Source organism: Ralstonia sp. UBA689, assembly GCF_002298975.1.
Lineage (GTDB): Bacteria > Pseudomonadota > Gammaproteobacteria > Burkholderiales > Burkholderiaceae > Ralstonia.
The window spans coordinates 109,887-155,959 of sequence record NZ_DBMV01000040.1; the positions used below are offsets into that span (position 1 = coordinate 109,887).

Here is a 46,073-nt window from a genome sequence, read left to right on the forward strand (position 1 = left end):
GCATCCGTACCTGGACGTCGACGTTGCAAACTGGCCGACACTGACGGTGCTTGTGGCTGCGCATAACGAAGAGGCGGTCATCGCAGGGTCGCTGGCGTGCCTGCTGCGTGCGGACTATCCGGCAGACCGGCTCACGATCATGCCCGTGAACGATCGCTCCAGCGACCTGACGCGGGAGATCATCGACGAGTTCGTTCAACGCCATCCTGGACGCATCGTTCCTTTTCACAGAACCGGTGGGAAACCCGGCAAGGCTGCGGCGCTCAAGGATGCTTGCAGGTGGGTGACAGCCGAGGTCATCGTAGTCTTCGATGCCGACTACTTGCCGCCGGCAGGCTTGCTCAAGCAGCTCGTGGCGCCGTTCTTTGATCCAGAAGTGGGTGCCACGATGGGCCGTGTCGTGCCGCTGAACCTCGGCCGCAATCTGCTGACCAGACTACTTGATCTCGAGCGTTCCGGCGGGTATCAGGTCGACCAGCAAGCGCGCATGAATCTCGGACTCGTGCCGCAGTATGGCGGCACGGTCGGCGGCATCAGGCTTCGGGCGTTGCAAAGTGTTGGCGGCTGGCACGACGACGTCCTTGCCGAAGATACCGATCTTACGTATCGCTTGCTGCTTGGCAACTGGAGGACGATCTATCAGAACTGGTCGGAGTGCTACGAGGAAGTGCCCGAGGCATGGCCCGTGCGGGTCAGGCAGATCATGCGATGGACCAAGGGGCACAACCAGGCACTTTATCGCCATGTCTGGAAGATCGTGAAGTTCCAGGGGTGCGGGCTGTTTGAAAAATTGGATGGTGTCGCGTTGCTCGGCATCTATCTGATGGCGCCCATCCTGCTGGCCGGCTGGGCGCTGGCCATCCTGCTGTTCTATATGACGGGCTTTCCGCTCCAGGGGGCCATCATCTTTGCCCTGGCGCTGATGGCGTACGGGACGCTGGGTAACTTCGCGGCATTCTTCGAAATTGCGGCCGCGGTGTATCTCGACGGCAATCGAAAGCGGATTCGGCTGCTGCCCTTCAACTACTTCGGCTTCCTTGTCAGCGCGCTGACGGTTTCGCGGGCCATCTTCAACCAGGTGGTGGTGGACGCCATGCTGCGGCGCGAGCTGCATTGGGACAAGACCACCCGGTACCGCCAGGGGAGCTGACCGCATGTGGTTCGTGCTGCTGCTAGGACTCAACGTGGTGGTTTTCAGCCTGCCGCTGGTGCCGGCCGCGCTGGAGTGGAAACGCCGCTCAGATGTTGACCCACTGCAAATCGATGCAGAACATACGCTCGATGTGAAAGCGGTGGCTTCGGAATTTCGGGCGATGCTCGAGAGGCGGCGCGCCTCGGGCCGGATGGACGGTGCCCTGGATGCTCTCGGGAGAGTGGTCACGGTAGTCGGCTTGTGGGCGCCGACGCCCCTGGAGTGCGCGTTGCAGACATGCTCGCACGTGATCGCCGCGAGAGGACGCCTGATCCTGCGCGACAACTTTGTCTTCACGCACGCCATGTACGCGACGCGCGGCGTCACCAGTGGCAGGGAGAACCACCTTCAGGCCGTGTTGGCGGAGGGGGACCTGTTGGTTTGCAGCGGCAGCGTGCTGCATCGCTGGGCTTATGCGCGCAGTGCGCACATTCAGTCGCACTGTCGCCTGCAGGGGCCATTGTCTGCGCAGCAGCAGATCCTGATCGAGGAGGAATGCCGGTTCTCTTCGCTGATGGCTGGCTCGATCTACTTTGGCGCGCAGGCTGAGAGGGCTCGCCGGGGTGGTGCGAATATCGGCACCGGGCACCCACACGGGATCAATGGGAGTGAACCGGCGCGTGCCACCACCGACTCACCTGATGCCGGGCGCAGGATCGTGGAGGGTGACTGCACTCTCCCTGCAGACAGCTATTACGTCGGCGACCTTGTGGTACACGGCAATCTGTGCATCGGTTCCGGAGCGTGGGTGACTGGCAGCGTCAAGGCCGCGGGATCCATGTGGCTTGGCCACCGTGTTCATATCGGAGGTGCGCTGGTATGCGAGCGCGAACTTTCCATTGCCACGGAATGCGATATTGTGGGGCCCGTGATCGCGGAGCTGTCGATCCATTTGGGCTCCTACTGCGTGATCGGTGCCCCTTCGCGGCAGACCTCGCTGGTGGCACCTGAGGTGTGCATTTCGGCGGGGGCAACGGTGCACGGCGCCGTCAGCGCGCTGGACGATGGAAGGGTCGTGAAGTCCAGTGGAGAGCCGGCCTGACATGCGCATCAAGTGGATGCTCTCCGTTCTGCTGATGGCCACGGCAATGGCGCTTCAGATCGCCCACGCAGTCGGCACTCGCGCGGTGGAACTGAGTCTGCAGGGCTACCAGCGACCGGACGGTGCAATCACCACCTACCTCAGCGGCGATTCGGTTGACCCGTACTTCGCCACGAAGGCGCTGCTGGTCGCCCAAGACGCCGGACTGGATACCACGGCGGCGGCGCACAGGTGGATTCACTGGCTGTTGCCGCAGCAGTTGGCAGATGGACGGTTCGAGCGCTATTGCTTGAAGGGGGAGCGTTTCCTGCCCTGTCGCCCGGCAGACGCAGACGATGCGTTGTTGGCCACGTGGATGGAGCTTCTCGCGCGATCTTCTCCGCCGGAAGGCATGCCGGCCGATTGGAAACGCAGTTTCGGTCAGGCCCGCCGGCATCTCGATACGCTGCGTGACAAGCGCCTGGGCGTGTACCGCATCAGTGCTGATCTGCCGGTCGCCCTGCTGATGGACAACGTCGAGATCTCCAGCGCTTACAAGGCGGTGAGCGAGTACCTGCGGCGCAGGCATGATGAAGAAGGCGCGGTGGCCTGGAAGCGCAGGGCCGAGCAGCTTGATCGGGACATCCTGAAGGTGTTCTGGCAACCGGCGCGCGGCTTCGTGGCCAGTACGCAGGCACGCAACGAGAACGAGTTCTATCCAGACACGGTGGCGCAGATATTTCCGATCCTGGCCGGAATCCAACCCCCAAACCGGACATTGGAAACCGGTTATCAGGCCTGGATGCAGCAACACCGGTTTGTTTGGCTGCAGATGTCTGAGACAGATTTTCCATGGGGCCTGGTGGCGTTGGTGGCGGACAGGATGGGGGATCAGGACGCGATTACCTGCTGGCGGGCGCGCTCCGTTCAGTTCCGGCATGGTGCGCACTGGAACGTCTTGGAGGAGACGCTGTACCTGGCATTTGAGGCTAGACTCAGCCCAGAACAGGCGCTGTCTCCTGTCCCGGCCGGCGTTCGGTGCCGCTAGGCGAAAAAAGGGAGGTAACGCGCAGACAGCCGTTCTAGACTTGTCCCAGGCTGAAAGCCAATCTTGCAGCAATTCACACAAAACGGAGGGTGCCAATGGCCCCTCTCAGAACGAACAGCAAGCGAGGGAGGGAACAAATGGGAGAACACTTTCACTTTCGCAGCCGGTGCGCGAGGACCATGTTTGGCGCGCTGCTGCTAGTTGCCGCCCCGCATGCGTTTGCAGAGGCGGAAGCGACGGCGCCGGTGGCACCGACGACCGTTGTGCCTCCCCCGATTGCTGGTTTTATTGAAGGTGGTATCGGGCATGCCAGCCTGACCGGCAGCAACGCGGATTGGAACGACCAGTACCTCCGGGGCGGAGTGCATCTGACGCCGAAAGACTACGTGACGAGTGAAGTCAGCCACCAGAGCCATTTTGGTGATCAAGGTACCTTCGTGGGCCTGGGCTACACACGCACCTTCAATGACGACTGGTATGGATTCCTGAGTGCGGGGTCAAGCACCGGTGGCTTCTTTCTGCCGCGGTACCGGATCGACGGAAATCTGTATCGCAAGCTGCTGGAAAAGAAGAACCTGGTGGTGAACATCGGATTTACCTATTACCGCGCCAAGGAAATCTATACCGACAAGACGCTCCTGGTGGGTGCTACCTACTATTTCGAAGCGCCTTGGATTGTCCAGATTGGGGCTCGGCTGAATCGCAGCGATCCCGGACATGTCCGATCGAACCGCGGGGTGGTTGCAGTCACGTATGGCCGGGACAAAGACCAGTACATCACGCTGGTGCATGACAGTGGACGCGAGGCCTATCAGCTGACCGGTGGAGCGACGATTCTGAACGATTTCACCAGTCATGAAACCTCCCTGACTTGGCGCAAGTGGATCACCAAGCAGTGGGGTTTCAATCTGCGCGCGATCTATTATGAAAACCCGTTCTACAAGCGCAAACAGGTAGAGGCGGGGATTTTTCACGAGTTCTAGCCGTGCGACGATCCCGACCACCCGCCGCCATGCCCGACAAAGGCGAGGCCCTTGGCTTGACCGTGATCAGCCAGGCGAGGCATCGCTCGATCGAGCGTTTGGCGCTTTCAGCGCCAACGCTCGCCGGCCTTGTGACGGTGCCGGTCTTGTTCAACCTCGCCGTGTGGCAGTTGCGAGACGAATTGAGCACCGGCTGGGCAGCCATATTCACTTTTTGGCTGACAAGGCTGGGAATTCCTGGGACGGTGGTTGAGCAAGCGACGCATCCGGCATTGTTCGAGATACCGCTGCCGCACGTTGACGTGACTGCGCCGCTACCGGATTCAATTACGTGGCTGGTGGCGACGGCGGTCACGCTACTGGTCTGGCTGGCCGCACTGCGCTTGCGCGAAGAATACCTGCCGCTGCGCTATTTCCTGCTGTTTGTGCTCTTCATACAGGTCACGTCGCTGCTCTTTTTTGCGGTGTTTCCGGAGCGCTTTCCCCACTCGGCAACCGGGTATATCGACGGTGAGCTGAAGACCGAGTTTGGCTTCTTGCTGCTCCTGCCATGGGGGCATGCCCTGATGTATTACGTCTTCGACTTCTCTTGGCCGCGCAAGATCGGTTTAACGCTGATGACGCTCGTCTTTGTCGTCATTGCTGTGCCGCTTCAGTTGACGCTGCATGCCTATGTGCTGGCGCGGTGTTCGCTATTGCTGATGCCTTTGTTGTCGTTCGTGCTGGGGCCGACGCTGATCGTATTCGGGTCCATTGCGCTTTATGGCTGGGCGATGAGTTGGCCGCGAGAGCATGAGCTGCCAATCGGGAAACGTGGGTCCAATGGATAGGAACAGGATGACTGGGGCCTGCTGACACATGAATCGTGCGCACGTTTCATGTGTCAGCAGGCCCTCTCTGGTTCTTGCCTTCTGCGGCATCTGGCATGGACGTGCTCCCGGCCGGAGCTTTGGGGCGTCCGGCCGGGCGTGGTTGCCGCTTAGGGGCACATCAGGCGCGCATCAGGGGAACGCCTTCATCCCGAGCAGTGCCGCGACCGCAAAACCGGAGACGTTGGTTTCCTGGTCCGGCGAGCCGGGGTAGTCGTGGATGCCGAACGTTACCGGATCGAGCACGTTGTTCATGATCCAGGGCAGCGTCGTCGCCGGCGGCTGCATGCCCAGCGTACCGGCGCCCAGCAGCAGAATCACGTCGGAGAGCGCGTAGGCCGGATCGGTGGACGGCGAACGGATGCTGCCGTCGGCGGCGGTCTGGTTGATCAGCCATTGGACCGAGCCTGTGCTCTGCGCGTTCGAGCCGAACACCCAAGGCACGTAGCCCTGCGGGAAGATCGTATCGATGCCGAGGTCCGGATCCAGCGGCGAGCCGGTGTCGCGGCCGACCGAATAACGCAGCTGACTGGTCATGTAAAACTGCGATGGCACGTTGGCCTTCAGGAAGTCTGCCTTGGCGGCGTACTTCGGGTTGTCCGGGAACAGCAGTGCGCCCGCATGCATACCAAGGTACACGTCGCCTTGGTCCGCAGCGTATTCATACGGCCAGAACTGCCATGTGGTGCTGCCGGTGGGCAATTGCCACGAGCTGCCTGAGAAACCGCTCGGGTTGATGTTCTTGTTCAGAACGAAATCCAGTGCTGCGCGCGCGTTGGCACTGTACTGCGTCACCAGTGCCGTGCTGCCGGTCAGCATGCTGTGCTGGTACAGCAGGTAGACGAATAGCGCAGACGTTGCATCCACACCGCGCACGTCGTCGATGCCGGCGCCCGGCGACGTCGGGATGGGGTTGTACGGTGGGGTCATTGAATAGGCGTAACGCCAGCTTCCTTTCCACGTCGGATCGCTCATCTCTTCGCGGGCGGCCAGCCAGGAGATGCCCTTTTCGAGACCAGTCAGGTATTTGGGGTCATGCGTTGCACCGTAGGCGGCCGCCAGACCGATCAGCGCGTACTCCATGTTGGAATCCGTGTTCGCGGTGTTGGTGTCGGCCTCGTCGGGGATCGCGCCGTTGATGTCCTGTTGCGCGAGTATGAAGTTCGCGATCTGCAGTGCGTTGGCACTCTGGGTGCTGGTAGGGCTGGTGGTCGTGCCGGTAGTGGTACCCGTGGTGGTGCCAGTGCTGGTGGTTGTGGTGCTAGTGCCGCTCTGTTTGTTGCCGTGACCCTGGCTCTGAATCTGGGCGCTGGTGCTGGCTTGGCTGTCGCCTGAGTCGCCACCGCCGCAGCCCGCGATCGCCAGCGAGGCGGCTGCGGTCAGGCTCACGATCGCGCGCTGGCTCATGCGCGCCATGCTCTGTGCTCTGTTCTCGTGCATGTATGTACTATTCCCTCGGGCGCAAGGTGACGCACCCAATGTTCTCAATGGACAAGCGCCGACCTACCTGTGCGGTATATCAATGTGGTGTGACTCGATTGGCACACTGAGCACCGAACCGGTGCGAGCGTCATTGACGCCCCGGTCGGCGAGGTGATTGCGCGATTGGAAGCTCATGCCGGAGACCGGCTGGCCGTGCGCTTATTCGAAGACTGGTGCAGCTGGAACGCACTCACTGTTAGCGAGGCGCAGCTTCACGAAAATGAAAAGCCCTGCACATCAACCGGCCGTTGACTGCTTTTCCCCCCGCCAACGGCCGGCTCCGATGATACCCCATTCAGGTGACACGTCCGGCATGAAACTGGTCGAATGTGACTGAACGTTCAAGCTGGCTTGCTTGCTTCAGGCGATGCCCGTTCAGTCTGCGGGCACGCTCATGCGCTGCGGGTTTGGCGAGGGTTTGTGCTCGCCAGATATTCGGGCCCGGCCGACTCCACATCGCGGTGCACGAGCTGGATGGTGCGCGTGGGCAACGCGAAGGCCGTACCAAGATTCTCCAACCCCTCCAGGATCGACAGGTTGATGCGCTGCTGGATGTCCATGTAGAGGTTGAAGTCGGGGCTCGTCACGAAATACACCACCTCGAAGTTCAGCGCGTTCTCACCAAACTCCTTGAAATGCGCACGATCGAAGCGCGTATTGCCAGCCGCCTCTACGGCGTTGCGCACGATGTCCGGAATCTTCTGCAACTGCGCGGCGCGCGCGTCGTACGTCACCCCGAAGGTAAAGACGATGCGTCGTTCCGACATGCGTTTGTAATTGTGGATGGTGCTCTTGAGCAGCGCCGTGTTGGAGGTGACGATTTCCTCGCCCGACAGGCTGCGGATGCGCGTGGTCTTCAAGCCCACGTGCTGCACCGTTCCGGCAATCGATTCGAAGACGATGAAGTCGCCAATCTCGAACGGCTTGTCCAGCCCGATGGCCAGCGAGGCGAACAGGTCGCTCAGGATGTTCTGCACCGCCAGCGCGACAGCCACGCCGCCTACGCCCAGACTGGCCACGAAGGCTGTGACGTTCACGCCCACGTTGGCCAGGATGGCCAGCAGCAATGTCGACCACAGTGCAAAGCGCAGCACCCACGCCATCATCGAAGTGATGACCGGGTTGCGCGTGGTCTGGCTTTGCGCAGACAACTTCTCGCGCGCCCACAGCTTCACGCCCCGGTTCAGCCACAGCGCGATCTGGAAACCGATGATGACGAACCAGATGTGGTCCAGCTTGTTGGCGAGGCGCGTGGGCAGCGCGATGAAATATGAGCCGGCAAGCAGCGCCGCCAGCCCGATGAACAGCGGATGCGTGTCGCGCAGCGCTGCCGAGACCAGGATGTCGAAGCGATATCCGGTGCGGCGCGCGCGCGCCTCCAGGCGGTTGCCGATCAGGCGCAGCAGGCTGGCCAGCAACACATACGTCACAGCGACGGTAAGTGCGGCGGCGGCCCAGTCGCGAGCCGGTATGCGCAGGAATGTGTGGGTGTCGAGCCACTCCACGGGCTTCTCCGTGCAGGAACACGGAACGTTGCACCGCACAGAACGTGCCCGCGCTACTGCGGAAGGCCCGCCCCCCCTTGCAGATCAGTCGGCACGCACACGCGGTTGCGTCCTTGCCGCTTGGCTTCCATCAGACCGATGTCGGCATCGGCCAGCAGCCTGGCCAGATCCTGCCCCGGGCGCAGCGGAGCCGCGCCCACGCTGATCGTCAGCGGGCCGACCGGCGTCTGCGCCGTTGCCACGCTGTGCTTGAGCCTGTCGACCACCGCCAGCGCATCGGTCAGGCCGCAGCCGGGCAGCAGCGCGGCAAATTCGTCACCGCCCAGACGACCGAACAGGTCGTTCGGGCGCAGCACGCGCGCCAGCGCGTCCGACAGCGCGATGAGCGCTTCGTCGCCGGCGGCATGTCCCCAGGCATCGTTGATGGATTTGAAATGGTCGACGTCCAGATACAGTGCGCACAGCGGCTCGGCATGATGCTGCGCGCGCTCCACGGCAAAGCTGCCGAGTTCAAAGAAGCGCTGCCGCGCCAGCATGCCCGTCAGGTGGTCGATATTGGCGCGTTCGGCCAGGCTGAGTTCGGCCGCAAAGTGCCGGGCCATTGCGCGTAGCAGGTAGCGATGGATGACCGTGGCGGCGGCAACACAGATCGGCAGATAAAGCGCCAGGCCCAGCCACGCCTGGCGTAGCGCCGCGGCCGGCGCATCGGCAACGAGCAGGGCAACGATCGGTGCGGCGGTGCACAGCGTCATGGCAATGCCGAAGTCGCGCCGCGTCAGCCACGCGGGGCTGGTGGCCAGCGGCATCAGGTAAAACGCCGGCAGCACCCATTCGAGACCGGCCTGCTGGCCGAAGGCGATCACGGCGATCTCCTCGGCCACCAGGTGGGCAAGCGCCAGCGGCCCCCACAGACCAGTATGGCGATGGCGCTGCGCGATCAGCACGACGGCGCACAGCACCCCAAGCAGCGCCAGGAGTGGTGCCAACTGATGGACCAGCCCGGCCGCCCAGCCAAGGGCGATGGCAAAGCCATAGGCCAGCACGCCGCATTTGGAGAGCGCGAGGATCATCGGCACGAAATGGCGTGCCTGATAGTCGCGTGAGGGCGTGCGAGCGTCGGACGAGGTGGAGGCGGTGGGCAGGTTCGCGCTCAAGGCAGGGCGGGCCGGAGGATGCGGGCGCGGGCAGGCATGGGCCGGGTTGCGCTACAAAGCGCGCATTCTAATGTTGGCGTGCCCGGTCGTGCGCGGTTTTTTTGGGCAATCCCTCACCCGGCGACAACCTGCCACACCAGCCACAAGCTGGCGGAAGTTTTTGCCCTTCAAGCCCAAAACGATCAGCGTATCCAGCGCGGTGAGCGCCACGCCTGCCAGGATGGGCGCACCCAGCGGCAGGTGGCAGGCCAATTCGCAGCCCAGCCGGGATGACGAAGGTGCCGCGCGCCTTTTGACGTGCAGAGCGGTGCGGCGGGGGAGGGGGGCGCAGGTGGAATATGCGTGCCAGGTTGGCGGAAGAAGAACCAATCGAATTAGTTTATCGATAGTTTGGTTCTGGATTTGACGCCGGTGCCTACCGCCAACAGGCGTTTCAAGCGGATTTTCTAGTCACGTTGTGCCACACATTTAAGGTAAGTCTCAGTCCGTTGCGGTAAATTTCGCCCTTTGCCGGCACCCGTGGCCCAGGTGCCGGCGGTCCGTTTACCGCCGATCTGCCGAGACTCCCGCGCATGAACGCCATCCTCCTCATCGAAGACGACCTGCCGCTGGGCACCGCCCTTGCCCGTGCGCTGCGTCAGGCCGGCTACAACGCGACCTGGGTGCGCCGCCTGGTCGACGCGCAGAAATGGATGACCACCAACACCTTTGAGGCCATCGTGCTCGACCTCGGCCTGCCCGATGGCGAAGGCCACGTCTTCCTTGAAGAGTTGCGCGCCGCGCACAGCGACGTGCCCGTCATCATCGCCAGCGCGCGCGATGCGCTGTCCGAGCGCCTCAAGGGCCTGGACGCCGGCGCCGACGACTTCCTCGTCAAGCCGTTCCCCGTCGATGAGCTGGTTGCGCGCCTGCGCGCCGTGCTGCGCCGCCATGCCGGACAGAGCACCAATCAGTGGAGCGTCGGCAACCTGGTCGTGGAGCCCTCGCAGAAGCGCGTGACCCAGGAAGGGCAGGTGATCGAACTCACGCCGCGCGAATACCAACTGCTGCTCGAACTCGTGCGCCGCGCCCACCGCTGGGTCCCGCGCGAGACGCTGATGGACGCGCTCTACCGCGAAGGCGACAGCGTCAGCGCCAACGCGCTCGAAGTCGTCATCCACCACCTGCGCCGCAAGCTTGGCAACGAGACCATCCAGACCATCCGTGGCGTCGGCTACATGATCGGGGGCAACCGGTGAAGTTGGCGGTCCCGGCGATCCTGCGGGTACGGTCGCTGTCGTTCCGCCTGTATGTGCTGATCCTGCTGGCACTGGTGCTGATGCTGCTGGTGCAATTGGTGATCGCCTACCTGGAGATTTCCCGCACCAACAGCCGGCAGGTGGTGAGCGAGCTGCGCATGTCTGCGCAGGCCTACGCAGACCTCACCACCTTCACCATGGATGATGTGCCGCGTAGGGAAGAATTCCTGCGCCGCCTCACCGACATCAAGCTGGGGCTGTCCCAGCCCAACATCCTCCCCGGCGAATTCCGCTACGTGCTGTGCGACCGTGCTGGACAGGTCATCACCACCTTTCCCGGCGCGCCCACCATGCCTTGCGGCAAGGCGCATGATTCGGTGGTCGAGATCATGCTGGAAGGCAAGCCGTGGCGCAGTTATACGGTCGACAGTGCCGACGGCAAGCTGTCGGCCACCGTGGCGCAACCGCTCTCCGCATACGAACGCGCGATTCGCGATCTCTTTCAGGAGGTGGCGGTTGCCTTGGCCATCCTGGCCACCGCGCTGATGGTGATGGTGGGCTGGGCCGCGCACCAGGGGCTCAAGCCGCTGCGCACGCTCACGCGCCAGGTCGAGTCACGCGACTCGGCCGATCTGGACCCCGTGCAGAGCGTCGAGCATGCCGAGCTGAAACCGCTGGTCGATGCGTTGAACGGCCTGTTCGCGCGCGTGCGCCGAAGCATCGATGCCGATCGTCGCTTCTTTGCCGATGCCGCGCACGAGCTGCGCACACCGTTGGCGGCCATTCAGGCGCAGGCGTACGTCGTGTCGCATTCGGACAGCGAGGACGACCGCTCTACCGCGCTGCGCGAGTTTGATCGCGGCATCTCGCGGGCAACGCAATCGCTTGCCAAGCTGTTGGCCATCGCGCGGCTCGACGCACGCCGCGTGGAGGCGCAGCTCGCACAGGGCGCGCTGTCCGATCTGGCCGGCTGCGCCCGCAGCGGCGTGATCCAGCAGGCCTCGCGCGCCGAGCGCCGCAACATCACGCTGTCGTACGAAGGGGCCAATCAGGCGTGGGTGTCGGTGTCGCACGAAGACGCCGCCACGCTGGTGGAGAACGTGCTGGACAATGCTGTGCGCGAGACGCCCAAGGGCGGTGAGGTGCGTGTGGTGGTCAAGCGTGTCGAATCGGGCGCTACACCCATGGTCGAGCTGCGCATTGAAGACAGCGGCACGGGTATCCCGCCCGAAGAACGTGAGCGCGTGTTCGAGCGTTTCTATCGACCGCGCGGCAGCCAGTCGCAGGGCAGCGGTCTGGGCTTGGCGATCGTGCGCCGGATCGTCGAGTTGGGGAACGGCACGGTTGCCATTGAAGATGGCCTAAGCCATGCGGACGGCAAGGGCTGTGCGGTGGTGATCCGCCTGCTCGCACTGGATGCCGCACCCGAGCCGATCGAGCCCGATGATGTGCCTCCCGGCATGGCTGATACGCCCCGCCATTGATTGGCGCGGCTCACGGTTGGCCATCCTGGCGCTGGTGGTGCTGGGGCATCTGGCGTTGCTGGCGTGGTGGCGGGAGCGTCCAGCACCGGCCGCGCGTGGCGATTCCCCTCTGCTGCAAGGGCGGCTGCTCAGCATCGACATCCAGCCGACGCCTGCCTTGGCACCGTCATCCGAGACAGCGCCGCGCCGTTCGCGAGCCGGATCGTCAATATCGTCGGCTTCGACTCAACGTCCCATCCCCAGCCCGGCCGAGAGAGCCGAGCCCATGCCGGCAAAGCCGGCCGTCGCCGACGCAGTTGAAGCGCGCGCCCTCGATCTTGGCGCTCCGGCGGCGGCACCGTCGCGTGCGCGGTCCCGGGCGGAAAGCAATACGCCGACAGTGCAGCGCGGGGTGCCGGACACGCATTTGGGCCGGATGCCGCGTCGGCGCCGCGTGTCGCTGGTCCGATCCAGGAATCACGCAGCGGCGCCGGCCGCTGGCAGGCGCGCGTGGAGGTGGGCGGCAATGCCTACTGCCTGAACGCGCAAGACCCAAGCCTGCGCCGCGCCCCCTTCGAGAAGGCGTTGGCCGTGCCGTCCACCTGCCGCTGATCAATAGCCGACCGTGAAGCGCTGGTGCGGGTGCGCCGGGTGCTCGGTCTCGTCAAGGAAGGCGATGGCGAAGTCTTCCATCGACACCCAGGGCTTGCCGTTGGCGTCGACCAGCAGCGTGTCTTTGCCCAGACGGAAGGTGCCCGTGCGCTCGCCCGGCTCGAAGATGGCCGATGGCGACACGAAGGTCCAGTTCAGCTCCGTCTCCTTGCGCAGCGCATTGAGGAAGTCGCGCCCGGCCGAGGCTTCGGCAAAGTATTCCTTGGGGAACTGCGGCGTGTCGATCAATGCCACGCCCGGCGCCACCTCCAGGCTGCCTGCACCGCCCACCACCAGCAGACGCGGCACGCCCGCCTTCTTTACTGCGCCAACGATCTGGTCAGCACTGGCTTGCAGGAAGCGCACCGTGCTGTAGACCACGTCGTTGCCCGCCAGCGCGGCCGTCAGGGCAGCCTGATCGGCCACGTCGACGTCTTTGGTGCTCAGGCCCGCGCGGGCCGGCAGCTTGGATGCGGTGCGCGCGATGGCGGCCACCTGATGGCCGCGGCGCAGCGCCTCGTCGATCAGGCGGGTGCCCACGCGCCCCGTGGCGCCGATGATTGCGATCTTCATAGTCAACTCCTTGTTGAGCGGTTGGTCGGTGATATGTAATTAATTTAGTTACATATGCGGTTAAAAAAACACGCCGATGCCAGGCCTCAAACTTCAAGTCCGGCGACGACGACGTTGTGCATGTTCCACCTCGTCGAGCATGCCGGCGATGGTCTGCGTGGCCAGCTCGGCCTCCATGGCGGCCTGCGCACGTTGCGTTGCGCGTTCCAGCACGCCGGTGATCTCGCTGCCGACTTCGCACGCGGGGTTGGGCGCATTGGGCGGCAGCGCGATCAGCACGGAAGACTCCACCACCCGAAACACATCGAGCAACGTGATGCGATCAGCCGGCCGTGCCAGCGTTGCGCCGCCGGTCGCGCCCATCTGCGAGGTGACGAAACCGGCCTCGGCCAGTTGTGCCACCAGACGCCGGATCAGCGCCGGATTCGTGCCCACGCTGCCTGCAATGAGCGACGACGGTACCGGCCCCTCCGCACTGGCGAGCAGAGTAAGGGTATGCACGGCGACGGCGAAGCGGCTGCTGGTAGACATGGTGCTCGGTCTGAAATGCAACCAATTTAGATACAGATTGAGGGAATCGTCAAGCGCCTCTCCGGCGTGAGCCGTGCGTGCACGGCATTAAAGACATTGAGGCCGACGGTGTTGCCGCATGTGGATATCGCCTGAGCCCGCTGGGCGAATCGCTCAATCGCGCACGGATCGGCGCCGGATACGCGGCTCGGGGAACGCTGGCCGGAAGTGGAACGGATGCGCGCGATGCCTGTCGATTCCGACTGAGAGTTGTGTGCAGATGCAGCAATCTTCCTGCTAATATTCGGGGCCCATGTTTGTGATCAATCGTGTCTTCGTCTTGCCGATGCAACCTCGCGCCAACGCGCGCGGCGTGTTGTCGCGCACGCGCGGCATACGGTGGATCGTCACGATCTGGTGTCTGTTGTTCACCGTCTCGGTGTTCTCGGCTACGCATTTTCCGGATGGCCAGGCCGCTGACGATGCGCTCGAAGCCATTGAAGCCGTGGTCGACGATGTGTTGGCTGATGTGGAACCGGTGGCCCAACCCAGTGCGGGTTTCGAGCGCGCCTTGAACACGGCGCTCGGCAAGCGGGTCAAGCAGCCCGGCCAGTGCTTCAACGTTGAGCACTGGATTGCCCAGGCGCAAGACGCGCCCGATGCGCCGGTCAGCAATGCCGCTGCCCCCGATCACTCCAGCGACGCTCCGGAACTCTGGATGCCGCCGTCTCCCATGACGCTGACGCCCGGCCTGCGTGTCGCGCGCGTCCGTATCGCCCTCCCGCCTTTCCTGGCCGGCCCCGCGCCGGCGCGCATGCTGCGCCCGCCTGCGTACGTCTGATTTCCGGCGCTCGCCGGAAGCCTTCCCTTTGAATTCGTAGTGCGGCACCGGTCCCGACACCGGGGCTAGCACTTGCCCGTTCTTCTCTTTCAGGATGGATCAGATGTCGTCCAATCAGGACGCGGCCCGACCGTGCCCCGCTGCGGGTGCGCGCGCGTCGCAACGCCTTCTTCTTGTCGCCGTGCTGTCGTTGTTGTCCGCCCCGGCGGTCTGCGCTGACGCGGTGCCACCTGCGCTCTCGCAGGCCAGCGCTCGCGCGGCCGCCCCCAATGTCCCGCGCGACGAAGCGCTTCCGCAGCCGCGTTACACCCTGCCGCAACTGCTGGAACTGGCGCGCGCCAATCATCCGGCGCTCGCCGCCGCGCAAGCGCAGGTGCAGGCCGCCCAGGCGGGTATCGCCACCGCGCGCGCCTGGCCCAACCCCGAGGTGGAAGCCATGACCGGACGCCAGCGCGCCCGCATGCCGGGTGCGGCGGAAGGCCGCACCAACAGCGTGTCGATTACGCAGAAGCTCGATCTGCCGTGGCAGCGCGCCTCCCGTACGCAGGCCGCCGATGCCGCCTTCCAAGGCTCTCAGGCCGGCGCACGATCGCGCTCTCGCGGTGTGGAGGCCGATCTCAAGCTGCGCTTCTACGACGTGGTGCGCCGCGAGGCCGAGCAACGCAACGCGCGCGAAGACGTGACGCTGGTCGAGCAGATCCGCCGCCGCGTGGCGGTGCGTGTCGAGACCGGCGAGGCCCCGCGCTACGAACTCATTCGTGGCGATGCCGAACTGCTCAACGCGCAGCGTACCGAGCAGGCTGCCGCGCTGCGCGTGCAGCAGGCGCTCGCGGAGTTGCGTCGTGCGGTCGGTGCTGAACTGCCGCAGACGTTCGACGTGGATGCCGGTGCCGATACACCATCGGTGGCGCACCTGCCGCCGCTGGCCGACTTGGTCAGCATGGTGGCGGCCACGCACCCCGATCTCGAAGCCGACCGTGCCGCCGTGCGTGAAGCCGAGGCGCGCCTGGCCCATGAACGCAGCCAGCGTTGGCCGTCGCTTGCGCTACGCGGTTCCGTTGACCGCGCGCCCGATCTGCAGGACAACCGCGTCGGTCTGGTGATGTCGATCCCGCTGTTTGACCGGCGCGAAGGTCCGGTGGGTGAGGCACTCGCTGCGCTCGAACGCGCCCGCGCCATGCTGCGCGACCGTGAGTTGCAGACGCGGCAGGCGGTGGAATCCGCCTATCGCCAATACGAGATTGCCGAGTCGCAAGTGAGCGCGCTCGAATCGGGCGTGCTCAAGCAAGCCGAATCCGCGCTGCGTGTGGCCGAGGCGGCTTACCGCCATGGCGAGCGCGGCATTCTCGACGTGCTCGATGCCCAGCGTGTCTTCCGTCAGGCACGCAATGACCTGATTGCCGCACGCGCAGACCTGCGCGCCGCCGCCGTCGAACTCGACCGCCTGCGTCCGGAGGCCCCATGAGCCGCCGCGCGTCTTTCCCTATTCCTGAATCCGGTCTGACCATGAATCCACGCTCTTCCTTTTCTTCTTCGATCCGGCTGGCCAGCGCGGCGATGGCGGCGATGCTGCTGCTGAGCGCCTGCGGCAAGGATGCCGCTGAGGACGCCAAGACTGCCCAGCAGGCCGCCGATCCGAACCTGGTCGTCGCGCAACCTGCGCTGGTGCATCGCCTGAAGGTGGCGCAGGTAGGTCAGCAACCGGTTTCCGAGCGACTGCGTGTGCCGGGGCAGATTGCGTTTGATGAGCAACGCGTTGCGCGCATCGGCGCCACCGTCACGGGCCGTGTGACAGAGCTGGTTGCCACGCCGGGGCAGAGCGTCAAGGCGGGCGACGTCCTCGCGCAACTGCACAGCACGGAACTGGGCGCCGCGCAGCTCGCCTATCAGAAGGCCGCTGCGCAGCGCGATTTGCAGGCGCGTGCGCTGGAACGCGCCAAGCTCCTTTTGGCTGCCGACGTGATCGGCTCGGCCGAGCTGCAGAAGCGCCAGAGCGAACTGACGATGGCCGATGCCGAAGTGCGCGCGGCAGTCGACCAACTGCGCGTGATGGGCGTGTCGCCTGGCACGCTGGCGAAAATGCGCACGGGCGGCATGTCGTCGATCTCGCCCGTAGTGGCGAGCATCAGCGGCACGGTGGTGGAGCGCAAGGTGACGCGGGGCCAGGTGGTACAGCCGGCCGACGAGCTATTTACCGTGGCCGATCTGTCGCGCGTGTGGGTGGTGGGCGAAGTGCCCGAGAACGCCGCTGCCGGCGTGCGCGCGGGCCAAGCCGTGGAGATCGATACCGGCGCGGGCGACCGCATTGTCGGCAAGCTGATCTGGGTGTCGGACATTGTCGACCCGCAAACGCGTACGGTCACGGTGCGCACCGAGGTGGACAACGCAGAGCGCACGCTCAAGCCGTCGATGCTCGCCACGCTGCTCATCCAGTCGCGGCCGGAAGAACGTGTGGTGGTGCCAACTTCCGCCGTGGTGCGTGAGGACAACCGCGACTACGTGTTCGTGCGCGCCAGCGAAACGAACTACCAGCTCACGCCGGTCAAGCTGGGCGATGAATCGAACGATGTGCGCCCGGTCATCTCCGGCGTGCAGGCCGGGCAGCCGATCGTCGTTGAAGGCGGCTTCCATCTGAACAATGAGCGCAAGCGCGCCGAGATGGAGGGCGCATGATCGACGCATTGATTCGCGGCGCGCTCAAGCAACGGCTCGTGGTGGCGGTGATCGCCGCCGTGCTGCTGTTCTTCGGGTTTGACGCCGCACGCAAGCTCTCGCTTGACGCGTTTCCGGACGTGACCAACGTGCAGGTGCAGATCGCCACGGAAGCACCGGGCCGCTCACCCGAAGAGGTCGAACGCTTTGTGACCGTGCCGGTGGAAATGGCCATGACAGGCCTGCCGGCGCTTACCGAGATGCGCTCGCTCAACAAGCCGGGCCTGTCGCTCATCACGCTCGTCTTTACGGATGAGACCGATGTGTACTTCGCGCGCCAGCTTGTGATGGAGCGGTTGATCGAGGTGCAGTCGCGAATGCCGGCAGGTGTGACGCCGGTGCTGGGCCCGGTTTCCACGGGGCTGGGCGAGGTGTATCAGTACACGCTCGACAAACCGGATGACGGCGACAAGGAGCTTTCGGTGGAAGAGCTCACCCAGCGCCGGATTGCGCAGGACTGGGTAGTCCGTCCGCTGCTGCGCTCCATTCCGGGTGTGGCCGAGATCAACTCGCAGGGCGGTTACGAGAAGCAGTATCAGGTGCTCGTCAACCCGGAGCGCCTGCGCCACCACAACGTGACGGTCAAGCAGGTGTTCGAGGCGCTGGCCGCCAACAACGCCAACTCGGGTGGCGGTGTGCTGCCGCACTTTGCGGAGCAATACCTGATTCGCGGCGTGGGCCTGGTGCGCGACACCAATGACATTGGCGCCATCGTGCTCAAGGAGGTCAACGGTACGCCGCTCACGATTCGCGATGTGGCCGACGTGAAGATCGGCACGGCGGTGCGCGCGGGGGCGGTGGTCAAGAACGGCGTGACGGAATCCGTCGGCGGTGTGGTGATGATGATGCGCGGCGGCAACGCCAAGGAAGTCGTCGCCCGCATCCAGGATCGCGTCAAGGCGATCAACAACGACGGCATGCTGCCCGATGGCCTGAAGATCGTGCCGTATTACGAGCGTTCGGAGCTGGTGGATTCGGCGCTGCGAACCGTCATCAAGGTGCTGGCCGAAGGTGTAGTGCTGGTGGTGATCGTGCTGCTGCTGTTCCTGGGCGATATACGCTCGTCGCTCATCGTGGTCGGCACGCTGATCCTCACGCCGTTGCTGACGTTCATGGCGATGAACAAGCTCGGCATCTCGGCCAACTTGATGTCATTGGGCGGGTTGGCCATCGCCATCGGCTTGATGGTCGATGGCTCCGTGGTGGTGGTGGAAAACGCGTTTGCGCACCTCGCCAAGCCGCACGACCCGAACGAGAGCCGCGCGCGCGTGATCCTGCATGCCGTGACGGAAGTGGCCACGCCCGTGATCTTTGGTGTGGGCATCATCATCCTGGTGTTCCTGCCGCTGATGACGCTGGAGGGCATGGAAGGCAAGATGTTTGCGCCGCTGGCTTTCACGATTGCGATTGCGCTGTTCTTCTCGCTGGTGCTGTCGCTCACGCTCACGCCGGTGCTGTCGTCGTATCTGCTCAAGCCCAAAGCGCATAAGCACGTGGAAGGCGAACACAATGACGACCCACATGCCGAGCACGACGCACACGATACGTGGCTGATCCGCAAGATGAAGAAGCCGTATCTGCGCTTGCTGGAGCTGAGCCTGAACAACGGCCGCAAGACCGTCATCGTGGCCGTGGCGGTGTTTCTTGCCACCGGCGCGCTGATGCCGTTCCTGGGCACGGCGTTCATTCCGGAGATGAAGGAAGGCTCGGTGGTGCCAGGCATCAACCGCGCGCCGAACATCTCGCTGGAAGAGTCGATCCGCATGGAGATGGAAGCCATGCGCCTGGTGATGCAGGTGCCGGGCGTGAAGTCGGCCGTCTCTGGCGTGGGCCGAGGCGAGTCTCCGGCCGATCCGCAAGGCCAGAACGAATCGACGCCGATCGTGTCGCTGAAACCGCGCGACGAATGGCCGAACGGCTGGAACCAGGACGACATTGCCGAGGCGATGCGCAAGGCGCTGCAGGTGCTGCCCGGCGTGCAGATCGTCATGGCGCAGCCGATTTCCGACCGCGTGGACGAGATGGTGACCGGCGTGCGTTCCGACGTGGCCATCAAGGTATTCGGCGACGACCTGAACACGCTGCGCGAAAAGGCCGAGGCGATTGCCAAGGTGGCGCAGGGCATCCAGGGCGCGCAGGACATGCGCGTGGAGCGGATCACCGGTCAGCAGTATCTGCAGATTGCGATCGACCGCCAGGCCATCGCGCGCCATGGCTTGAATGCGGCCGACGTGCACAACGTGATCGAAACCGCCATCGGCGGCAAGGAGGCCACGGAAATCTTCGAAGGCGAGCGCCGCTTCAGCGCGGTGGTGCGCCTGCCGGACGCATATCGCGGCAGTGTGGAGGCCATCCGCAACCTGATCGTGGCCGCTCCCAATGGCGCGCAAGTTCCGATGGAAAGCATCGCCCGCATCGATGTGACTGATGGCCCTGCGCAGATCAGCCGTGAGCTGGGCAAGCGCCGCGTGGTGGTGGGCGTGAATGTGCGCGACCGCGACTTGGGCGGCTTCGTGGCGGAGTTGCAGGCGGCGGTTGCGCAGAAGGTCAAGCTGCCCGAGGGCTACTACCTGGAATGGGGCGGCCAGTTCCAGAACATGGAACGCGCCATGGGCCACCTGAAGGTGATCGTACCGATTACGGTGGCCGCCATCTTCTTCCTGCTGTTCCTGCTGTTCAATTCCGTGCGCTACGCCACGCTGATCATTCTGGTGCTGCCGTTCGCCTCGGTGGGCGGCATCATCGGCCTGTTCGTCACGGGTGAATACCTGTCCGTGCCGGCATCGGTCGGCTTCGTGGCGCTATGGGGCATCGCGGTGCTCAACGGCGTGGTGCTGGTCAGCACGATCCGCAGTTTGCGGGAGCAGGGCATGTCGGTAGAGGAATCCGTGCGGCTGGGCTCGCGCATGCGCTTCCGCCCCGTGATGATGACGGCCACGGTGGCTATGCTGGGCCTGATCCCGTTCCTGTTTGCCACGGGGCCGGGTTCAGAGGTGCAACGGCCGCTGGCCATCGTGGTGATCGGCGGTCTGCTGACCTGCACGCTGCTCACGCTGGTGATGCTGCCCACGCTGTACAAATGGTTTGATGAGGAGTCGCAGGCATGAAGGAAATCCGCATCGTAGTGCGCCCGCAATTGCTGGAACGCATGCATGAAGCGCTGCGCAGTTGCCCGGGCTTTCCCGGTATGACGGTGGCCGAGGTGAATGCCTATCCGCCAACGGCCTCAACAGGTGGTGCGCATTCCATCAAGGAAGACCTGACGGAGTTTGTGCCGCGCGTACGCATCGAGATCATCGCTTCCGATGCACTGGCCGGTGTGCTGTTCGAGAGTGCGGTCAAGGTACTGGAGCACGGCCAGACCGGCGACAGCGCCATCTGGATGACCGATGTGATTCAGGCCACCTTCCTGCATCGCACGGGTTGAAGATCGTGTGATGCGTGCATGAAAAACGGCGGACCCTGTCCGCCGGAAATCAGGAGCCAACGTTGCAGCGGGCTGCTTCCCAAGACACAGGGGAAGCGGCCCGCTTGCTTTGGCGCTTACCGCTTGATGTCGGTCAGATGCTTCATGAGACCTTCGTAGCGGAACTTGTGGATCGGGCGATCCATGTTCTGCATCTGCTGCAGCTGCACCGCTTGCGGACGCAGCGAGCCGGTCGGCGTCACAGCCTGGGCACGCAGCGCTGCGACGGCCGGCTGCATGTTCTGGATGCCGACGATCTGGTCATACAGCGCCTTGTCGATGATCTGGGCGTTGTACAGCTGCGTTGCATCGCCGGCGATGTTGGTCGTCGTCGCCTTGTTGGTGATGGCGCCGGCCTGCGCCAGCAGCGCGCTCCAGAGCGTCGGGCTGTAGTTGGTCACGTAGTAGTCCAGGCCCGTCGGGTTCGCCAGCACGGCCGAGCACGTCGGCAGCGTGACTTGTGCGGTCTGCTGATCCAGCACTACCGTCTGCGTCTGTGCTAGCCCATCGCCGTAGGCGATCGTGAGCGGGATATTCCACTGATAGCCGGAATAGACGTTCTTGTTCGGGAACGCCTTCTGCGTGATCGTCAGCACGTTCTGGTTGGTGGCCGGGTTGCACTGCGCGTCGATGCTGACAAGCGGCACGCCGGTCTGGCGCACAAAGCTGTCGCCTACCTTGCCGACAGGCTTGCCGCTGGCGGCTTCAAGCTCCGCCCACAGGCGCGGCGGCGTACCGTTGCCGAACTTGTACTTGTTCAGGTAGCTCTGCAGGCCCTTGCGCATCGCGTCCTTGCCGACGTAGTTCTCCAACATCTGCAAGACGTGGCCGCCCTTGTTGTAGGCAAAGCGGTCCAGGAAATCCATCGAGCCGGCGTCGCTCAGGTTGTGCTGCACCGGCACCGAGGTCGGCTGCAGGTCGAGCGTGTAGACGCGCTGCTTGACGGCTGCATAGTCGGCCCACGTGTTGCCCAGGAACTCGGGGTGCAGCGCGATCTTGGTCACGTTCTCGAACCAGTTGGCGAAGGATTCGTTCAACCAGATGTCGTCCCACCAGTCGAGCGTGACGAGGTCGCCGAACCATTGGTGCGCCAGTTCATGCGACACCACAACGAACGAGCGCGCCTTGCCCATCGAGTGGACGGTGGTCGGAGCGCCATCGGGCGGCACCAGCACCTGGTCGGCAAATTCGAAGATGGCGCCCCAGTTCTCCATGCCGCCAAAGCCGGCATTCTTGTTGTCGTAGCTGTCGTTGGCGACGATGGTGTCCATCTTGTCGAACGGCAGCGGGATCTGGAAGTAGTTGTAGTAGTGGTTCAGCGCTTCCTTCGTGAATTGCATGCCGGCCACTGCCGAGTGTGCCTCGCCAGGCGGTACCCACCAGCGCAGGCGCATGCTGCTGCCATCGAGCGGGTTGGTGAACTGGTCTTCCAGAATGTCGAACTTGCCGCCGCCGAAGAACAGCAGGTACGCCGGCATCGACGGCGTCTTGGCAAACGACACCTGCTGATAGCCGTCCGGCAGCTTGGTGGCGCCCGTCTGCCTGCCGTTGGCCACGGCCTTCCAGTCGCCCGGAATTTCTGCCGTCACCTCGAAGGTGTTGCGGAAGGCCGGCTCATCCCAGCTCGGGAACCACTCGCGCGCGAAGTTCGATTCGCCCTGCGTGACGATCGCGTCGGAGCTTTCGCCGGTCGCGGCCTGCAGGCCCAGCTTGAAGATGCCCTCGGCCTTGGTGAAGTTGATCGTGCCCGTCCATTCCATGTGGAGCACGTAGTTGCCTGGCTTGATGTCTCCGGTCGGGTCGCGCAGGTCGTAGAAGGCCCCTTGCGATTGCGGAATCGGCACCAGCACGCGCGATGCACCGCCGCCCGAGGTTGGCGTGAGCGTCAGGCGCGAGGCGTCGAGCTTCAGGTCGCGCACGGCCAGCGTCACCGCGCCGGTCTGCTTGGTGACCTTGATCTCCACGTCGGCGCGGCCCGAGAAGCTGTTCAGGTCTGCGCTCGGGCGGAACCACAGCTTGTAATTGACGGGCTTGATGTAGTCGGGCAGTTCGACTGGCGGCACCGAGGCGTCGACTGCGGGTGCCTGTGCATTGCCGTTATTGGTGTTGCCCTGCTGTTGCGAGCCGTTGGCATCGAGTTTGCCGCTGGCCGGGGTGAGCGTGTCGTCGCCACCGCCACCACCGCACGCTGCCAGAATCATCGCCGCTGCGGCCTGGGCCACGAGCGCCAGCTTGAATGAGCGGCGTGCGCACACGGCAGCCGTACGACGGGGAGTAGTCGAATCCCGCATTGCATCTCTCCTGAGTTGGAAGCGAATCGGAGGCCCAGGGCTCGAAGATTTTTGGGGGGCTGAACCGCCGAATCGGGACAAGGAATTTCCCGCCAATTGCGCGGAGCCAATCATTGCCCCGTGCACGGGATGCACGGATTCTGGATGAAAAGTGATCTGAATCGAGACGAAGTTTTTTAATTCACTCGCACCGGCTTTCGTCCATGCATGTGCAATTTCTGACGAGAAACCGGCCCGTATAAGCCGGGCGCTGCCGGAAGTGCGGCGGTTTTTGCAAGGTGTATTGAAAAAAGGAGATGCGTGCCTGGTTTCATGAAATTCTCTTAAAAATACGCGCAGTGATTTTTACAAAGCCAGATAAAGAAAAATTGAATGCGGCGCGCACTCGAAAAATCTTGTCGGGAACTTTTTAGGGATTTTCTCGGATATTGCATTGCAAAAATCGCCGTCCATCGATCCCCCGTGGGGGTAATCCTTCTGAATGAGACAAGCATCGTGTGCGGCGGTGCACAAAGCCGGTACGCTCAAGGCTTTGTAACGTGTTCTCCTGTCGAGCCATCCATGCAATCCGCGTCCGATAGTGTCAGCAGCCCGGCTGCTGTGGGAGTCGACCTGATCGACTTTTTCGACGTCACGCCCACCTCGCTCTGGTTGGAGGACTACAGCGACCTCCACCGGCTTTTCGCCCAATGGCGTGCAGCCGGCGTGACCGACCTTCAGCGCTTTCTGGAGGAAGACGTCTCGCGTGTGGCCGCGTGCTCGGCCTGCATCAAGGTGCTGCGCGTGAACCGGCGCACGCTGGCGATGTACGCCGCCCGCGACACCGAAGCGCTCACCGCTCGCCTGGCCGACGTGCTGCGTGACGACATGCTTGAAGCCCATGTGGGTGAACTCGTGCAGCTCTGGTCGGGCAAGCCGTCATTCGAGAGCCGCAGCGTCAACTACACGCTCGACGGCCGCCGGCTCGACATCTTGCTCAAGGGCGTGCTGCTGCCGGACCATGACCAGCCGTGGGACCGCGTGCTGGTGGCCGTGGACGACATCACCGAGCTGGAAGACGCGCGCCGCCGCGTTGCGGCCAGCCAGCTCTATGCGCGCGGCGTGTTCGAGCATGCACCGGTATCGCTCTGGGTGGAGAACTTCAGCACCATCAGGACGTTGCTGGACGAGGTGCGCATGCAGGACATCACGGATTTCCGCACCTTTACCGACGTGCATCCGGAGTTTGTCGAGCGCTGCATGCAGGAGATCCAGGTGCTGGACGTCAACGGCTTCACGCTGGAGATGTTCAAGGCGCGCAACCGCAATGACCTGCTCAGCCGCTTGCCGGAGGTCTTTCGCGACGACATGCGCTCGCACTTTCGCGAGCAGTTGATCGATTTGTGGGAGGGCAAGCTCTTCCAGCAGCGCGAGGTGGTCAACTACGCGCTGGACGGTAATCCGCTGAACATCCACCTGCAGTTTTCCGTCTTTCCAGGTTGCGAGAAGGATTGGGGCAAGGTGCTGCTGGCCCTGACCGACATCACCGCGCGCAAGAAGGCCGAGTCGTATCTGGAATACCTCGGCAAGCACGACGTGCTCACCAAGCTCAAGAACCGTTCGTTCTATGTGGACGAGGTCAACCGGCTGGAGCGCAAGGGACCCTTCCCGATGACGGTCATCATGATCGACCTGAACGACCTGAAAGCGGTGAACGACCAGCTCGGCCACGCGGCAGGCGATGCGCTGTTGCGCCGCGCCGGCGAGGTGCTCGGCAAGGCCGTCGACAAGCCCGCGCATGCCGCGCGCATCGGCGGCGACGAGTTTGCCGTATTGATGCCCGGCGCCGACGCGCAAGCCGGTGAGGCGTTGATGGAAAGCCTGCGTAAGCTGGTCGATCTCAATAACCAGTTCTACTCAGGCCCGGTGCTTGGCTTCTCGATGGGGTGCGCGACCTGCCACGAGGGCGAGCGCCTGGAAGACGCCTTGCGCGAGGCGGATGTCGCCATGTATGAGGACAAGCGTGTTCAGCACGAGGGCGGGCGCCAGGCATAGCGTGCGCCGTTCTGGATTCAGGCATTGCAGCCGATGCCAGCAGTTGGTTGGACATCGATTGCACTGGCCGCGCGGACTTTGCTGGCGGCCGTACCCATACGCCTGCCGCAGGCCCAGCCCGACCAGCCAACTGAGCGAACAGGTGGGGCCACTGCGCGGCAGACAGCGGTTGCCTCGGGAGCAAGTACGCCTAGTGGCTTGACGTGTCGCAACGCGATTGTGCAGTGCGTTGGCCTATCAGCCGGATACCGGATGCCGAAACCGGCCGCGGCTGGATAGGTCGGTCGCGGCCGGTTTCAACGTCCCCGATTATTCGAAAGCTGTTTTTGAGTGCCCATGACACGGGGAGCGACTTGAGTACCGTGCCCGTCAAATCGACGCATCCTCAGTCATGAACTGGTCGATCAATCGATAGTACCCAGGCAGGACGCGGTTGAGCGCGCCGTTGCCCGCCTTGGTCAGATGAACAAGTTTGGCCCGACTGTCGCTATCACTTGTCGAGAGCTGGATCATGCCGTCGTCGGACAGCGTCTGGAGCGTTCGGGTCATCACGGGACGCGACACGTCCAGGCGGTCGGCCAACTCGCTGACCATCAGGCCGTCATCGCTGTCCTCACGATCCAGGACGACAAGTATCAGGTAGCGCAGGGTCGAAAGCCCGTGCTCTGTGAAGTAGCCATCGAGCTCTCGCATCAGGAGGCTGGCACGCCTGAGCATGTGCAACGCCGCATGGACGTTGTCCACGTTCATTGCGGGGAATCGCTGACGATAACGCGCCAGCATCTCCTTGCTGGGCAGCTCCTTCAAGAAGAACATGTGGCTTCTTCCTGTGAGTTGGCCGCATGCATGCGTTGGACGAGCGCCTCCGACTCGATACCCGCGCCGAAGTGATGGACGACGTGATTCAGGACATGGTTGTGTTGTCCTTCAGTGAACGCGGCGCAGCCATCGGTGACGACCCAGCAATTGATGCCCATGTCGTGCGCTTCCCGCAACGTGGATTCCACGCAGACATGCGTGGCGAAGCCCATCAGCACGAGCGAATCGATGCGATTGTTGCGAAGGAACGGATCAAGTGTCGAGTTCCTTAGAACGCTGGCGCCAGAACGCCCCTGGGATACGAACTCATCGCCCTGAGGGACAAACGGGGGCACGAATGCCGCGCCCGCGCCGGTCCAGGTGCCTGCACGCGGTATGGCCGCACGCAGTCCGAGTACATTCTCCCCGCCGGAGAAGAGGCGATAGGCCGCATCTGATCGAAGATCCAGTCCGGCGTGAACGATGGTCCATCCTTGTTGCCTTGCCTCGGTCAACACGCGTTCGGCGTTGCCAACCGCGCTCAGGAAGGCCTCCTTGTCTTGTACGAGGCCGTTGAACAGAACGCCGTCCGTTGCCAGCCATTCGCGTTGGAATTCGATGAAAACCAAAGCGGTGCGCGACTTCTCGAGGAGAGGTTGATTCGTCATTCGTGATCTCTGCAATATGATTACCACGATAACCATATTGTGAAAAATGGACGCTGGCAAGCATGTTCAGGTAACGAGCTGGCGCGATCCGTGCCGCTTGCGGCGTCACGGCCGTTCGGCGTCAATTCCCCACGCTTTTACGCTTGCAGGGGCGCGCGCTTCCCTCGCGGTAGAAAGCCCGGTGTGCGGGCCCTGCCGAAGTGGACTGCATATGTGAGGTCGCGCCTCGGTTTGCTGCGGCGGGTTGTGCGAAAGGGTATCGCCATCGACGCTGAAAACGCGTCGCCTGCACGATAGGCGCTGGCTCCGCCCGGAGCTGTTGTCCGCTACCGATCAAGCCGGCGCAAAAAACCGCTCGTGCAGCTCTTCAAGCCCAAGCGTGCCGATCACTTCAGCAAGCCGCTCAGTCGCGCGCCGGCGCGGCAGATCCTTGTACTGCGCAATGATCAGCTCGTTCTTCATTGAATGCTCCCAGCCGACGAGTTCCGTCACGCTCACCTGATAGCCGTGGGCTTCGAGCTGCAGGCAGCGCAGTACGTTCGTGACCTGGCTGCCGAACTCACGTGTATGCAGCGGATGGCGCCAGATTTCCGTCAAGGCATTGCCAAGCGATTTGCTCTTGTTCTTGCGCAGCACCCCCGCCACCTCTGCCTGACAGCAGGGCACGAGCACGATGTATTGCGCATGCTTTTCAAGCGCGAAGCGGATCGCATCGTCGGTGGCCGTGTTGCAGGCATGCAGCGCGGTCACGATGTCGACGGCGGGCGGCAGTCGCTCCGACGTAATCGATTCGGCCACCGACAGGTTCAGGAACGACATCCCCTTGAAGCCGAGCCGCGCCGCGAGCTCGGTCGATTTGGCGACAAGCTCCTCGCGCGTTTCGATGCCATAGACGTGCGAAGCGCCGTCGCCGGGATGTTCTTTGAAGAACAGGTCGTAGAGGATGAAGCCCAGGTATGACTTGCCCGCGCCATGATCGACGAGCGAGACATGCCCTTTCGCCTTTTGCACGTCGGCGAGCAGCGGCTCGATGAACTGGAACAGGTGATAGACCTGCTTCAGCTTGCGGCGGCTGTCTTGATTCATCTTGCCGTCGCGCGTCAGGATGTGCAGCTCCTTCAGCAACTCGATCGACTGGTTGGGGCGGATCTCGTGGGTTTTATTGGACATCGTCAGAACTGCCGAGCGGCATGCCACACTCATGCGCGCGGCAGCCTGTAGAAAAACGGAAGCGAATGCGCCAGTTTACCGAAAAGCGGCTCGGGCGACGGCGGGTTCCTCAGCGTGAGAGCGATGGGCCGCATTGTTTGCCCCAGCCAAGCCGGGATGTGACAATAGCGCCCCCCCCCGCTAGTCTGCCCCGCGCGTCCTCTGTCCACCTCCGTATGTCCGAACCGCTCAACGTTCCCTTGGTTGCCGTGATCGGCGCCGGCCCCGCCGGGCTGATGGCCGCCGAAGTCCTGTCACGCGCAGGCGTGCGCGTCGAGGTGTTCGACGCGATGCCGTCGGTTGGGCGCAAGTTTCTGCTGGCGGGCATCGGCGGGATGAACATCACGCACTCGGAACCGCTTGAGGCATTTCTCGGGCGCTATGGCGCGCGCCGCGAGCAACTTGCGCCGCTCATCAATCGTTTCAGCCCGGACACCCTGCGCGAGTGGGTGCATGGCCTCGGGATCGAAACATTCGTCGGCAGCTCGGGCCGCGTGTTCCCGACCGACATGAAGGCGGCGCCCTTGCTACGGGCGTGGCTGCATCGGCTGCGCGAAGCCGGTGTGAAGTTGCACATGCGGCACCGCTGGGTCGGTTGGAGCGCAGCGCCGTCCGATCAGGCGGATCAACCGCAGGCCTTGCGCTTCGAAACGCCCGACGGTGAGCGGCTTGTCCATGCCAACGCCGTCGTGCTGGCCACAGGCGGCGGCAGTTGGCCGCGCCTTGGCTCCGACGGCGCATGGGTGTCGCGTCTGGCAGCATGCGGCGTGCAAGTGCGGCCGCTCCAGCCCGCCAACTGCGGGTTTGATGCGGACTGGAGCCCGTACTTTCAGGAGCGCTTCGCGGGGCAGCCGGTGAAGTCCGTCGCGATCGGCATCGCGTCCGGCGACGATGGTGCGGTCCAATTCCGTCAAGGTGAGTTTGTCGTCACGCAGACGGGCATCGAAGGCAGCCTTGTCTACGCGTTGTCGGCGCCGATCCGCGATGCGCTTGCGGCAGGCGGCGACACCACAATCTGGCTCGACCTCGCGCCCGGATGGAGCGCGCAACGCGTAGCCACCGAGCTGATGCGGCCGCGCGGTGCACGCTCGATGTCCAGTCATCTGCAGAGCAAGCTGAACATCACCGGCGTCAAACTTGGGCTGTTGCGCGAATGCCTGTCGAAAGACGCATTTGCCGATCTCGCGCAGCTTGCGCAGGCTATCAAGGCGCTGCCGCTGCGGCTCACGCGTGTTCGGCCGCTTGACGAGGCGATCAGCAGCGCGGGCGGCGTCGCGTTCGAAGCGTTGGATGTGAACCTGATGGTAGAGCGCTTGCCCGGCGTGTTCTGCGCGGGCGAGATGCTCGATTGGGAAGCCCCGACGGGCGGTTACCTGCTGACGGCGTGCTTTGCGAGTGGAGCCGCCGCCGGGCACGGTGTGCTGACGTATCTGGCGGCGCAGGTCCGTTAGCGCGCCTTCAAGCGCCACAAGGACGTGACCTCGGCCGCGCGCGCCTGATAGAGCGGGTCATTCTCATCCGACGCCTTCGGGTGCTTCGGCTTGATGTCGTCGCGTCCGATGACTTGCAGGCCGGCCGCATCGATCATTGCCAGCAGGGTGTCCCGCGTGCGCAAGCCGAGATGCTCGGCAAAATCCGACAGGATCAACCAACCCTCGCCGTTTGGTTCGAGGTGCGCGGCGAGGCCATCGAGAAAGCCGCGCAGCATGCGATTGTCGGGGTCATAGACCGCGCGTTCGATCGGTGAGCTCGGCCGGGCCGGAAGCCACGGCGGATTACACACGATGAGCGGCGCGCGGCCCTCGGGAAAGAGATCGGCGCAGACCACTTCGACTTGCGATTGGAACCCAAGACGCGTCAGGTTCTCGCGGGCGCAGGCCAGCGCGCGTGCATCCTGGTCGGTGGCGATGATGCGTTTCACGCCCCGTTTTGCGAGCACGGCAGCGAGCACGCCCGTGCCCGTGCCGATGTCGAAGGCCAGCGCTTGCGATGGCAGGGGCGCTTTTGCAACCAGATCGATGTATTCGCCGCGCACCGGCGAAAAGACACCGTAGTACGGGTGAATGCGCTCACCGCCCAGCGCGGGAATTTCGACCCCCTTCTTGCGCCATTCATGCGCGCCGATCAGCCCGAGCAGTTCCCTGAGCGATACGACCGAAGCGTGTTCGCCCGCGCCGTATGCTTCATTGCAGGCCTCGCGCACGTCGGGCGCGCGGCGCAATGGGATCGTGTAGTCCGCATCCAGGGGAATCAGCAGCATGCCGAGCGTGCGGGCGCGCTGCGATTGGGCCTGACGATGAAGGTTGAACGCGTCGATGGGCGAGGTGGCGGCCTTGCGCGGCTTGCGATCAGCGCGGCGGGACATCGCCTGCAGCAGTTGGCGCGCGTTCTGAAAATCACCGTGCCAGAGCATCGCGATGCCTTCGCATGCCTGGCGATAGGCAACGTCGGCCGTGATGCGGTCGTCAGCAATCGTGACGCGCTTGGGTGGCGGGTTGCCGGCTTCGGAGCGCCAAAGCGCGGTGTGGGCGGTTTCGGCGTCGGTCCAACTGAGGGTGGGGTGGTCGGTCACAGGGCTGCGTAACAAAAAGCGGGAGAGGCGTTGCGAGCTTGGGAGCGCATCGCGCGGGAATCGGCGACACGATACCGTGCTTTTTGCCGCGCAGCACCACCTCAATCGTCGTCGCGCTGCTGCCGATTGAGCGATAACTCCTGGGCGGCGCGCACCAGCAGCGTCCGAGCGTCATCCAGCGACGGCCCGACATGTCGGTCGATACGGCGGATGTACGGCGAGGTCAGCACGGCCAACGCGTGCCCGTCCGGCCCCAGGATCGGGCACGAAATATCCACCACGCCGAATGACTGCAAGCTATCGCGCTGCTTGTAGCCCTGCGTGCGGATGCGCTGCAGCGTGTGTTCCAGTTCGTCGGCGGGGATCGGCACTTCGCCTTCCACAGCGATGTGTTCGGCCAGCATCTGCGCGCGGCGCTCGTCGCTCTGGAAGGCCAGCAGCACGTGGCCGGAGCCGGTGTCGAGCAGGCTCACGCGCGCTCCCAGGCGGATCGACAGACCCCACGTGCCGGGCCCGGGCACCTGCGCGATCACCAGCACATTGCCGCGGTCATATACGCCCAGGTGGCAAGATTGCTCGGATTGGCGCGCGTAGGCATCCATGACCGGCAGCGCCTGCGTCACCAGCCGGTTGACGGGCGGGTGCCGGTGCGCCAACGCAAACATCTTCAGGCTCAGCGCATGGCGGTCGCCGCCGGCCGAGCGCGTCACGTATTGCCGCACCACCAGGCGCTCCAGCATCCGGTAGATCTCGTTGGCGCTGCGGCCGAGCGCCTTGACGATCTCGGCACGCGTGAGGCCGTCGGGGTATTCGGAGAGCAGCTCGAGGATGTCGAGCCCCTTGTCCAGCGCGGGCGCACGGTAGCGGTCGCTGCCGGTGTCGGTAGAAGTCGTGGTGTCTTTGTCCATACGGCATCGAATCTTAAAGCGGTGTTTGGGCAATCACAAATGTGCCGGGCATGCGCCCAGCTTCAGTAGGGAAAACCCCTGCGACGCATTCCTTGACGTCGTTGCATTCAAATATAAATAATCTATTCACTGATGAGCGCGAAGGGGGTGCCACGCGGTCGTCAGGCACAGATGCAGTTCTCAAACTTGCACACCGGAGACAATCACATGGCAGCTTCACGCAGTCCGTCCGCCATTGGCGGGCGCGTTTCCCAATCCTCCCGATTCTTCCAGCGCGGCCTCGTCAGGCGCGTGACCGTGGCCGCCGCGGCCGTCGGTGCCTTGTGTGCTGGCGCGGCCCATGCCGTGGATGGCGCCAAGGTGGGCGTCAACCTGCCGTTGCTGACTTCGCCGTTCTGGCAGTCGTACAACGGCTACATCCCGAAGATGGCCAAGACGCTGGGCGTCGACATTCTGGCGCCGGTCAACTCCAACCAGGATCCGGCGCAACAGATCACGGACATTTCCAACCTGATCAACCTGGGCGCGAAGGGCCTGGTGGTGGCGCCGCTCGATTCGGCGGCGATCAGCCGGGCGCTGGACCTGGCCGAGCAGCGCAAGGTGCCCGTGGTGGCGGTGGATGTGGCGCCCACCAAGGGCAAGGTGGCGATGGTGGTACGCGCCGACAACCGCGCGTATGGCACCAAGTCGTGCCAGTACATCGGCCAGCACGTGAAGGCGGGCAAGGTGGTGCAGATCATGGGCGATCTGGCTTCCGTCAACGGGCGGGATCGCGCCGAAGCCTTCCGCACCTGCATGAAGGATTTCCCGAACCTGAAGGTGCTGGAGATTCCGGCGGGCTGGAAGTCCGACGCCGCGGCCGCTGCGCTCGATAGCCTGCTCTCCGCCAACCCAGACGTGAAGGGCATCTACATGCATGCCGGCGGCGTGTATCTGGCGCCGACGCTGCAGACGCTGCGCCGCAAGGGCCTGCTGGTGCCGGCGGGTGATCCGAAGCACATCGTGGTGGTGAGCAACGACGGCATCGCGCAGGAATATGACGCCATCCGCAAGGGCGAGATCGACGCGACCATTTCGCAGCCGGCCGATCTGTACGCCAAATATGGCCTGTACTACATCAAGGCTACGCTGGCCGGCCAGACCTTCAAGGTGGGCCCGACCGACCACGGCAGCAACATCGTCGAAGTCTCGCCGGGCATTCTGGAAGACCAGCTTCCGGCGCCCGTGGTGACCAAGCAGAACGTGGACGACAAGGCGCTATGGGCCAACCAGCAGTAAAGCCCTCCGAAGCCGTGCCGATGGTCGAGGCGCGCGGGCTGTCCAAGCAGTTCGGCTCGACCATGGCGCTGCGCGACGTGAGCCTGGCGGTCATGCCGGGCGAGTCACACGCGCTGGTCGGGCGCAACGGCGCGGGCAAGTCGACGCTGGTGTCGATGCTCACCGGTCTGCGCCAGCCCGACACCGGCACGATCCTGTTCAACGGGCAGGCCGCGCCGCCGGTGTCGGACAGCGCGGCCTGGCGCAGCCACGTGGCTTGCGTTTATCAGCACTCGACCATCGTGCGTGAGCTGACGGTGGCCGAGAACCTCTTCATCAACCGGCAGCCGACGCGGCGCGGGTGGATCGACTGGCGCGCGTTGCGCCGCGAGGCCCGCGCGCTGCTCGACAGTTGGCAGATCGATGTGCACGAAGACATGCGCGCGGCTGATCTGACGGTGGAGGCGCGCCAGTTGGTGGAGATCGCGCGGTCTTTGTCGTATGGCGCGCGTTTCATCATCCTCGACGAGCCGACTGCGCAACTCGATGGCGATGAGATCAAGCGCCTGTTCCGCCGCATCGAAGAGCTGCAGCGCAATGGCGTGACGTTCCTCTTCATCTCGCATCACCTGCAGGAGATCTACGACATCTGCCAGACGGTGACGGTGCTGCGCGACGCGCGCCACATCGTCACCTCGCCGGTGGACGCGATGCCCAAGACCGCGCTGATCGAGGCCATGACGGGTGAAGCCGGCAAGCTCGCCCCGAGTGATGCACGTGACCGCGAGCCACTGGCGGACGCACCCGTGGTGCTCGACATCGCTGGGCTGAGCGGCGAGGACTACGCCAATGTCTCGCTGCAGGTGAGGCGCGGCGAGGTGGTGGGCATCACGGGGGCCACCAGCAGCGGCCGCACCAGCGTGGGCGAGGCAGTGGCCGGGCTCAAGGCGCAGTCGGCAGGCGAGATCCGCGTCGACGGCCGTGCGCTCAAGCCGGGCAACGTGACCGACGCGCTGGCCTGCGGCGTGAGCTGCGTGCCCAAGGACCGCCATCACGAAGGCCTGGTGCTCAGCCAGTCGATCGGCGAGAACGCGACGATGACCGTGCCTCACCTGCTCGGCAAGTTCGGCTTCATTGCGCCGGCACCGCGCCGCCACATGGCGCAGACGCTGATGCACGAACTGGGCGTTGTCGCGCAGGGCGAGGAACAGGCGGTGTCGGGCCTGTCGGGCGGCAATCAGCAGAAGGTGGTGATGGCGCGTGCGCTGGCCAACAACCCCGATGTGCTGGTGCTGATCGACCCGACGGCGGGCGTGGACGTGAAATCGAAGCAGGCCTTGCTGTCGGTGGTCGACACCGTGCGTCAGGAGGGCAAGGCGGTGCTGCTGGTCAGCAGTGAACTGGATGACCTGCGCGTGTGCGACCGCGTGCTGGTGATGCTGCGCGGTGCCGTCTGCGCGGAATATGCGGCGGGCTGGGAAGACAACGCCCTGATCGCGTCGATAGAAGGAGTGACTCTCAATGAAAGGTAATGCCATGGCCGCGAATGCACCCGATGCGCGCGCCGCTCGTCAGGCGCCGCGCTTCAGCTTGGCGCGTCTGCGCGATTTCGCGCTGATCCCGGCGCTCGTGATCCTGTTCGTGCTCGGCGCGTTCGTCAGCCCGAGCTTCCTGACCGAGGCCAACCTCATCAGCATCCTGGGCGCATCCGCAGCGCTGGCGCTGGTGGTGCTGGCGGAGTCGCTGATCATCATCACGGGCAAGTTCGACCTGTCGGTGGAATCGACGGTCGGTATCGCCCCGGCGGTGGGCGCCATGCTGGTGATCCCGGCCGCCTCGGGCGGCTTTGGCACCGAGTGGCCGCTGGTGCTGGGTTTGCTGGCCATCCTCGCCATCGGCGCGGTGGTCGGCTTCGTCAACGGCTTCCTGGTGGTCAAGCTGCGGTTGAACGCTTTCATCGTCACGCTGGCCATGCTGATCGTGCTGCGCGGGATGCTGGTGGGTGCCACCAAGGGCGGCACGCTGTTCGACATGCCCGCGCCGTTCTTTGCGTTGGCCACGACCACGCTGATCGGGCTGCCGCTGTCGGTCTGGCTTGCGGCGCTGGCCTTTGCGGTGGCGGGCGGCATGCTGCGCTACCACCGGCTGGGGCGCGCGCTGTATGCCATTGGCGGCAATGCCCCTGCGTCCCGCGCGGCCGGCATCAAGGTCGATCGCATCATCTGGGGCGTGTTCATGCTGGCCGGCGTGCTGGCCGCCGTCGGCGGGCTGGTGGTGACGGGCTACGTGGGTGCCATCAATGCCAACCAGGGCAACGGGATGATCTTCACCGTGTTTGCGGCAGCCGTGATTGGCGGCGTGTCGCTCGACGGCGGGCGCGGCTCGATGTTCGGTGCGCTGTGCGGCGTGCTGCTGCTGGGTGTCGTGCAGAACCTGCTGACGCTGGCACAGGTGCCGTCATTCTGGATTCAGGCCATCTACGGCGCCATCATCCTCGGCGCATTGATGGTGGCCAAGCTCACCGGCGAAGAGCAGCAGTAAGCCGGGTTCTCTCCTCATACCAAGACAAACGCAATGAGACTCCAAGGAAAACGCATTCTGGTGACGGCGGCCGGGCAGGGCATCGGCCGCGCCAGTGCCCTGATGTTTGCAAAAGAGGGCGCGCAGGTGCTCGCCACCGACATCAACGAAGGCGCGCTGGCATCGCTGGCGGACGCGGGTGGCATCCGTACGCTCAAGCTGGACGTGATGGACGCCAACGCCATCGCTGTGCTGGCTCGTGAAGAGGCCGCCTTCGACGGGCTTTTCAACTGCGCGGGCTTCGTGCACCACGGCAGCATCCTCGACTGCTCGGAAGACGACTGGGCGTTCTCGTGGCAGCTCAACGTGTCGTCGATGTACCGGCTCACACGTGCGCTGCTGCCCAAGATGCTGGACAACGGCGGCGCGTCGATCATCAACATGGCGTCCGCCGCGTCGAGCGTGAAGGGCGTGCCAAACCGCTTCGTTTACGGTACCACCAAGGCCGCCGTGATCGGCATGACCAAGGCGATTGCTGCCGATTTTGTGGCACGCGGCATCCGCTGCAACGCCATCTGCCCGGGCACGGTGGAATCGCCTTCGCTGGAGCAACGCATCGCCACGCAGGCGCAGCAGCAAAACGTGCCCGTCGAGACCATCCGTGCCGCCTTCGTGGCGCGCCAGCCAATGGGCCGCGTGGGCACAGCCGACGAGATCGCCGCGCTGGCAACGTACCTCGTTTCAGACGAGTCCCGCTTCACGACTGGCACCTGCTGCGTGATCGACGGCGGCTGGTCTAACTGATTGCAGTTCACAACGACAACGATATGAAACTCCTCCGCTTTGGCCCCAAGGGGCAGGAAAAGCCCGGTCTGCTCGACGCACAGGGCAAGGTGCGCGATCTTTCCAGCGTGATCGACGATATCGGCGGCGCGGTGCTGCTGCCTGAAGGGCTGGCACGCCTGCGCGCGCGGGACATCAACCGCCTGCCCATCGTCGACGGCACGCCGCAAGCTGGCCTACGCCTGGGCCCGTGCGTGGCCAATGTCGGCAAGTTCATCTGCATCGGCCTGAACTACTCCGACCACGCTGCCGAGACCGGTGCTGAGGTGCCGGCCGAACCGGTTGTCTTCGGCAAATGGACCAGTGCCATTTGTGGCCCGGACGACGATATCGAGATCCCGCGCGATTCGGTCAAGACCGACTGGGAGGTGGAGCTGGGTGTCGTCATCGGCAAGGGCGGCCGCTACATCAGCGAGGCGGACGCACTCTCGCATGTGGCGGGCTACTGCGTCGTCAACGATGTCTCCGAGCGTGAATTCCAGATCGAACGCGGCGGCACGTGGGACAAGGGCAAGGGTTGCGACACCTTCGGCCCGATCGGCCCGTGGCTGGTGACGGCCGACGAGGTGCCCAACCCGCAGGCGTTGCACCTGTGGCTGGAGGTGGACGGCCACCGCTATCAGAACGGCTCCACGTCAACCATGGTGTTTGGCGTGGCGCACCTGATCAGCTACCTGAGCCGCTTCATGAGCCTGCAGCCGGGCGACGTGATTTCGACCGGCACGCCGCCGGGCGTGGGGCTGGGGCAGAAGCCGCCGGTCTACCTGCATGCAGGCCAGACCATGCGCCTGGGCATTGAAGGCCTGGGCGAGCAGTGCCAACGCACGGTGAGCGCACAAGGCTGAGCATTCCGCATTCCCGAACACGACACACATGACCATCATCCGATCCCTGCGCGTGCTGGACGTGCGCTTTCCGACTTCACAGCATCTCGACGGCTCCGACGCGATGAATCCTGACCCGGATTACTCCGCTGCCTACGTGATCCTGGAAACCGACCAACCGGGCCTGGAGGGCCATGGCCTGACCTTCACCATCGGGCGCGGAAACGAGGTGTGCTGCGCCGCCATCGAGGCGATGCGTCACCTGGTGGAAGGGCTCGACCTCGACTGGATTCGCGAAGACATGGGCCGCTTCTGGCGTCATGTCACCTCCGACAGCCAGTTGCGCTGGATCGGCCCGGACAAGGGCGCCATCCACCTGGCCACCGGTGCCGTCGTCAACGCCGCGTGGGACTTGTGGGCCAAGGCCGAAGGCAAGCCGCTGTGGCGTCTGGTGGCGGACCTCACGCCGGAAGAACTCGTGCGCTGCATCGACTTCCGCTACATGACCGACGGCATCACGCCCGAAGAGGCGCTGGCACTGCTGCGCAGGCAGGCCCCAGGCAAGGCCGAACGCATTCGCATGCTGGAGCAGGAGGGCTACCCGTGCTACACCACCTCCGCCGGGTGGCTCGGCTATGACGATGACAAACTGCGCCGCCTCTGCCGCGAGGCCGTCGACGGCGGCTTCCGCCATATCAAGCTCAAGGTCGGGCGCGATCTGAAGGACGACATCCGCCGCGTCTCGATTGCGCGCGAGGTGCTCGGGCCGGACCGTCAGTTGATGATCGATGCCAACCAGGTCTGGGAGGTGAACGAGGCCATCGACTGGGTGCGCGAACTCGGCTTTGCCAAGCCGTGGTTCATCGAAGAGCCGACCAGCCCGGACGACGTGGAAGGCCACCGCGCCGTGCGTGAAGCCATTGCGCCCGTGAAGGTCGCGACGGGCGAGATGTGCCAGAACCGCATCCTGTTCAAGCAGTTCATCATGCGCGGCGCCATCGACGTGGTGCAGATCGACGCCTGCCGCCTGGGCGGTGTGAACGAGATCCTCGCGGTGCTGCTGCTGGCGGCCAAGTACGGCCTGCCGGTGTGCCCGCACGCGGGCGGCGTGGGGCTGTGCGAATACGTGCAGCATCTGTCGATGATCGATTACATCTGCGTGTCGGGCACGCGGGAAGGTCGCGTGGTGGAGTACGTCGACCATCTGCACGAGCACTTTGTCGACCCATGCGTGGTGCGCAACGCCGCCTATCTGCCGCCGCAGGCGCCTGGCTTCTCCATCACCATGAAGCCGGCCTCACTTGAGCAATACCGCTTCCGGGGCTGAACCGATGGCCACGCCTGTTTCCCGCATCGATGCGCATCAGCATTTCTGGCGCTACCGGCCCGAGGCGTATCCGTGGATCGGCCCCGGCATGGAAGCGCTGGCAGCGGATCGCCTGCCGGCCGACTTGCTGCCCGAATTGCGCGCGCAGCGGTTGGATGCGGCGATTGCCGTGCAGGCGCGCGGCGAGCGGGAAGAGACGCGCTTTCTGCTGGAGCTGGCGAACGCGCACGATTGGATTGTCGCCGTGGTCGGCTGGGAAGACCTGACCGCAGACGACCTGGAGGCGCGCCTGGAAACCCTGAGCGGCGAGCCCAAGCTGGCCGGCTTCCGGCATCAGGTGCAGGACGAGCCTGACGTGGCCGCCTTCCTGTCTGCGCCCGCGTTCGAGCGCGGCATGGCGTTGCTGCAGATCTGGGGATACGCCTACGACGTGCTCGTCTTCGGCCATCAGATGGGTGCGGCGGTGAACTTCTGCGGCAGGCACGACAGCCACTGGCTGGTGCTCGATCACTTGGGCAAGCCACCGCTCGAAGCGTTTGCGCGCGATGCCGATGCGATGGCGCGCTGGAAGGCTGCGCTGGCACCGCTCAAGGGGATGCCGCACGTGGCGTGCAAGCTCTCGGGCCTGCTGACCGAAGCCGACTGGCGCAAGGGCGTGACCGTGCGCGATGTTCAGCACGCACGGCAATGCCTGGATGTGGCGTTGGACGTGTTCGGGCCGCAGCGGCTGATGTTCGGCTCGGACTGGCCGGTGTGTTTGCTGGCGGCGTCCTACGGCACTGTTTATGACGTGCTGCACGTCTGGGCCGAAGAGCGCCTGAGCGCCGCCGAGCGCGCCGACCTGTGGGGCGGCACCGCCGCCCGCTGCTACAACCTGCAACCCAAGGCCTGAGCACCATGGATCTGCATCTGCAAGACCACGTCATCATCGTCACGGGCGGGGCGGCCGGCATCGGCGCGGCCATCTCGCTGCAACTGGCGGCGGAGGGCGCCATTCCCGTCATCTGCGGAAAGAGTCCGATGGCGCCGGAGTTCGAGGCCGAATTGATGCGGCGACAGCCCAAGGCGCGCTTCTTCCAGTTCGACCTGGAGCAGGAGGTGGACTGCCGCGGCATGGTCGACGAGACGGCGCGCGCTTTCGGCCGCATCGACGGCCTCGTCAACAACGCCGGCGTCAATGACGGCGTGGGGCTGGAGGCCGGGCGCGATGCGTTCGTGCGCTCGCTGGAGAAGAACCTTATCCATTACTACGTGATGGCCCACCTGTGCCTGTCGCACCTGAAGGCCAGCCGTGGCGCCATCGTCAACATCTCGTCGAAGACGGCGGTGACGGGGCAAGGCAATACCAGCGGCTACACCGCCGCCAAGGGGGCGCAACTGTCGCTCACGCGCGAGTGGGCGGCATCGCTGGCGCCGGATGGCGTGCGTGTCAACGCGGTGATTCCGGCCGAGGTGATGACACCGCTGTATGAACGCTGGATCTCCACCTTCGACAACCCCGACGCCAAGCTGGCCGAGATCACCGCCAGGATTCCGCTCGGCCGACGCATGACCACCGCCGACGAGATTGCCAGCACGACGGTGTTCCTGCTGTCGAGCCAAGCCTCGCATACCACCGGGCAGTGGGTGTTCGTCGACGGCGGCTATACCCACCTCGACCGTGCCCTGACGTGAGGCTCGCATGCGCTACTGCCTCGCTCTTGACCTGAAGGACGACGCGGCGCTCATCGCCGCTTACGAAGCGCACCACCAGCGCATCTGGCCGGAGGTGGCGCGCCACCTGCACGAACACGGCGTGATCGGCATGGAGATCTACCGCCTGGGCACCCGCATGGTGATGCTCATGGACACCGACGACGCCGTCTACAACGCTGATCGCATGGCCGCAGCCGCCAGCACCGACCCGAAACTCATCGAATGGGAAACGCTGATGTGGCAGTTCCAGGCCCCCACACCTTGGACGCCCGCCGGCCAGAAATGGATACCGATGACCCGCATTTTCGATTTGCAGCAGCAACCGCAGTAGCAATGCCGGCCGTGGCCGGCATGACACCAGAGAGGAGACGACAATGAAAAACCGAGCAACTTGGCCGCTGGGTGCGGCCATCCTGTGCGCGGCCGCTACCGCGGCGCACGCGCAAAGCAACGTCACGCTGTACGGCCGGGTGGTCGCGGGCGTGGATTTTCAGAGCAACGTACAGAAGACCGACGGCTCGTCCGGCAGCCTGTGGCGCGGCGCCGACAACCAGTGGGGCACCAGCATGTTCGGCCTCAAGGGGGCCGAAGACCTGGGCGGCGGCCTGAAGGGTATCTTCCAGCTTGAGTCGGGCTTTGGCGCCACCAAGGGCCGCACCAACGGCGATGCGCTCTTTAACCGCCGTGCCTATGTCGGCCTGCAGAGCGGCGCGTGGGGCACGCTCACGCTGGGCAAGAACCAGCCGATTGCCGATGCGCTGTGGGCGCTGGACCCGACCGGCCAGCAGTTCATCGGCTCGGCCACGCTGGTGCGCGGGCGCAACTGGCAGGGTAACAACAACATGGTCATGTACGAGACGCCCAACTGGGGCGGCTTGAGCGCGCAGGTGCTGACCAGCTTGGGTGAGCAGGCGGGCTCGTTCAGCAACCTGCGCAAGGATGCGATCTCGCTCACGTACACGGCGCCGTCGTTCGAGCTGCGCGCCATCTACGATGTCGCCCGCGATGCCAACGGCAAGTACTCCGACATCTTCAACACGTCGAAAGAGCTGACGTTGGGTGGCACGTACACCATCGGCGCGCTCAAGCTGTTTGCCGGCTACGAGAATCTCTCCGCGCCCGATGCGGCGGCCGGCGCGCCCACCAAGGCCAACCACTACTGGATCGGTGCCAACTACCAGCTCACGCCAGCGCTCACGCTCATTGGCGCGGGCTATCGCGTAAACGTGAACAACGGCGGCGGCAATGCCAACCTGTTCATGCTCGGCGCCAACTACAGCCTGTCCAAGCGCACGTTGCTGTATGCAAGCGTGGGCACCGTGCAGAACAGCGCCAACGCCAACTTCTCGGTGGAAGCCACCAACAACAACCCGGCGCCAGGCAAGAACCAAGTCGGCTTCTATACCGGCATTGCGCACTCGTTCTGAACGGCGTGTCCTCCTGACCGTTCAGCTTTTGTCAGCCCGCATGTGTGCGGGCTTTTTTTCTTTTTTGGAACACTCGCGCGCGTCCTTGAGTTTCCAACCCGGCTCTAACGAGCATGGCGCCAAAACCAAGGCGTTCAATATGCTCGCCGGCAAGTCGTGCATTGTTAATAAAAAATCATCCACGAAATGAGATAGACCGATATATTTCATGATCCATGGATGCGAAGCAGCTCGACGCAGGCAGGTGCCATTGCCCTGTCGACGAAGGCGTCTCGCGCCTAAATGAGGGGGGGGGAGGGCCGTCGTAGCGCGGCTTGATCGCCAGTCGTCCGTGCGCGCGGCGGAGTCTGCGCGTACGCGGATTCTGTCTGTCTTTTTTTCGAGGTGAGCCGATGAAAACCGTTGCGCTGATTGCGCTGACCTGTGCTGCACTCACTGCTTGCGGTGGCGGCGATTCCTCCGCGTCAGCTATCGGTCCGGGTTCCAGTTCGGGTTCGGGGGGCGGCAGCGGCTCAACCGGTAGCACGCTGACGTTGCGCTATGAAGCGCTGCCGCCCGCGGGGGACGCGCCGAGCTTTCTCGCACTGGTGAACGGTGAAGGCGCAAAGGGTTTTCGCTATCTGAGCGATACGTTCAACACGGCCAGCAATACAACCAGTTCCATCTTCGTCAATGATGGCACTGTGCAAACGTACACGTACGAACTGCTCAGCGCGCAAGGCAGTCAGTCGGGCTTCATCGCTCAGACAAACGCCGAGGGTGCGCGCGGCTACCGCTTTGAAGGTCCGCTGACTTACGGCAATCTTTATCGGAAGGACGGCGGGTCGTCGGCGACCTATACGTACGCGACCGCCGCCTGGCCGGCCAGCCAAGCCGCGTTCCTCGCGCAGGCGAACGGGCAGGGGCAGTCGGGCTACTGGCTCGTCGGCCCGATCATGCTAGGCACCACAAGCGCGAGCTTGTACATGAAGAACAACGCGTCAAACGCGACCTATGCGTACGATGCGCTGGCGCCGCAGGCAAGCGCAACCGCTTTCCTGGCACAGGCGAACAGCGAGGGGGGGAAGGGCTATCGAGCGAAAGGCGAACTGGTGTTCGGGACCGACACCGCGTGGGTCTACGTGAAAGATCAGACCCAATCGCCCACTTTCACGTATCAGTCCGCGACCTTGCAAGCAAGCAGTTTGGCTTTCGTCCAACAGTCGAACGATCTCGGAGCACAGGGCAACGCTTACTTTGGTGATCTCATGCTTGGTGGCGCAGCCGCGTCGTTCTACTTCAAGCCAGCGACCTGCACGGGGTTCCTGTGCACGGCGCTCAACCCGCTGACGCAGAACTGAGCTTGCCTACCCAGGCGCGCCAATGAACTCAGTCCGGTGTTTGCAGCGATTCCCACGCGGTTAGCAATTCGAACTGCTTTGGCAGCCAGGTTTTCTTCGCCGGGTGGGGCGCCATCCAGATACTCGAACAGCATCAGAGTGTGCTCGCCTTCGGGCAATACCGTCGAAATCGCAGCGGAGCCGTCTCGAGTCGGTGGTGATGCAGCGACTGCCGTTCCGGCCGCCTTCAGGTGCGTGAGGCGAGCGGCTTCGAAGTCTGTGTTGGGTGCTTCAAGACACGGGTATCGCGCAGGCCGGTGTCACCAGCGGCGCAGGATTCCGATCGGAAAACCCGGCGGAAACAGGCAGGAAGCCCCATGGGCTTCCTGTTGTTCAATGCAGCACGCTTACCCGTTCAGGGCGGCGTCCTTGACCTTCTTCAGCGGGCGCACCTTGACGCGCACGCTCGCGGGCTTGGCCTCGAACCACTGTTCTTGGCCAGTGAAGGGGTTTTTCCCGAAGCGCCGCTTGGTAGCGGGCACTTTCACCGACATGACCTTGAACAGACCGGGCAGCGTGAATTCGCCTGCTCCTTTCTTGTGCAGCGCGCCCAGGATGGTGTTTTCCAGATGAACCAGCACGGCTTTCACCGCTTTCGCTTCCAGTTCCGTTTTTTCAACGAGATGGCTCACCAGGCTGGCTTTGGTGAACGTGTCTTTCAAAGGCTTTACAGCCGGAGCGGCACTGGCCGATTTCTTCGCCGGAGTGGCCTTCTTTGTTGCTGTCTTTGCTTTGGTCGCCATGGTCTTTGAATTAGGTTAGCCTTCGAAACGCGACGCGCTTAGGCAGCGCCGCTCCGATCAGCATAGCAAAATCTTGCCTGAACCTTGAGGGAATCGATAGCGACCAGAGCTTGGCTCCGCTGAACTCGCACGACGGCGGGCGCCTTCCTGACCAGCCCGCACCTGCATCAAGAAGAGAACTGCTCAAATGCCGCGAGCGCATGTGTCGCGTACATCATGGAGGGGCCACCTCCCATATACACAGCGGTTCCCAATACTTCCTCGAGCTCGGCGCGAGTGGCGCCCAGTTTGACGAGCGCCTGAACATGAAAACCGATGCAATCATCGCAGCGGCTGGCGACCGCGATACCCAGCGCCACAAACTCCCGAGTCTTCTTGCTCAGCGCACCTTCTTTGGTGCCGGCAGCAGCCAGTTGACTGAAAGCTGTCATCAAGTCCGGCTGGGTCTCGCGCATGTGGCGCATCTGCGCAGACACCTCCTTGACGACGGACTTGAACTCCGGGATGCCGCTCATGAGCGTTCTCCTTACCTTAGGAACTGCAGGGTGCGAATGAAATACCGCTCGAATAGGTCCGAGCCGTACGTCAACTGCTCAGCAAATCGAAGCGGAATTACTTCGTATCGGACTTCGGTGTCGCGCACGTCTTCAGGCCCAAGATGCTGTATGCAGGACAGACACGCACCAAACCAGTGATAAGGGGTACGACGCCGATCCATCCCCACACTCCGATGCGTCCGGTCGCGGCCAGACCAATCAAGAGCAGCCCAATAGCGATTCGGATGACACGGTCAACCGTTCCAACATTCGTTTGCATGATGGGCTCCTTTACATGAAGAGGATTGCTTGGGTTCGTTCATCAGGGCCGGACAGGCTACGCTAGGAGTTCAGCGCGGGTCACTTGAAGCGGCCTCTGACGTGCATTGTCAGCCTTGGTCAAGGATGGGGACATGATGTAGCGCAACGTTTGACGAAGTTGCGATGCCGCCATGAATCGCCCCGGGAATCGAGGAGGCGTCCATATAAATGGAGCCATGAACAAGACGAACAAGTTCTCACCCGAGGTGCGCGAGCGCGCCGTACGCTTGGTGCAGGAGCACCGAGACGAATATCCGTCGCTCTGGGCGGCCGTTGAGTCCATCGCGCCCAAGATTGGCTGCGTGCCGCAGACACTGCTGGACTGGGTCAAGCGGGATGAGGTCGACAGCGGGCAACGCGACGGCCTGACGTCACCGGCCGGTTGCGATGGGGAGTTTCAAGAACAAAGATGCCAACTCAATAACGGCTTGCCGGTGAAGTTAACAGCCCCTTTGAGCTCTTTTTGAGATCGTTTCCTAGTTGCCGAACAAGCTCCCCAGAGCGGCGACAGTCGTTGAGATGGTTGCCGTTATTGTTCCTGTCTTTCCTGCGTCGATCGCGAGCGCGACATCGCCCGTAGAAGCAAAAGACGCGCTTACCTGATCTTCCGTCGTGCCAAAGGCTACGGTGCCGGCGCTCGGCACACCGGTGGCACCTATCGCCAATGGCGAACTTGTGCTCAGCAGGAGGTTCGCGATGCCAGACGGGGTCGTGAAGTTCAGGTTGCCCGAAAGGCTGACCTCATCGGTGTATGTCAGCAGTGAGAGCGCATCATCCAGCCGCCAGCCCGCCAACGTAATGGAATCCTGAACGCCATTGATGCTGCGGTTCACGGTCGCATCGTTGGACGTCGCAATGTATCTCAGTGTGCTGTCAGGCTGCGGAATCGACTTCGAAATCGTCATCGTCCCGTTGAACGTCATCGAAGCGGGGCCAGCCTGGGCGTACAGGTTGTTTGCGGTCGCGGTGGCGACAAACGAGAAATCGCGCAGGTTGGCTACCGGGGGCGACGCGGCATTGATTGCGAACGTCATTCCACCGTTGAGTGTCGTCATCACCGTTGCGCCAGCCAAGCCTATGTCCTCTTGGCAATTCAAGAAAGTCATGCTGGCTGTGTCACCAGCCGAGATGCTGTTGGACCCATCATTGTCATTGAACGTGATTGACGCCGTACCTCCGCCCGTACAGTTGCTCGCAAACGTGCCGGGACCAGTCTGACTGGCGACGGCGATGACCGAGAACAGACTGATCGCATAGAGGCTGTAGGTATCGCGCGAGCCGAAGTACGTATAGGCAGCCGCGGTTCGCGCGTTCAGGTAGCTGTTGGTGGGGTCCCGCAACTTGATGGAGGAAGGCTGCTGCTGTGGAGGGGGCGAAGTGGCGCCGCCATCATCGCCGCCGCCACCGCAAGCCGCCAATGAGGCGGCAATCAAAGTTACGAGAGTTGCCTGCTGCAATGTCTTCACGTCAGCCTCCTTATTCCTTGCAAGGAATGGAAACAATTTCACTGGAGTTACCAGCGTACTAGACGTGAATACCACTGTTTTTCATTGTTAAAACTTCATTGATCCATCGCAACCTCCCAAGGGAGGTATTGTCTGTCAAGGCAGAAATTGCCCATGCGAAAATTTCGTTTTTTCAGATTGAATTAATATGATTGATAATCAATCGACGGTCATTTCAAATAAAAGCGGATATATTCGATATCTAATTAATTTTTTTGATATTTATTTTATGCGAGGCTTGAAAGCCGCAGGTGCGACACCAAGTCGTGTCATGCCGTGTTGCTTGAATTTCATCCCCATTCCGGAATCTGACCAGCCAAGCGAGAGCGCCAGGCGCACGCCTTTTGCGGGCAGGGTGAGCTTGCCTGCGTTGTCGTTGAACTCAATGTCGAGCTGGTCCGCTTCAAAGCCGCTGTTGTCGGTGAGCGTGAGCGCGATCCGCGGGCCTTGGAAGTGGCCGGTGATGTCGGGATAGACGCCGATAGATAGTCGGCCCTGAACAAATCGC

Annotated in this window: 40 protein-coding genes and 3 pseudogenes (1 of these 43 only partly in view); 26 read left to right on the forward strand and 17 right to left on the reverse strand. The window is 63.6% G+C overall.

The annotated features are described in order from the left end of the window. The 5 genes from B4F51_RS19110 to B4F51_RS19130 form a co-directional block, all read left to right on the forward strand. Positions 1–1,150, forward strand: the 3' portion of a protein-coding gene (locus B4F51_RS19110) for a glycosyltransferase family 2 protein (RefSeq protein WP_296228144.1). 119 nt of this gene lie to the left of the window's left edge; 1,150 of the gene's 1,269 nt are visible here — the last part of the coding sequence; the start codon falls outside the window, past its left edge; it ends in the stop codon at positions 1,148–1,150. Between the two features lie 4 nt (positions 1,151–1,154). Continuing rightward, complete coding sequence (locus tag B4F51_RS19115) at positions 1,155–2,234, forward strand: hypothetical protein (protein ID WP_296228084.1); 1,080 nt, start codon at positions 1,155–1,157, stop codon at positions 2,232–2,234. Position 2,235: 1 nt separating this feature from the next. Further along, the gene (locus tag B4F51_RS19120; protein WP_296228085.1) at positions 2,236–3,261 is read left to right on the forward strand and encodes a hypothetical protein; all 1,026 of its coding nucleotides are present in this window, start codon (positions 2,236–2,238) and stop codon (positions 3,259–3,261) included. Between the two features lie 179 nt (positions 3,262–3,440). Next, positions 3,441–4,244 (forward strand): YaiO family outer membrane beta-barrel protein, encoded by an 804-nt coding sequence (locus B4F51_RS19125; RefSeq protein WP_296228086.1) that lies wholly within the window; start codon positions 3,441–3,443, stop codon positions 4,242–4,244. Between the two features lie 29 nt (positions 4,245–4,273). Then, positions 4,274–5,074, forward strand: a complete 801-nt coding sequence (locus B4F51_RS19130; RefSeq protein WP_296228087.1) for a hypothetical protein — start codon at positions 4,274–4,276, stop codon at positions 5,072–5,074. Between the two features lie 171 nt (positions 5,075–5,245). On the opposite strand, the gene B4F51_RS19135 is transcribed toward B4F51_RS19130, so the two are convergent. The 4 genes and pseudogenes from B4F51_RS19135 to B4F51_RS19150 all read right to left on the reverse strand — a co-directional run. Then, positions 5,246–6,520 (reverse strand): hypothetical protein, encoded by a 1,275-nt coding sequence (locus B4F51_RS19135; protein WP_414706793.1) that lies wholly within the window; start codon positions 6,518–6,520, stop codon positions 5,246–5,248. 467 nt (positions 6,521–6,987) lie between these two features. Further along, on the reverse strand, positions 6,988–8,100 hold the full coding sequence (locus tag B4F51_RS19140; RefSeq protein ID WP_296228090.1) for a mechanosensitive ion channel family protein: 1,113 nt from the start codon (positions 8,098–8,100) through the stop codon (positions 6,988–6,990). Between the two features lie 53 nt (positions 8,101–8,153). Continuing rightward, positions 8,154–9,254 (reverse strand): GGDEF domain-containing protein, encoded by a 1,101-nt coding sequence (locus B4F51_RS19145; RefSeq protein WP_296228092.1) that lies wholly within the window; start codon positions 9,252–9,254, stop codon positions 8,154–8,156. Positions 9,255–9,380: 126 nt separating this feature from the next. Further along, a pseudogene (locus B4F51_RS19150) lies at positions 9,381–9,518 on the reverse strand (divalent metal cation transporter); the annotation flags it as partial. Positions 9,519–9,826: 308 nt separating this feature from the next. Here B4F51_RS19150 and B4F51_RS19155 point away from each other — a divergent pair. Both B4F51_RS19155 and B4F51_RS19160 read left to right on the forward strand, forming a co-directional pair. Next, positions 9,827–10,492, forward strand: coding sequence for a response regulator (locus B4F51_RS19155; RefSeq protein ID WP_296228094.1), 666 nt, complete (start codon positions 9,827–9,829; stop codon positions 10,490–10,492). Further along, a complete protein-coding gene (locus tag B4F51_RS19160) occupies positions 10,489–11,976 on the forward strand; it encodes an ATP-binding protein (protein ID WP_296228096.1) in 1,488 nt (495 codons plus the stop codon). Before B4F51_RS19155 ends, B4F51_RS19160 begins: the two co-directional genes overlap by 4 nt. Before the next feature lie 591 nt (positions 11,977–12,567). Here B4F51_RS19160 and B4F51_RS19165 read toward each other — a convergent pair. Next, positions 12,568–13,179 carry an NAD(P)-dependent oxidoreductase gene (locus B4F51_RS19165; RefSeq protein ID WP_296228098.1) on the reverse strand — a complete coding sequence of 204 codons (612 nt, stop codon included), beginning with the start codon at positions 13,177–13,179 and terminating at the stop codon, positions 12,568–12,570. A 93-nt stretch (positions 13,180–13,272) separates the two neighbouring features. Further along, positions 13,273–13,710 carry an Rrf2 family transcriptional regulator gene (locus B4F51_RS19170; protein ID WP_296228099.1) on the reverse strand — a complete coding sequence of 146 codons (438 nt, stop codon included), beginning with the start codon at positions 13,708–13,710 and terminating at the stop codon, positions 13,273–13,275. 292 nt (positions 13,711–14,002) lie between these two features. Between B4F51_RS19170 and B4F51_RS19175 the strand changes: the two genes are divergently transcribed. The 5 genes from B4F51_RS19175 (at position 14,003) to B4F51_RS19195 (ending at position 20,669) form a co-directional block, all read left to right on the forward strand. Then, positions 14,003–14,530, forward strand: a complete 528-nt coding sequence (locus B4F51_RS19175; protein WP_414706790.1) for a hypothetical protein — start codon at positions 14,003–14,005, stop codon at positions 14,528–14,530. A 103-nt stretch (positions 14,531–14,633) separates the two neighbouring features. Then, positions 14,634–15,995 (forward strand): TolC family protein, encoded by a 1,362-nt coding sequence (locus B4F51_RS19180; RefSeq protein ID WP_296228101.1) that lies wholly within the window; start codon positions 14,634–14,636, stop codon positions 15,993–15,995. 41 nt (positions 15,996–16,036) lie between these two features. Then, on the forward strand, positions 16,037–17,203 hold the full coding sequence (locus B4F51_RS19185; RefSeq protein WP_296228103.1) for an efflux RND transporter periplasmic adaptor subunit: 1,167 nt from the start codon (positions 16,037–16,039) through the stop codon (positions 17,201–17,203). After that, positions 17,200–20,349: an efflux RND transporter permease subunit gene (locus B4F51_RS19190; RefSeq protein WP_296228105.1), complete on the forward strand. Its 3,150-nt coding sequence runs from the start codon at positions 17,200–17,202 to the stop codon at positions 20,347–20,349. Before B4F51_RS19185 ends, B4F51_RS19190 begins: the two co-directional genes overlap by 4 nt. Further along, positions 20,346–20,669, forward strand: a complete 324-nt coding sequence (locus B4F51_RS19195; RefSeq protein WP_296228108.1) for a P-II family nitrogen regulator — start codon at positions 20,346–20,348, stop codon at positions 20,667–20,669. Before B4F51_RS19190 ends, B4F51_RS19195 begins: the two co-directional genes overlap by 4 nt. A 116-nt stretch (positions 20,670–20,785) precedes the next feature. On the opposite strand, the gene B4F51_RS19200 is transcribed toward B4F51_RS19195, so the two are convergent. Next, a complete protein-coding gene (locus B4F51_RS19200; protein WP_296228109.1) occupies positions 20,786–22,999 on the reverse strand; it encodes a M1 family metallopeptidase in 2,214 nt (737 codons plus the stop codon). A 561-nt stretch (positions 23,000–23,560) separates the two neighbouring features. Between B4F51_RS19200 and B4F51_RS19205 the strand changes: the two genes are divergently transcribed. Further along, positions 23,561–25,033 carry a sensor domain-containing diguanylate cyclase gene (locus B4F51_RS19205; protein WP_296228111.1) on the forward strand — a complete coding sequence of 491 codons (1,473 nt, stop codon included), beginning with the start codon at positions 23,561–23,563 and terminating at the stop codon, positions 25,031–25,033. A gap of 369 nt (positions 25,034–25,402) precedes the next feature. Here the strand turns inward: B4F51_RS19205 and B4F51_RS19210 are convergent, their stop codons facing one another. The 3 genes from B4F51_RS19210 to B4F51_RS19220 form a co-directional block, all read right to left on the reverse strand. Continuing rightward, on the reverse strand, positions 25,403–25,849 hold the full coding sequence (locus tag B4F51_RS19210) for a MarR family winged helix-turn-helix transcriptional regulator (RefSeq protein ID WP_296228113.1): 447 nt from the start codon (positions 25,847–25,849) through the stop codon (positions 25,403–25,405). Beyond that, complete coding sequence (locus B4F51_RS19215) at positions 25,837–26,499, reverse strand: cysteine hydrolase (RefSeq protein ID WP_296228115.1); 663 nt, start codon at positions 26,497–26,499, stop codon at positions 25,837–25,839. The genes B4F51_RS19210 and B4F51_RS19215 overlap by 13 nt, the downstream gene beginning before the upstream one ends. A gap of 333 nt (positions 26,500–26,832) precedes the next feature. After that, positions 26,833–27,669, reverse strand: coding sequence for a class I SAM-dependent methyltransferase (locus tag B4F51_RS19220; RefSeq protein WP_296228117.1), 837 nt, complete (start codon positions 27,667–27,669; stop codon positions 26,833–26,835). A 215-nt stretch (positions 27,670–27,884) separates the two neighbouring features. On the opposite strand from B4F51_RS19220, the gene B4F51_RS19225 reads away from it, so the two are divergent. Beyond that, positions 27,885–29,159 carry a TIGR03862 family flavoprotein gene (locus tag B4F51_RS19225; protein ID WP_296228118.1) on the forward strand — a complete coding sequence of 425 codons (1,275 nt, stop codon included), beginning with the start codon at positions 27,885–27,887 and terminating at the stop codon, positions 29,157–29,159. Here the strand turns inward: B4F51_RS19225 and B4F51_RS19230 are convergent. Then, a complete protein-coding gene (locus B4F51_RS19230) occupies positions 29,156–30,280 on the reverse strand; it encodes a class I SAM-dependent methyltransferase (RefSeq protein WP_296228119.1) in 1,125 nt (374 codons plus the stop codon). The two genes, B4F51_RS19225 and B4F51_RS19230, sit on opposite strands and share 4 nt — an antisense overlap. 101 nt (positions 30,281–30,381) lie before the next feature. Then, positions 30,382–31,188 carry an IclR family transcriptional regulator gene (locus tag B4F51_RS19235; RefSeq protein ID WP_296228120.1) on the reverse strand — a complete coding sequence of 269 codons (807 nt, stop codon included), beginning with the start codon at positions 31,186–31,188 and terminating at the stop codon, positions 30,382–30,384. A 207-nt stretch (positions 31,189–31,395) separates the two neighbouring features. Here B4F51_RS19235 and B4F51_RS19240 point away from each other — a divergent pair, with 207 nt between their 5' ends. The 11 genes from B4F51_RS19240 to B4F51_RS19290 all read left to right on the forward strand — a co-directional run bounded on the left by B4F51_RS19240 (position 31,396) and on the right by B4F51_RS19290 (position 42,421). Further along, positions 31,396–32,466 (forward strand): sugar ABC transporter substrate-binding protein, encoded by a 1,071-nt coding sequence (locus tag B4F51_RS19240; protein ID WP_414706791.1) that lies wholly within the window; start codon positions 31,396–31,398, stop codon positions 32,464–32,466. Beyond that, a complete protein-coding gene (locus B4F51_RS19245) occupies positions 32,448–33,977 on the forward strand; it encodes a sugar ABC transporter ATP-binding protein (protein ID WP_296228121.1) in 1,530 nt (509 codons plus the stop codon). Before B4F51_RS19240 ends, B4F51_RS19245 begins: the two co-directional genes overlap by 19 nt. Further along, positions 33,967–34,986 carry an ABC transporter permease gene (locus B4F51_RS19250; RefSeq protein WP_414706792.1) on the forward strand — a complete coding sequence of 340 codons (1,020 nt, stop codon included), beginning with the start codon at positions 33,967–33,969 and terminating at the stop codon, positions 34,984–34,986. The genes B4F51_RS19245 and B4F51_RS19250 overlap by 11 nt, the downstream gene beginning before the upstream one ends. 33 nt (positions 34,987–35,019) lie before the next feature. Then, positions 35,020–35,769, forward strand: coding sequence for an SDR family oxidoreductase (locus tag B4F51_RS19255; protein WP_296228122.1), 750 nt, complete (start codon positions 35,020–35,022; stop codon positions 35,767–35,769). A 23-nt stretch (positions 35,770–35,792) separates the two neighbouring features. Further along, the gene (locus B4F51_RS19260) at positions 35,793–36,653 is read left to right on the forward strand and encodes an ureidoglycolate lyase (RefSeq protein WP_296228123.1); all 861 of its coding nucleotides are present in this window, start codon (positions 35,793–35,795) and stop codon (positions 36,651–36,653) included. Between the two features lie 28 nt (positions 36,654–36,681). Beyond that, positions 36,682–37,959 (forward strand): L-fuconate dehydratase, encoded by a 1,278-nt coding sequence (locus tag B4F51_RS19265; protein ID WP_296228124.1) that lies wholly within the window; start codon positions 36,682–36,684, stop codon positions 37,957–37,959. Positions 37,960–37,963: 4 nt separating this feature from the next. Continuing rightward, positions 37,964–38,851 (forward strand): amidohydrolase family protein, encoded by an 888-nt coding sequence (locus B4F51_RS19270; RefSeq protein ID WP_296228126.1) that lies wholly within the window; start codon positions 37,964–37,966, stop codon positions 38,849–38,851. Between the two features lie 5 nt (positions 38,852–38,856). Continuing rightward, the gene (locus B4F51_RS19275; protein ID WP_296228128.1) at positions 38,857–39,633 is read left to right on the forward strand and encodes an SDR family oxidoreductase; all 777 of its coding nucleotides are present in this window, start codon (positions 38,857–38,859) and stop codon (positions 39,631–39,633) included. A gap of 7 nt (positions 39,634–39,640) precedes the next feature. Continuing rightward, on the forward strand, positions 39,641–39,985 hold the full coding sequence (locus B4F51_RS19280) for an L-rhamnose mutarotase (protein WP_296228130.1): 345 nt from the start codon (positions 39,641–39,643) through the stop codon (positions 39,983–39,985). Between the two features lie 43 nt (positions 39,986–40,028). Further along, complete coding sequence (locus tag B4F51_RS19285) at positions 40,029–41,081, forward strand: porin (protein WP_296228132.1); 1,053 nt, start codon at positions 40,029–40,031, stop codon at positions 41,079–41,081. Between the two features lie 392 nt (positions 41,082–41,473). After that, positions 41,474–42,421, forward strand: coding sequence for a hypothetical protein (locus B4F51_RS19290; protein ID WP_296228133.1), 948 nt, complete (start codon positions 41,474–41,476; stop codon positions 42,419–42,421). Between the two features lie 386 nt (positions 42,422–42,807). Here B4F51_RS19290 and B4F51_RS19295 read toward each other — a convergent pair whose 3' ends face one another. The 3 genes from B4F51_RS19295 to B4F51_RS19305 form a co-directional block, all read right to left on the reverse strand. Then, positions 42,808–43,203: an HU family DNA-binding protein gene (locus B4F51_RS19295; protein ID WP_296228134.1), complete on the reverse strand. Its 396-nt coding sequence runs from the start codon at positions 43,201–43,203 to the stop codon at positions 42,808–42,810. 167 nt (positions 43,204–43,370) lie between these two features. Further along, the gene (locus B4F51_RS19300; RefSeq protein ID WP_296228136.1) at positions 43,371–43,718 is read right to left on the reverse strand and encodes a carboxymuconolactone decarboxylase family protein; all 348 of its coding nucleotides are present in this window, start codon (positions 43,716–43,718) and stop codon (positions 43,371–43,373) included. Between the two features lie 97 nt (positions 43,719–43,815). Next, entirely contained in the window at positions 43,816–44,019 is a 204-nt protein-coding gene (locus B4F51_RS19305) for a YgaP family membrane protein (RefSeq protein ID WP_296228138.1), read from the reverse strand. Between the two features lie 217 nt (positions 44,020–44,236). Here B4F51_RS19305 and B4F51_RS19310 point away from each other — a divergent pair. Then, a pseudogene (locus B4F51_RS19310) lies at positions 44,237–44,434 on the forward strand (transposase); the annotation flags it as partial. Between the two features lie 102 nt (positions 44,435–44,536). Here the strand turns inward: B4F51_RS19310 and B4F51_RS19315 are convergent. Then, entirely contained in the window at positions 44,537–45,526 is a 990-nt protein-coding gene (locus B4F51_RS19315; protein ID WP_296228139.1) for a hypothetical protein, read from the reverse strand. Positions 45,527–45,787: 261 nt separating this feature from the next. Then, a pseudogene (locus tag B4F51_RS19320) lies at positions 45,788–46,073 on the reverse strand (hypothetical protein); the annotation flags it as partial.

What these genes read in the sequence shown, in the direction of transcription:
- B4F51_RS19115 (WP_296228084.1), top strand. Translation starts at nt 1,155, where the DNA reads ATGTGGTTCGTGCTGCTGCTAGGACTCAACGTGGTGGTTTTCAGCCTG.
- B4F51_RS19120 (WP_296228085.1), top strand. Translation starts at nt 2,236, where the DNA reads ATGCGCATCAAGTGGATGCTCTCCGTTCTGCTGATGGCCACGGCAATG.
- B4F51_RS19125 (WP_296228086.1), top strand. Translation starts at nt 3,441, where the DNA reads ATGTTTGGCGCGCTGCTGCTAGTTGCCGCCCCGCATGCGTTTGCAGAG.
- B4F51_RS19130 (WP_296228087.1), top strand. Translation starts at nt 4,274, where the DNA reads ATGCCCGACAAAGGCGAGGCCCTTGGCTTGACCGTGATCAGCCAGGCG.
- B4F51_RS19135 (WP_414706793.1), bottom strand. Translation starts at nt 6,520, where the DNA reads ATGAGCCAGCGCGCGATCGTGAGCCTGACCGCAGCCGCCTCGCTGGCG.
- B4F51_RS19155 (WP_296228094.1), top strand. Translation starts at nt 9,827, where the DNA reads ATGAACGCCATCCTCCTCATCGAAGACGACCTGCCGCTGGGCACCGCC.
- B4F51_RS19165 (WP_296228098.1), bottom strand. Translation starts at nt 13,179, where the DNA reads ATGAAGATCGCAATCATCGGCGCCACGGGGCGCGTGGGCACCCGCCTG.
- B4F51_RS19170 (WP_296228099.1), bottom strand. Translation starts at nt 13,710, where the DNA reads ATGTCTACCAGCAGCCGCTTCGCCGTCGCCGTGCATACCCTTACTCTG.
- B4F51_RS19175 (WP_414706790.1), top strand. Translation starts at nt 14,003, where the DNA reads ATGTTTGTGATCAATCGTGTCTTCGTCTTGCCGATGCAACCTCGCGCC.
- B4F51_RS19180 (WP_296228101.1), top strand. Translation starts at nt 14,634, where the DNA reads ATGTCGTCCAATCAGGACGCGGCCCGACCGTGCCCCGCTGCGGGTGCG.
- B4F51_RS19185 (WP_296228103.1), top strand. Translation starts at nt 16,037, where the DNA reads ATGAATCCACGCTCTTCCTTTTCTTCTTCGATCCGGCTGGCCAGCGCG.
- B4F51_RS19190 (WP_296228105.1), top strand. Translation starts at nt 17,200, where the DNA reads ATGATCGACGCATTGATTCGCGGCGCGCTCAAGCAACGGCTCGTGGTG.
- B4F51_RS19195 (WP_296228108.1), top strand. Translation starts at nt 20,346, where the DNA reads ATGAAGGAAATCCGCATCGTAGTGCGCCCGCAATTGCTGGAACGCATG.
- B4F51_RS19200 (WP_296228109.1), bottom strand. Translation starts at nt 22,999, where the DNA reads ATGCGGGATTCGACTACTCCCCGTCGTACGGCTGCCGTGTGCGCACGC.
- B4F51_RS19205 (WP_296228111.1), top strand. Translation starts at nt 23,561, where the DNA reads ATGCAATCCGCGTCCGATAGTGTCAGCAGCCCGGCTGCTGTGGGAGTC.
- B4F51_RS19210 (WP_296228113.1), bottom strand. Translation starts at nt 25,849, where the DNA reads ATGTTCTTCTTGAAGGAGCTGCCCAGCAAGGAGATGCTGGCGCGTTAT.
- B4F51_RS19215 (WP_296228115.1), bottom strand. Translation starts at nt 26,499, where the DNA reads ATGACGAATCAACCTCTCCTCGAGAAGTCGCGCACCGCTTTGGTTTTC.
- B4F51_RS19220 (WP_296228117.1), bottom strand. Translation starts at nt 27,669, where the DNA reads ATGTCCAATAAAACCCACGAGATCCGCCCCAACCAGTCGATCGAGTTG.
- B4F51_RS19225 (WP_296228118.1), top strand. Translation starts at nt 27,885, where the DNA reads ATGTCCGAACCGCTCAACGTTCCCTTGGTTGCCGTGATCGGCGCCGGC.
- B4F51_RS19235 (WP_296228120.1), bottom strand. Translation starts at nt 31,188, where the DNA reads ATGGACAAAGACACCACGACTTCTACCGACACCGGCAGCGACCGCTAC.
- B4F51_RS19240 (WP_414706791.1), top strand. Translation starts at nt 31,396, where the DNA reads ATGGCAGCTTCACGCAGTCCGTCCGCCATTGGCGGGCGCGTTTCCCAA.
- B4F51_RS19245 (WP_296228121.1), top strand. Translation starts at nt 32,448, where the DNA reads ATGGGCCAACCAGCAGTAAAGCCCTCCGAAGCCGTGCCGATGGTCGAG.
- B4F51_RS19250 (WP_414706792.1), top strand. Translation starts at nt 33,967, where the DNA reads ATGAAAGGTAATGCCATGGCCGCGAATGCACCCGATGCGCGCGCCGCT.
- B4F51_RS19255 (WP_296228122.1), top strand. Translation starts at nt 35,020, where the DNA reads ATGAGACTCCAAGGAAAACGCATTCTGGTGACGGCGGCCGGGCAGGGC.
- B4F51_RS19260 (WP_296228123.1), top strand. Translation starts at nt 35,793, where the DNA reads ATGAAACTCCTCCGCTTTGGCCCCAAGGGGCAGGAAAAGCCCGGTCTG.
- B4F51_RS19265 (WP_296228124.1), top strand. Translation starts at nt 36,682, where the DNA reads ATGACCATCATCCGATCCCTGCGCGTGCTGGACGTGCGCTTTCCGACT.
- B4F51_RS19270 (WP_296228126.1), top strand. Translation starts at nt 37,964, where the DNA reads ATGGCCACGCCTGTTTCCCGCATCGATGCGCATCAGCATTTCTGGCGC.
- B4F51_RS19275 (WP_296228128.1), top strand. Translation starts at nt 38,857, where the DNA reads ATGGATCTGCATCTGCAAGACCACGTCATCATCGTCACGGGCGGGGCG.
- B4F51_RS19280 (WP_296228130.1), top strand. Translation starts at nt 39,641, where the DNA reads ATGCGCTACTGCCTCGCTCTTGACCTGAAGGACGACGCGGCGCTCATC.
- B4F51_RS19285 (WP_296228132.1), top strand. Translation starts at nt 40,029, where the DNA reads ATGAAAAACCGAGCAACTTGGCCGCTGGGTGCGGCCATCCTGTGCGCG.
- B4F51_RS19290 (WP_296228133.1), top strand. Translation starts at nt 41,474, where the DNA reads ATGAAAACCGTTGCGCTGATTGCGCTGACCTGTGCTGCACTCACTGCT.
- B4F51_RS19295 (WP_296228134.1), bottom strand. Translation starts at nt 43,203, where the DNA reads ATGGCGACCAAAGCAAAGACAGCAACAAAGAAGGCCACTCCGGCGAAG.
- B4F51_RS19300 (WP_296228136.1), bottom strand. Translation starts at nt 43,718, where the DNA reads ATGAGCGGCATCCCGGAGTTCAAGTCCGTCGTCAAGGAGGTGTCTGCG.
- B4F51_RS19305 (WP_296228138.1), bottom strand. Translation starts at nt 44,019, where the DNA reads ATGCAAACGAATGTTGGAACGGTTGACCGTGTCATCCGAATCGCTATT.